The sequence below is a fragment of the Paenibacillus sp. MER 180 genome, assembly GCF_023713665.1.
Taxonomy (GTDB): domain Bacteria; phylum Bacillota; class Bacilli; order Paenibacillales; family Paenibacillaceae; genus Paenibacillus_B; species Paenibacillus_B suaedae.
Window position 1 is genome coordinate 115,344 of record NZ_JAMAVT010000013.1, and the last position, 57,671, is coordinate 173,014.

Annotated in this window: 55 protein-coding genes and 1 riboswitch (2 of these 56 cut by a window edge); of the genes, 9 read left to right on the forward strand and 46 right to left on the reverse strand. The window is 48.3% G+C overall.

The window, feature by feature from the left end:
• The 10 genes from M3661_RS20645 to M3661_RS20690 all read right to left on the reverse strand — a co-directional run.
• A protein-coding gene (locus M3661_RS20645) for an ATP-grasp domain-containing protein (protein WP_251488190.1) crosses the window boundary here: on the reverse strand, window positions 1-1,290 show its 5' portion. Its footprint begins 171 nt before the window's first position; the window shows 1,290 of its 1,461 coding nt (coding positions 1-1,290); it begins with the start codon at window positions 1,288-1,290; its stop codon lies beyond the left edge, outside the window.
• Entirely contained in the window at window positions 1,283-1,546 is a 264-nt protein-coding gene (locus M3661_RS20650; RefSeq protein ID WP_083189324.1) for an acyl carrier protein, read from the reverse strand. Before M3661_RS20650 ends, M3661_RS20645 begins: the two co-directional genes overlap by 8 nt.
• 220 nt (window positions 1,547-1,766) lie before the next feature.
• Window positions 1,767-2,639 (reverse strand): sugar phosphate isomerase/epimerase family protein, encoded by an 873-nt coding sequence (locus M3661_RS20655; RefSeq protein ID WP_065292384.1) that lies wholly within the window; start codon window positions 2,637-2,639, stop codon window positions 1,767-1,769.
• Between the two features lie 181 nt (window positions 2,640-2,820).
• Window positions 2,821-3,891: a Gfo/Idh/MocA family protein gene (locus M3661_RS20660; RefSeq protein ID WP_021257596.1), complete on the reverse strand. Its 1,071-nt coding sequence runs from the start codon at window positions 3,889-3,891 to the stop codon at window positions 2,821-2,823.
• Between the two features lie 55 nt (window positions 3,892-3,946).
• Window positions 3,947-4,810 (reverse strand): sugar phosphate isomerase/epimerase family protein, encoded by an 864-nt coding sequence (locus M3661_RS20665; RefSeq protein WP_065292395.1) that lies wholly within the window; start codon window positions 4,808-4,810, stop codon window positions 3,947-3,949.
• A 376-nt stretch (window positions 4,811-5,186) separates the two neighbouring features.
• The gene (locus M3661_RS20670; RefSeq protein ID WP_251488193.1) at window positions 5,187-7,298 is read right to left on the reverse strand and encodes an endonuclease MutS2; all 2,112 of its coding nucleotides are present in this window, start codon (window positions 7,296-7,298) and stop codon (window positions 5,187-5,189) included.
• 555 nt (window positions 7,299-7,853) lie between these two features.
• Window positions 7,854-8,810 (reverse strand): helix-turn-helix domain-containing protein, encoded by a 957-nt coding sequence (locus M3661_RS20675; RefSeq protein WP_083189323.1) that lies wholly within the window; start codon window positions 8,808-8,810, stop codon window positions 7,854-7,856.
• A gap of 234 nt (window positions 8,811-9,044) precedes the next feature.
• Window positions 9,045-10,511: an MDR family MFS transporter gene (locus M3661_RS20680; RefSeq protein ID WP_251488195.1), complete on the reverse strand. Its 1,467-nt coding sequence runs from the start codon at window positions 10,509-10,511 to the stop codon at window positions 9,045-9,047.
• 211 nt (window positions 10,512-10,722) lie between these two features.
• Window positions 10,723-11,589 (reverse strand): hypothetical protein, encoded by an 867-nt coding sequence (locus M3661_RS20685; RefSeq protein ID WP_065292382.1) that lies wholly within the window; start codon window positions 11,587-11,589, stop codon window positions 10,723-10,725.
• A 414-nt stretch (window positions 11,590-12,003) separates the two neighbouring features.
• Window positions 12,004-12,843, reverse strand: coding sequence for a helix-turn-helix transcriptional regulator (locus tag M3661_RS20690; RefSeq protein WP_251488198.1), 840 nt, complete (start codon window positions 12,841-12,843; stop codon window positions 12,004-12,006).
• Between the two features lie 192 nt (window positions 12,844-13,035).
• Between M3661_RS20690 and M3661_RS20695 the strand changes: the two genes are divergently transcribed.
• On the forward strand, window positions 13,036-13,767 hold the full coding sequence (locus tag M3661_RS20695) for an SDR family oxidoreductase (protein ID WP_065292380.1): 732 nt from the start codon (window positions 13,036-13,038) through the stop codon (window positions 13,765-13,767).
• Window positions 13,768-13,935: 168 nt separating this feature from the next.
• Here the strand turns inward: M3661_RS20695 and M3661_RS20700 are convergent, their stop codons facing one another.
• The 18 genes from M3661_RS20700 to cobD all read right to left on the reverse strand — a co-directional run bounded on the left by M3661_RS20700 (window position 13,936) and on the right by cobD (window position 33,415).
• Window positions 13,936-15,405 carry a hypothetical protein gene (locus M3661_RS20700; RefSeq protein WP_251488201.1) on the reverse strand — a complete coding sequence of 490 codons (1,470 nt, stop codon included), beginning with the start codon at window positions 15,403-15,405 and terminating at the stop codon, window positions 13,936-13,938.
• Between the two features lie 127 nt (window positions 15,406-15,532).
• Window positions 15,533-16,093, reverse strand: coding sequence for an RNA polymerase sigma factor (locus tag M3661_RS20705; RefSeq protein ID WP_065292378.1), 561 nt, complete (start codon window positions 16,091-16,093; stop codon window positions 15,533-15,535).
• 304 nt (window positions 16,094-16,397) lie between these two features.
• Window positions 16,398-17,093 carry an ABC transporter permease gene (locus M3661_RS20710; RefSeq protein WP_065292376.1) on the reverse strand — a complete coding sequence of 232 codons (696 nt, stop codon included), beginning with the start codon at window positions 17,091-17,093 and terminating at the stop codon, window positions 16,398-16,400.
• Window positions 17,094-17,106: 13 nt separating this feature from the next.
• Window positions 17,107-18,012, reverse strand: a complete 906-nt coding sequence (locus M3661_RS20715; RefSeq protein WP_065292375.1) for a glycine betaine ABC transporter substrate-binding protein — start codon at window positions 18,010-18,012, stop codon at window positions 17,107-17,109.
• A 212-nt stretch (window positions 18,013-18,224) separates the two neighbouring features.
• A complete protein-coding gene (locus tag M3661_RS20720) occupies window positions 18,225-18,884 on the reverse strand; it encodes an ABC transporter permease (protein WP_251488282.1) in 660 nt (219 codons plus the stop codon).
• Between the two features lie 6 nt (window positions 18,885-18,890).
• Window positions 18,891-20,054, reverse strand: a complete 1,164-nt coding sequence (locus tag M3661_RS20725; RefSeq protein ID WP_021256340.1) for an ABC transporter ATP-binding protein — start codon at window positions 20,052-20,054, stop codon at window positions 18,891-18,893.
• Window positions 20,055-20,379: 325 nt separating this feature from the next.
• Complete coding sequence (locus M3661_RS20730; protein ID WP_021256341.1) at window positions 20,380-20,895, reverse strand: DUF2179 domain-containing protein; 516 nt, start codon at window positions 20,893-20,895, stop codon at window positions 20,380-20,382.
• Between the two features lie 401 nt (window positions 20,896-21,296).
• A complete protein-coding gene (locus tag M3661_RS20735) occupies window positions 21,297-22,982 on the reverse strand; it encodes a cobyric acid synthase (RefSeq protein ID WP_083189321.1) in 1,686 nt (561 codons plus the stop codon).
• Between the two features lie 7 nt (window positions 22,983-22,989).
• Window positions 22,990-23,823: an adenosylcobinamide-GDP ribazoletransferase gene (gene cobS / locus M3661_RS20740; protein ID WP_065292374.1), complete on the reverse strand. Its 834-nt coding sequence runs from the start codon at window positions 23,821-23,823 to the stop codon at window positions 22,990-22,992.
• Window positions 23,820-24,389 (reverse strand): bifunctional adenosylcobinamide kinase/adenosylcobinamide-phosphate guanylyltransferase, encoded by a 570-nt coding sequence (cobU, locus tag M3661_RS20745; protein WP_065292373.1) that lies wholly within the window; start codon window positions 24,387-24,389, stop codon window positions 23,820-23,822. Before cobU ends, cobS begins: the two co-directional genes overlap by 4 nt.
• A 134-nt stretch (window positions 24,390-24,523) precedes the next feature.
• Window positions 24,524-25,579, reverse strand: a complete 1,056-nt coding sequence (cobT, locus tag M3661_RS20750) for a nicotinate-nucleotide--dimethylbenzimidazole phosphoribosyltransferase (RefSeq protein ID WP_065292391.1) — start codon at window positions 25,577-25,579, stop codon at window positions 24,524-24,526.
• Between the two features lie 290 nt (window positions 25,580-25,869).
• Complete coding sequence (locus M3661_RS20755) at window positions 25,870-26,739, reverse strand: ABC transporter ATP-binding protein (RefSeq protein ID WP_175400545.1); 870 nt, start codon at window positions 26,737-26,739, stop codon at window positions 25,870-25,872.
• Window positions 26,736-27,779, reverse strand: coding sequence for a FecCD family ABC transporter permease (locus M3661_RS20760; protein WP_028531710.1), 1,044 nt, complete (start codon window positions 27,777-27,779; stop codon window positions 26,736-26,738). Before M3661_RS20760 ends, M3661_RS20755 begins: the two co-directional genes overlap by 4 nt.
• 17 nt (window positions 27,780-27,796) lie before the next feature.
• Window positions 27,797-28,798 (reverse strand): ABC transporter substrate-binding protein, encoded by a 1,002-nt coding sequence (locus M3661_RS20765; protein WP_251488203.1) that lies wholly within the window; start codon window positions 28,796-28,798, stop codon window positions 27,797-27,799.
• 449 nt (window positions 28,799-29,247) lie between these two features.
• A riboswitch (cobalamin riboswitch) is annotated at window positions 29,248-29,459 on the reverse strand.
• Between the two features lie 196 nt (window positions 29,460-29,655).
• Entirely contained in the window at window positions 29,656-30,537 is an 882-nt protein-coding gene (locus M3661_RS20770) for a histidine phosphatase family protein (protein ID WP_251488206.1), read from the reverse strand.
• 30 nt (window positions 30,538-30,567) lie between these two features.
• A complete protein-coding gene (gene cbiB, locus M3661_RS20775; RefSeq protein WP_138187652.1) occupies window positions 30,568-31,533 on the reverse strand; it encodes an adenosylcobinamide-phosphate synthase CbiB in 966 nt (321 codons plus the stop codon).
• 40 nt (window positions 31,534-31,573) lie between these two features.
• Window positions 31,574-32,293 (reverse strand): adenosylcobinamide amidohydrolase, encoded by a 720-nt coding sequence (locus M3661_RS20780; RefSeq protein ID WP_065292369.1) that lies wholly within the window; start codon window positions 32,291-32,293, stop codon window positions 31,574-31,576.
• Between the two features lie 27 nt (window positions 32,294-32,320).
• Window positions 32,321-33,415, reverse strand: coding sequence for a threonine-phosphate decarboxylase CobD (cobD, locus tag M3661_RS20785; protein ID WP_251488209.1), 1,095 nt, complete (start codon window positions 33,413-33,415; stop codon window positions 32,321-32,323).
• A 358-nt stretch (window positions 33,416-33,773) separates the two neighbouring features.
• Here cobD and M3661_RS20790 point away from each other — a divergent pair, with 358 nt between their 5' ends.
• Complete coding sequence (locus M3661_RS20790; RefSeq protein ID WP_065292367.1) at window positions 33,774-34,232, forward strand: phosphatase; 459 nt, start codon at window positions 33,774-33,776, stop codon at window positions 34,230-34,232.
• A gap of 126 nt (window positions 34,233-34,358) precedes the next feature.
• Here the strand turns inward: M3661_RS20790 and M3661_RS20795 are convergent, their stop codons facing one another.
• A complete protein-coding gene (locus M3661_RS20795; RefSeq protein WP_065292366.1) occupies window positions 34,359-34,919 on the reverse strand; it encodes a nitroreductase family protein in 561 nt (186 codons plus the stop codon).
• A gap of 167 nt (window positions 34,920-35,086) precedes the next feature.
• Between M3661_RS20795 and lplA the strand changes: the two genes are divergently transcribed.
• The gene (lplA, locus tag M3661_RS20800; RefSeq protein WP_065292365.1) at window positions 35,087-36,091 is read left to right on the forward strand and encodes a lipoate--protein ligase; all 1,005 of its coding nucleotides are present in this window, start codon (window positions 35,087-35,089) and stop codon (window positions 36,089-36,091) included.
• Window positions 36,092-36,231: 140 nt separating this feature from the next.
• Here the strand turns inward: lplA and M3661_RS20805 are convergent, their stop codons facing one another.
• The 3 genes from M3661_RS20805 to M3661_RS20815 form a co-directional block, all read right to left on the reverse strand.
• Window positions 36,232-37,089, reverse strand: coding sequence for a MurR/RpiR family transcriptional regulator (locus M3661_RS20805; RefSeq protein ID WP_065292364.1), 858 nt, complete (start codon window positions 37,087-37,089; stop codon window positions 36,232-36,234).
• Between the two features lie 518 nt (window positions 37,090-37,607).
• Window positions 37,608-38,627 carry an ROK family protein gene (locus tag M3661_RS20810; RefSeq protein ID WP_251488213.1) on the reverse strand — a complete coding sequence of 340 codons (1,020 nt, stop codon included), beginning with the start codon at window positions 38,625-38,627 and terminating at the stop codon, window positions 37,608-37,610.
• A complete protein-coding gene (locus M3661_RS20815; protein WP_065292362.1) occupies window positions 38,624-39,433 on the reverse strand; it encodes an N-acetylmannosamine-6-phosphate 2-epimerase in 810 nt (269 codons plus the stop codon). The genes M3661_RS20810 and M3661_RS20815 overlap by 4 nt, the downstream gene beginning before the upstream one ends.
• Window positions 39,434-39,627: 194 nt before the next feature.
• Between M3661_RS20815 and M3661_RS20820 the strand changes: the two genes are divergently transcribed.
• Both M3661_RS20820 and M3661_RS20825 read left to right on the forward strand, forming a co-directional pair.
• The gene (locus M3661_RS20820) at window positions 39,628-40,530 is read left to right on the forward strand and encodes a DMT family transporter (protein WP_251488216.1); all 903 of its coding nucleotides are present in this window, start codon (window positions 39,628-39,630) and stop codon (window positions 40,528-40,530) included.
• A 101-nt stretch (window positions 40,531-40,631) separates the two neighbouring features.
• The gene (locus tag M3661_RS20825; RefSeq protein WP_028531705.1) at window positions 40,632-41,441 is read left to right on the forward strand and encodes a Cof-type HAD-IIB family hydrolase; all 810 of its coding nucleotides are present in this window, start codon (window positions 40,632-40,634) and stop codon (window positions 41,439-41,441) included.
• A gap of 126 nt (window positions 41,442-41,567) precedes the next feature.
• On the opposite strand, the gene M3661_RS20830 is transcribed toward M3661_RS20825, so the two are convergent.
• Window positions 41,568-41,945, reverse strand: coding sequence for a MerR family transcriptional regulator (locus M3661_RS20830; protein WP_251488219.1), 378 nt, complete (start codon window positions 41,943-41,945; stop codon window positions 41,568-41,570).
• A 133-nt stretch (window positions 41,946-42,078) separates the two neighbouring features.
• Between M3661_RS20830 and M3661_RS20835 the strand changes: the two genes are divergently transcribed.
• Window positions 42,079-42,498, forward strand: a complete 420-nt coding sequence (locus M3661_RS20835) for a carboxymuconolactone decarboxylase family protein (protein WP_251488222.1) — start codon at window positions 42,079-42,081, stop codon at window positions 42,496-42,498.
• A 19-nt stretch (window positions 42,499-42,517) separates the two neighbouring features.
• Here the strand turns inward: M3661_RS20835 and M3661_RS20840 are convergent, their stop codons facing one another.
• Window positions 42,518-43,396, reverse strand: coding sequence for an MBL fold metallo-hydrolase (locus M3661_RS20840; protein ID WP_251488225.1), 879 nt, complete (start codon window positions 43,394-43,396; stop codon window positions 42,518-42,520).
• A 204-nt stretch (window positions 43,397-43,600) separates the two neighbouring features.
• Between M3661_RS20840 and M3661_RS20845 the strand changes: the two genes are divergently transcribed.
• Both M3661_RS20845 and M3661_RS20850 read left to right on the forward strand, forming a co-directional pair.
• Window positions 43,601-44,326, forward strand: a complete 726-nt coding sequence (locus M3661_RS20845; protein WP_251488228.1) for a glycerophosphodiester phosphodiesterase — start codon at window positions 43,601-43,603, stop codon at window positions 44,324-44,326.
• A gap of 373 nt (window positions 44,327-44,699) precedes the next feature.
• The gene (locus M3661_RS20850; protein WP_251488230.1) at window positions 44,700-45,650 is read left to right on the forward strand and encodes an alpha-helical endospore appendage domain-containing protein; all 951 of its coding nucleotides are present in this window, start codon (window positions 44,700-44,702) and stop codon (window positions 45,648-45,650) included.
• Here the strand turns inward: M3661_RS20850 and M3661_RS20855 are convergent.
• From M3661_RS20855 to M3661_RS20900, 10 genes are all read right to left on the reverse strand, one after another.
• Window positions 45,647-46,324 (reverse strand): hypothetical protein, encoded by a 678-nt coding sequence (locus M3661_RS20855; RefSeq protein ID WP_065292421.1) that lies wholly within the window; start codon window positions 46,322-46,324, stop codon window positions 45,647-45,649. The two genes, M3661_RS20850 and M3661_RS20855, sit on opposite strands and share 4 nt — an antisense overlap.
• Window positions 46,325-46,526: 202 nt before the next feature.
• On the reverse strand, window positions 46,527-47,594 hold the full coding sequence (locus M3661_RS20860; protein WP_251488284.1) for a sulfate ABC transporter substrate-binding protein: 1,068 nt from the start codon (window positions 47,592-47,594) through the stop codon (window positions 46,527-46,529).
• A gap of 68 nt (window positions 47,595-47,662) precedes the next feature.
• Window positions 47,663-48,814, reverse strand: coding sequence for a sulfate/molybdate ABC transporter ATP-binding protein (locus M3661_RS20865; RefSeq protein ID WP_251488232.1), 1,152 nt, complete (start codon window positions 48,812-48,814; stop codon window positions 47,663-47,665).
• Window positions 48,815-48,816: 2 nt separating this feature from the next.
• Window positions 48,817-49,623, reverse strand: coding sequence for a sulfate ABC transporter permease subunit (locus tag M3661_RS20870; RefSeq protein ID WP_142544286.1), 807 nt, complete (start codon window positions 49,621-49,623; stop codon window positions 48,817-48,819).
• Window positions 49,624-49,733: 110 nt separating this feature from the next.
• Window positions 49,734-50,549, reverse strand: coding sequence for a sulfate ABC transporter permease subunit CysT (gene cysT, locus M3661_RS20875; protein WP_251488235.1), 816 nt, complete (start codon window positions 50,547-50,549; stop codon window positions 49,734-49,736).
• A gap of 288 nt (window positions 50,550-50,837) precedes the next feature.
• Window positions 50,838-51,464, reverse strand: coding sequence for a hypothetical protein (locus M3661_RS20880; RefSeq protein ID WP_251488238.1), 627 nt, complete (start codon window positions 51,462-51,464; stop codon window positions 50,838-50,840).
• Between the two features lie 200 nt (window positions 51,465-51,664).
• Entirely contained in the window at window positions 51,665-51,985 is a 321-nt protein-coding gene (locus M3661_RS20885; RefSeq protein ID WP_094183171.1) for a LysM peptidoglycan-binding domain-containing protein, read from the reverse strand.
• A 253-nt stretch (window positions 51,986-52,238) separates the two neighbouring features.
• On the reverse strand, window positions 52,239-52,841 hold the full coding sequence (locus M3661_RS20890) for a TetR/AcrR family transcriptional regulator (protein WP_021256370.1): 603 nt from the start codon (window positions 52,839-52,841) through the stop codon (window positions 52,239-52,241).
• Window positions 52,842-52,855: 14 nt separating this feature from the next.
• The gene (locus M3661_RS20895) at window positions 52,856-53,488 is read right to left on the reverse strand and encodes a YigZ family protein (RefSeq protein ID WP_251488239.1); all 633 of its coding nucleotides are present in this window, start codon (window positions 53,486-53,488) and stop codon (window positions 52,856-52,858) included.
• A 101-nt stretch (window positions 53,489-53,589) separates the two neighbouring features.
• Window positions 53,590-54,945, reverse strand: coding sequence for a glucose-6-phosphate isomerase (locus M3661_RS20900; protein ID WP_021256372.1), 1,356 nt, complete (start codon window positions 54,943-54,945; stop codon window positions 53,590-53,592).
• Window positions 54,946-55,235: 290 nt separating this feature from the next.
• Here M3661_RS20900 and M3661_RS20905 point away from each other — a divergent pair, with 290 nt between their 5' ends.
• Window positions 55,236-56,135 carry an NAD(P)-dependent oxidoreductase gene (locus M3661_RS20905; protein WP_251488241.1) on the forward strand — a complete coding sequence of 300 codons (900 nt, stop codon included), beginning with the start codon at window positions 55,236-55,238 and terminating at the stop codon, window positions 56,133-56,135.
• Window positions 56,136-56,384: 249 nt separating this feature from the next.
• On the opposite strand, the gene rarD is transcribed toward M3661_RS20905, so the two are convergent.
• The gene (gene rarD / locus M3661_RS20910) at window positions 56,385-57,338 is read right to left on the reverse strand and encodes an EamA family transporter RarD (protein ID WP_251488243.1); all 954 of its coding nucleotides are present in this window, start codon (window positions 57,336-57,338) and stop codon (window positions 56,385-56,387) included.
• 280 nt (window positions 57,339-57,618) lie between these two features.
• Window positions 57,619-57,671 carry the end of a transketolase gene (gene tkt / locus M3661_RS20915; protein ID WP_251488245.1) on the reverse strand. The gene runs 1,966 nt beyond the window's last position, so only the last 53 of its 2,019 coding nucleotides appear in the window; the start codon falls outside the window, past its right edge — the gene reads right to left on this strand; its stop codon occupies window positions 57,619-57,621.

The following is a 57,671-nucleotide window of genomic DNA, read 5'->3' on the forward strand; positions in this document are numbered from 1 at the left end:
ACGTTCCGGTGTGCATAACAGTTCTATTTCATCCAATTGCATCAACAACTGCTCGAATTGAGTGCTGGAGCTAGACAAATCTTGATCGGCGGTTCCTGCGGTTCTTGCGTCTTCTTCTACCATGCTTGCAGGCCGCATTGTCGATTGCTGCTCCCGTTCAGGGAGCCCAAGCTGGAGACATGTCAAGAAGCTGCGCTTCCCCCAGCGTTCCAAGTGGGCGTCTAAGCAATGGTTCAGCATTCCCATGGAATGTCGAGCGTTAATCTCCACTACTGGAAACACTTCACCGTTTTCCAGCAGCATAGAGTCAATGCATACGGGCCCGAAATAGCCGTCAATATACATCTGAGCGGCCAAACGTTCCATATGTTCGAAGTAACCCGCTTCTGCCAATCGGTTCACTAGATGTGCATCCGCTGCATATGAACCGCCATAATTCAACTGTCTATTCACCATTCGCTGTACGCCGAGCAGTTCCGTCCATCCGTTCGATGCGATATACAATTGGCAGGAGAAGTCCGCCTGCTTATTCAGCCAAGGTTCAACGATCAACTGTACCTGCTTGCCTGCCCTCTCCTGAGCACGTAGATAATCAGTTAGGCGAGTAAGAAGTGCCGAAACTTCGACGACTAGATTTCCGCTGCCTGATACTCCGTAGGGATCCTTCAAGATGAGCTTGCCGTGACGGTTAAGCAATTCAGCGCCAATTTGCTGCACGGCATCCACTCCCTCTGCAAGTCTGCCTGGAGGGTTCAAATCTAACTGCTGTGCAAGACGAAGCGAATACGCCTTCGAATTCACCTGTTTAACGACTTCCGCATCAGGAATTGCGCCGTCCAGGCCATACTTTTGAACAAACGCCTCCGCAGAGGGAATAACCGCGTAAGCAGCAAGCGGGAGTTCCCGCATCAATCTCTTCCATTTCGGCTCTGTGCATTGCTCCGATACGAGTTGGAATACATCCTTATTCCTCTGCTCGTTCCCGTTAGTCTGAGCGTTGTTGCATGCCAACGAGCGGAAGTAAAATCCTGCATCATGCAAATAGGCAGCTTGCGCCGCATTCCGTGGATGACGGGTCACGGCGAGGCCATCTTCTCCGCACAATGGGAACAGCAGCTCGTCCATATAATCGGCAGCAGCGTGCTCTTGCACTGGCCGAAGCGATGGCAGCTTCGCCAGCTCGGAAGGACGCCAATAGGCTTCCGCATCGAACATGCCCATGACAAGGCGCGGCCCATCATAGAGCGGCATAGATCTTAGCAGCAGTTCCTCCGGCAGAGGACTACGCATGCAGCTGCACCTCAGCACCAAGTGATTCCAGAAATCCTATGAAGGCCCGAGCCGTCTGCAAATGCTCGTAATCGAACCGCTCAAAATCCATTTGCACGTTGAACTGCTCCTCCACCTTCAACATAAGCTGAATCAGTTGCAGTGAATCGAGGCCAACCTCATCGACCAGGTTCGTCTCAGGAGTAAGCTTTATCTCCCAAGCAGCATCTTCCTTCACTTCGCCTACCATGCGTGCCAACTTGTCGATCGCGTGCACATTACCACTCCTATTCTCTGTACAAAATATCGAACTACCCTTCTTACCTTATGTAAAAGCACACAAGAAATATGTCAGTCTATTTTTATGACATCGCTTTCATCTCATATTTTTACAGACTACCTTCCCTATAAACGAAAGATCGACCCATGATAGACAAAAGAAAAAGAGACAGAAGCCGCATAACTTGCGACATCTGTCCCTTCTGAAACTCGAACTATTATCTATAACGCTTAATGAATTCCACAGCCTTGCGGATGTCTACTTCAGGTGTTTCGCCTGCTTCACGCTCAATCGTCAAATAGCCTTTGTAGCCGATATCAACAAGAGCTTGGAAGTAAGCATCGAAGTCAACTTTGCCTTCGCCAAGCGGCAGCTCTTCAAATGGACCGCTCGTTGCCATTTCCGCAATCTTCTCATGCGACATTGGCTCGAAGCCCAGCATGCCGTATACGGTACGCGGGTCAACCTCACGCAATCTCACGCCATCCTTCACATGTGTGTGGACGATGTAATCCTTCAGCGTATGTACGCCTTGAACCGGATCATCCCCTGTAACCATGACCATATTCGCAGGGTCGAAGTTGACAGCTACTCCTATGCCGGACAACGTATCGAGGAAAGACTTCAAATGTGCCGCAGGCTCTGGCCCCGTCTCAATAGCGAAGTGCGCGCCAAGGCTGTTCGCGTATTGGCTCAACTCCTCGCAAGACTGCTGCATCGCTTCGAAAATATAATTCTGCTCATGCGGCACGATACCGATATGCGTCGTTACCACATTCGTCCCCAGATCAAGTGCCAAGTCCAAAATGCGCTTGGACTTCTCCACCTTAGCCGGATTCGCCTCTTTATCTTGGAAGCCGTGTCCGCCCAAGTCACCGCACAGTGCAGATACGTGCAGACCGAGTGATTCGATATAACTGCGCATTTCTTTGCGCGCTTGAGGCGATAGGTTTGCCGGATCCATTTCTCCGCTAACCGCATAGATTTGGACACCGTCTGCGCCCACTTCCTTAGCTTTCACCAACGCTTCCCGCACAGGAATGCGGAAGCTGTCTGTAATGACTCCGATAGGGTTCGTAATTATCGTCATGAAATTTCACTCCTTCAATTATAGTGGTAGTGATATTGTCTTTCCGTGACATCTATGATTCAGGTTCATACTTGAACTTGGTTCAGACATAAATCATGCATTGCCTAACACGGATAGCCTCAACTGAGAACTAACGCAACACCAAGCTCTGGATCCATTCATGCATCGATAGAAGCTTCAATTAGGAATAAACAACTTCTGTCCCTTTTGTGCTAGACTCGTAAATGCCGCACAAAATCTTCATCATTTCTACGCCATCTTCTGCAGGGCAGATCGTCTCTGTGCGACCTTGCACGCAATCGATGAAATGATCGACTTCGCCTTGGAAGCCATTGTTGAAATCAAATGTCAGATGATCAATTTGCGGCGTCATGTTCAAGATCGTGTTATGCTTCTCGCCAATGATCTTCAATTCAGGCTCTACTTCAGCGCCACCCTTGTCGCCGAACAATTTCACATACATATCATCCTTCTGCACATGAAGCGAGAAGCTGCAGTCCACCGCAAGGGATGCACCATTTTCAAAGCGGATAAGCGCATTTGCCATATCCTCAACCGTGTTCACCTTACCACCGTCATAATCCGCTGCCTTATAGAAGTCCAAGTGCTCGATATGGTTGCGATTTCCAAGCTTATAATACGCATTGCCGCTTACCGATTTCACCTTCGGCTTGCCCATCAAGTACCAGCACAGGTCGATTACGTGAACGCCGATATCGATCAATGGGCCGCCGCCGGAACGTTCCTTATCGCTGAACCAGCCGCCTGGGTTGCCAAGACGGCGAATGCAGGATGCCTTCGCATAATAAATCTCGCCAAGCTCGCCTTCGTCAATGAATTTTTTCAATACACGTGTATTCGTGCCATAACGGCGCACATAACCGATTTGCAGCGTCTTGCCGCTCTTCTTCTGTGCTTCTTGTACCGCAAGCGCTTCCTCAACTGTCATGCAAAGCGGCTTCTCTACAAGTACATGCTTGCCTGCTTCGAGCGCTGCAATCGCAATTGGTGCGTGGGAATTATTCCATGTACAGATGCTTACTGCATCAATATCTGGATTTTGAAGCAATTCATGATAATCCGTATATACGATCGCATCTGGAGCTTCGTACTTGACTGCCTTCTCCTTCGCACGTTCCGCATTCAAATCGCACACAGCAATAATTTCTGCTTCGCTATTGTTCTTATAGCCATTAAAGTGCATTTCCGAGATCGAACCTGTACCAATAACTGCAACTTTTACTTTGCTCATATGTTAGTCCTCCTAATTTTGATCTGTGTGTTTCATCCAGAATGATCTGTCGAATTTATACTTCTTCCCAAATGCGGCGGGCATTGTCCATCGCAATTTTCGTGCCTTTGAGGCAGTCTTCCATCCCTTCGAATTCAATGCTGACATAGCCGTCAAATCCAGATGCCTTCACCGCGCGAACGATATCGTAGATTGGCAAGTCTCCTTGACCCACGATTGCACCGCGCAAATAATTGCCATGCAGAGAGCGGAACCAGCCTTGACCAGGATTGCGATCCGCTGGACGTATATAGAAGTCCTTGAAGTGCACCATCGACGCCAATTCAAGGTTGTTCTTCACGGCAATGAGTGGATTCTCGTCTACACATACGAAGTTGCCTACATCAATGGTCGTTCTGTAGTTGTCGCGATCTACGGCAAGCACGAGACGCTTCACACGCTCGCTAGCTTGCGTATAGAATCCGTGATTCTCCACGCTTGTGACAATGTCATACTGGGCAGCATAATCTGCAATTTCCCGGCATGCTTCGACAAGCTGAGGGAAATCCTGCTCGAAATAAGCAGCACCTGTCTGTTCAAGCGGACGCGATGCCACATCATGACGCATGAACTTCACACCAAGGCGATTTGCCACATCAACATGCGACTTCACACGCTCGATTTCACGCTTCAATCCCTCTTCGTCATGACCTGCAAAGTTCGCGCCAATGCAATAATTGGACAATTCAAGCCCAATCCGTTCTGCTGTTGTACGAATCTCTTCTACACGCTCTGGATGGTTGAGCAGATCCAAATCCAAGTCCACGATTTCTGCGTGATCTGCGCCATTCTCCTTCATCCATTCCAATGCTCCGGATATACTTAGACGTTTGTCCTGCAATGCAGCATACAAACTATAAATGCTAACTCCTAATTTCACAGCAGCCCACTCCATTTCATCGTTGTCTTCAGATAAGTTTTCAATTCTCTGCTTATTTGCAAGCGGTTCCAACGAATACTAACTGTCTCCACTACATTATAAAAAAGTTTGTACGCCGCACATTGCACTATAGTCCACAAATATTGGACTTTCTTTCACAGATGCAGTTGAGGATGTGAGATACTCCCATTTGTTTCTCTAATACAGGAATATACAGGGAGAAGGAGACAAAGATGCGGTATCCGCTTTGGCTAGCAAATTGCTTCTGCCCAGGACGTTTGTCTCATTTTTACAGAATATTTTTGTTTATGTCGGATCCACCACGAACAGAGACCCTCTAATAAAATAGAAGGCCTCTTCACATGGCGTTATCTCATTATTCAGATGGATACTCAATCGTGATGCCCTCGACATGCTTGCGGGACATGATCTTCTTTTTCTTGCGATTCTCCTTCGACTCGAACACAATGTCCATGTCATAGTCCTCCGGGTACAAATCCTGCTTCTCAATGTACAGCGTGAGGCGTTTCTTGTTAATTTTCACCTTCTGGTGCTGAATGAGTACCCCTACATTGCCGCGTAAGTCCTCTTCCTCATACACGATGCCCGTACGCTTCAAATAAGCAATATAGACGCAGTCCCCTTTTTGCAGCTTAGCAGGAGGGTTCTTGCTGTTATCGGAATCCTTAGAAATCTTAGTCTCCCTAGAAATCTTAGACTCCTTAGTACCCTCTGTAGGTGTTGCATGTCTTTCCTTTTCTCTGCTCACAGGAAGATTTGCGCTGCCATCACTTTCGACGAGGGTTACTGTCTCAACAGCCGTTGCTTTATCCTCTGCCTCATCTCGGTCTGAACCCTGTTCTCCTCTGGAAATGGAGATCTCTCCGTTGGGTGCATCAGCCTCAGAAATTGCAGACTTCCCATCTGATGCAGCAGCATTCTCAGCTCGGAAAGTACCTGCACTAAGCGATTGTGTAACATGCTGTGAGCGGCTAATGATATCGGCTGACAGACCCAGCTTCGCAGCAATGAGGAAGGCATAGCTGCTCCCAGCTTCCCCAATGCGCAGCTGATATCGCGGCTGCAGAGTGTCTGCATCGAATTCCATCCTTGCATTTTCAAAGCCCGCCGTAGCAGTTGCGAAATGCTTGATTTCATTGAAGTGCGTTGTGGCAAGTACAATTGATCCCCTTCTCCGCAGCTCCTCCAATATGGCGATCGACAGACCAACCCCTTCACCAGGATCGGTACCGGACGCCATTTCGTCAAATAATACAAGCGTGGACGCATCGGCTTCCTCAAGAATATGAATCACATTCGTAACATGGGCCGAAAATGTACTTAGCGACTGTTCCATGCTCTGGCCATCTCCGATATCCACACATACGTTGCGAAATACGGAGAACAGACTGTTCTCTTGGGCCGGCACCAGCAACCCAGATTGCGCCATAAGCGTAAGCAGTCCCACTGTTTTCAAGGCAACCGTCTTGCCGCCCGTATTCGGACCCGTAATAATCAGGCAGGAGTAGCCACGCCCGATTCGAAATGTAAGAGGCACCGTATGCGCGCCTAGCAGTGGATGCTTCGCATTACGAATGTCAATGATGCCGCAATCATTCAACTGTACCGGTCGACCCTCTATCGCAAGGCTGTATTTCGCTCGCGCGAATAGGTAGTCATATACCCCGACGGTATCCACGTTTATCTTAATCTCAGGTGTCGATCTTTCCAGCAATTCGGTTAAATGGCTCAACACCTTCATTTCCTCTTGCGACTCTGCAATCCGCCACTGGGCGAGATCATGCTGAAGATGGGCAATTTCTGTCGGCTCCATATACACGGTTTGACCACTTGCTGATTCATCCAACACGGTGCCATGGAACTGCTTGCGCAGCTCCTTCTTAATGGGCAGCACATATCTGCCCCCGCGCATCCCTACCAGATGCTCCTGCATTAGTGTTCTATGCTTATTCATCAGACCGTCAAGTCTTTGCTTGATGCGACTCTCCACCTGCATAACCTTCCGCCGGACTCTGCTTAGCTCCCTGCTCGCATCATCTGTAATTCGACCATGTCGAATGCAGCGCTCAATCTCATCCCTTATGCTCTCCAGTTCATACATCGACGCAGCATATTGACTTACTGTAGGCGCAATCGAATACTTCGCGCGCATATACTTCTTCAATTGGGCGCAGCTGCGCAGAAAGACAGCCACATTCGTGAAATCATCTTCCGAGAATACGTAACCTGTATTCACGAGCGAGATAATATGCTCAATCCCTTGTAAGGTCGGCAGCGGTACACTCGCCCCCTGCTTCAGCATATCACTTGCCTCCGTCACTTCTGCCAACGCTCTTCGTACCTCATCGATATTCGTGAGCGGACACATCTTCTCGACGTGGTTTTTTCCCGCATAAGAAACCGCATATTCCGATACTTTTTCTTTAACCTTATGATAATCCAGTCTTTGCAGCATTGTTTCGTTCATGCCTCTTGATTCTCCTTTGATTGTTGTAGGAGAGCAGCCGCATATTATGACCTCACGGAAAGAAGGATTCTGTTCACGGAAAACAGCAGCATGTATCGTTCATGCCGGGTATCGTCTGTATAACGCAAAAAAGGCAGAGCATGCGTAAGTGCATACTCTGCCTATATATTCCTTGTTCTCATCAGTAACTGTCCCAGGCCATGTTTGAGTGCCCCTATGGTGAGTGCACACAATTCACGATAATTACAAAAAAAACGTGCTGCATACAGCACGGATCCGGGCACCAAGAGAATGGAATGCTGGCGTAGATTTGCTTATCCGCTGTTCTTAACTCGTTTCCGGAGGACTAATAACAGCATGCTCAAATAAACGTCACGCTGGACGTTTGTTCTCAGGGATGTTCCTATGACAAAATTCGAACATACACCTGCAGCAAAACCGTTGCCTCACTATGGAATTGACTAGTTAAGAACGCTCACCAACATCAAAATCTCCCCTTGCTTCGTAATATCTCTTAGTATACAAAATCTTCAAATGCATCGTCAAGCAGCAGGCTTATGACAATGGACTCGCAAGCGCCTGCTTCTTATATTTCGAGGGCGACATGCCTGTATGGCGCTTGAACATGCGTGAGAAATAGGCCAAATCATTAAATCCAGTGCCGAAGCAGATTTCAGTGACAGACTTATCCGTCGCGATGAGCCAGTGCGCTGCCTTGCTCACACGCAAGTCGATCAGATAGTCGTTGAATGTTTTGCCTGTAAATCGTTTGAACAAGTAACAGAAATATGTTTTGGAAATGTTGAATTGCCTGCACAGACGCTCAAGCCTAAGCTCCTCGGCAAAATGCTCATGAATATAGTCCATTACAGCCTTCATCATCTCTCGGTACTTCTCAACACGCTCGTCCTCTTCACTCGGCTTATCTGCCAGCTTGGAATATTCACGAATGATGACAGAGAGAAGCTTCAATAAATTTGCTTTGAGCACCAACTCGTAAAATCGCTTTGCCCCCCGGTACTCTTCCAACATTTCCGTAAGCAATCGACCGACTTCCATATCGGTCTCTCCGGTCAAGGCTACCTTTGGCGTCACGTGCTTCTCATCGATCAGAAACTGCTCCAAATAGGAAAAATCGAAGCACTCTCCGCTCCATTCCAACTGCTCAAATCGTTCGTTGATAAAATGAGGCAGGAACTCACATCCGATCACTTCCATTCCTTGATCAGGAATCATATCGACCCGATGTACGGCATAGGGCGGAATGACGAATATATTCCCCTTCACCATGTTATAAGTCCGATGATTAATGGAATGCTTGAACTCCCCTCGAACAACATACCAAATCTGTATATAGTCATGGGTATGGTCCCAGATACTCCCTGACGTATGATCCAGCTTATACATTTTGCAAGGCAAATGAGCTTTCATCTGCTGTTCGGAATGAAAGACAATGACATCACTTGGCAAGTCAGCGCCGACACCCACCAGCTTCTTGTTCTTATCCACCATGTGCATCACCTATCACATCATAAAATGTACTGACATGCACCAATACAGCATACAACACTTTGCGACTTCTATTTTGATTTCAACAAGTTGATATCAAAATAAGAAAATGCAACGTTTCTTTTTCCATTGTACACTGAACTTGTAAATTTGCCCATAAAAACAACCCGCTCCATGTATGACTACATAGAACGGGTCGATGTTACACAGCCCTACTATTGGGCATGATATTCTTTGTTAATCGGCTGCTGTTTTCGCCGTTGCTGCATGACTCGGCGTCTTCCCAAGCCAATAGACGAATGGCAAGCCGATTAAGGTCATGACCATGCTGATCATGTTCACCTCATTGATACTCATCGTGAATGCAGTATTTTTCAGCAATGCCGCGTCGGCAATCACGCCATGCAGATCCCCTGCATGATGAAGCGCGCGTACAGCCAGCAAGGACGTAAACAGGCCGATAGACAAACTTGCCATCCCTTGACGCAGCCAGCTGTTGATCGAAGATCCGTACCCAGACAGCTCCCGCGGAATTGCCGACATGCCTGCATTCAAAATCGGCGTATTAGCAAGAGCAATCCCTACGTTGCGAACTGCCATCCACAGCGTAATGTAGCTGTGAGGCGTATCTACCTGCAATCGTCCCAGCTCGTACGTACCAATCACCATCAGCAGCAGACCGGTAGTGATCAGTTTCACTGGGCCGAACCGTTCATACCAGCGTCCTGTGAACGGCATCACGAAAGCCATTAGCGCTGATGCAGGAAGGAGGACTAAACCTGATACAAGCGTCGAGGAGCCCTGTACCCGCTGCAGAAATAACGGCGTTAATAACGCGCCCGCATACAAGCTAATGGTAATGATCGTAACGAGGATCATGCTGAAGGCAAATCGTTTATACCGGAACACTCGGAAATTCAGCAACGGATGCTCAATGCGGAGTGAGCGTCGAACGAATGCAATTAAGATAATTGTGCCGACAATGATGCAGCCAATTGTCTTCCAGGAGCCCCATCCCCAATTGGACAAATTGCCAAAGGCAAGCAGCAGTAACAGACTGCCCATCGCGACGGAGAAGAAACCAAGCTTATCAAACGTTTCTCCACTCGAAATACGATACATCGGAATGTAGCGCAGCACCGACACAATCGCAATCAATCCAATCGGCACATTCATCCAGAACAGCCAATGCCAATCCCCAACATGGACAATCAATCCGGCGAGTGTCGGCCCCACTGCGGGTGCGAGCATAGCAGACAAGCCCCACAGGCTTATCGCCATCGCTTGCCGTTCACGGGGAATCACTTGATAGACGACCGACATCGTCGTTGGCATAATAATGCCGCTGAACATCCCTTGCAGGACTCGGAAGACGATTAAGCTCCACTCGCTCCACGAAATTGCACACAATATCGAGCAAATCACAAACCCACTAAGGGCAAATACATACAACCGCTTCGTACTGAATCGGTTGCCCAAATATCCAACAGCAGGAGCAATAATCCCTGTTGCCAGCATAAATCCCGTCAATACCCATTGGATAGTTGTCAGATCGGTATTGAAATGATTCATCATGACAGGCAGCGCAATATTGACTGTATTCGTACTTAATACGGCCAAGAAGTTGCCGAAAAATATAGCGAAAATAATACTCCAGAACATACGGTTGGTCATCATAGGTTGACCTTGTTCTTCCATAGACATACATCACAGCTTTCTATAATCGATTTCTAATGCGCCCGTACATCCATGTCACAGCTTTTAGACGACATGGCTCTCTTTCTAGTGTAATCCTTCACCCTCTATTGTGTCAATATTGACATATGGAATTGAAAAAAATGTGTATTTTTTCGGCGTATATAAAAAAAGAGCCGCAGCTTATATTCCCCTAAAAGCGCGACTCTGTATCAACAATTCAATTTTTTGATGCCACCGTGTGTCCAATTACATGTGCAAAATAGGCGTTGTTCCGATCCATTGTTTCACGATCGATTCTCGGCAATTGCTGAAGCATCTGTTGAACATCCTTGCTAAATGTTTGCATATCCATCAGGTTCGCTTTATCAAAACGGCTATCTAGTTTCACAGGTAAGGCCTCTTTCTTAGCAGCATCCATTTCCTCTCGATACTTCTTCATCCAGTCCTTATTTTGCGGGATTTGCTGTGCAAACTTCATCAGAACACCAAACCAGTCACCACCATTGATGATAGCTTCCTCCATCTGTTGGTGGCTGTCAGGCGCAAACCGTCTCATTAAATCTGTAATATTGACATAGTCGTCAGGGGCTCCGACCGGTTTTGGCGTGGGTTCCCTGTATGGATTTGCCCCAGTTGCCGCTCCACCTGCCGGATTTCGGGATAACACAGCTATGTTATTGAGCGTGCTTAGCAATTCGGAACCCTCTTCTTTGTCAAAATAATGCCGTGCAACATACTTGGCTTGGGTTAGCCCAAGTTCCTGCAAGGCGTAACGATCGACTTCATCAGGAACAGATCCGCCAGGAGCAAGATTGGATTCTATAATCGTATAGACAGCTTTCCTAATTTCAGGGGATTTCCCTTCCAATATGCGCTGCAAGGATTCATGGATATTCGCATTGCCATAGTAAGAACCAACGTGATGTTCAATAGCTCCGACAGATAGCTGCCGTCCGGTCGGGCTGATTTCAACGGAGTCGTGCTGGACGTCATTCATTATTCCGGTTACTGTTCTCATCTGCTTGCTCATTTGTCCGTTGCTGTCATACAGCTTCGGCGAAATTAGTACACTGTTTATTTTCATAACTGCCTCCTGCACACTGACATACTTGCTTTGGCCAACCGCAAAATAAATATGGATAATTTCGGAATATACCTAGTTATTATATCGTCCAATAATATACAATGATGTACACTTAGCACTCAAGTCAGTAAGAAACTATAAGTCATTCCTATCGATGGATTTACGAATACTCCCTAAGATCTTATGAGACTCGGTCAATTCTTTTCTTCCCATAAGATACGCAAAAGACGCCACCGAAACCACATAGTTGTGGGGATGGAAGCGTCTCTGTCGTCATTTATTCATACATTTTCATATTCGATCTGGACATCCCAATGCTTCAACCAAACTCCTGAAATCTCCCCCTCCACTGCGCTGAATCTACGTTAGTGATCCAAACATGTTATCAGTAAGAAACTGGATATCAAAATTACCTCATTGCGAATTCCGCAATAAACATGCCAACTTCGGCTCTGAACCTAAAGGATCAAGCGGTGTATAGATGCGCATCAACAAATCTTCATTATCCGAAATGGGAAATGAACTGTAGCGAAACGGCAAAACACCTGCCGTCGGATGCTGCACCACCTGTTCTCCTTCTAGATGACCAGCAACCTCATGCTCCTCCCACCACAAACGGAATTTATTGTTTCTTTCCTTCAATTGCAGAACTAATTCCTCATACCATGAATCGTTTAGGCGAACAGCATACTGTCCTCTGAAATAGGCCAATAAATTTCTGGCGACCTGCTCCCAATTCACGATGCGGGATTTGCACCCCTCCACTATAAAAACGCGCCATAGTACATTTCTCTCGATTCCTCTCATCTGATTAAAATCTCCGCATAATGAAGCCGTCATGTCGTTCCAAGCTCGAACATTCCAATGACCATCGATGATATAAGCGGGATACGTCCCTAGTCTGTCAAGAATGAGATGATGTGCAGGGGAAATGGGATCTGTCGAGACGTGAGCTTGAGGGAGTTGAGTATTGTTAGCCAATATAAAGAGATGATCGTGTTCTGCCTTGGTCAGCTGCAAGGTGCGTGCCAAGCTTTCGAGCACTTGCTCCGATACGCGAATATCACGTGCTTGTTCCAATGCCATGTACCACGGCAATGAAATCCCTGATAAACTCGCTACTTCCTCTCTTCGAAGTCCGGTAATGCGACGACGCGAATTACTTGCCGGCAGACCGGCCTGAAGCGGAGATAAGCGAGCTCGTCGGGTTCGCAGAAAATTAGCTAGTTCTTTTCGCCTTCTGATGTGATCCATGACATACAACTCCATATCAGGATGAAATGCATCTCTACTTTTACATAAGTAGTATTTGCAATACTACCATAAATGCTGTTCTATTTGGATTCGGTTAGACTCATTATAATCTCCTTGAGTCCGTTCGTGAAGGGACGCAGAAACCTGTAGATGATAATAAACTGAGGAAACAGAAAGGTGGCACTGAGGAATATGGAAATGAACCGAAGTCTGTCGGATAAGAAAGTCCTCCTTCTGGGAGGAACTTCTGGAATCGGCTTCGCTACGGCCAGAGCCGCAGCATTGGAAGGGGCGACCGTAGTTGTCGTATCTAGTCAGCCCGATAAGGTTGAGCATGCCTTGTCGCGACTGCCTGACAACTCGGAAGGGCATGTCGTGGATGTAACGAATGAAACAGAACAGCAAGATTTCTTCAATCGGGTCGGGAAATTTGATCACTTGATCTTTACGGCGGGTGAGGCTTTACTTATTGATTCGATTCATGCGATGGATTCAGAATCGGCACGTCGTTTTTTTAACCTGCGTTACTGGGGAGCATTCACGGCCGCTAAGTATGGAAGTCCAAACATACGGCCAGGAGGCTCCATCTCCTTCACTTCCGGTGTAGCGGCGGCAAGACCAAATCCTGGGTTATCGGTTGCAGCCAGTGTATGCGGGGCAATTGAAGCAATGACACGAGCACTAGCTGTCGAACTGCGCCCGCTTCGGGTTAACGCCATTGCCTTCGGAATGATTCGCACAGAGCTATGGAACCACCTCACGAACGAACAGCTAGCCGCCATGGATGACTCGGCCGCCAAGACACTTCTAGTCGGCAAGCTTGGCGAGCCGGAAGACGCAGCTGAAGCATTTATATACCTCATGAAAGAGCAATACACAACAGGACAAATCCTTGTCGTGGACGGAGGAGCTTCATTGGTTTGATTTGTTGAGATTCACGCTGCTGCATAAGAGCAATTGACACCTGCATGCATACAATAAAGCCTCCAACCCGCGAGTAAGGCGGTATTGGAGGCTTTGTGCAGCTTACTTATGAATTTGAAGAGCAAGAATCATTCATCACGAGCACACTCGCCGTAAATCGTCGCGAAACTAACTTCTTCCTCCGTATAGGCTGTATGCGAAGTGATAAATGATGTCTGTTGCATATACGTTCGGACGTTCGGAGACTTGGACGTTCACACCACTTAAATCATAGTAATGCGTAAAATTAATCGGCCCTGATAAGAATTCAGCAATACTTCCTGTTGAAGCCGGTAGTCCGAATGTAGCCGTAAAGTTCCCATTCACATCTGTATAGACGGAAGCAGTACGAGTACGATTGCCGCTTCCCTCTGTCCAATTCTCATTCAACCACAGAACATCCACCTTCGCATTAGCTACTGCATAATTATCTGAGGTGCTCACCCTGCCGTATACCGTGAGCGAATCCTTAGCTCGGAAATGCCTGCCGTAGCGGTAAGTAGGATAATCGTTCGGGCCTTCCTTCGAATTAAAGCCGGTAATGACAATTTTATCTGCGCGCAGCACCGGTCTCACCGTCAACATATAATTGCTATTGTCATATTGGCCTGTCGTGTAGACGCGAACATAGAACGATCCGGTTCCGATTCGTACATTTTGATCTGTCGGAGACGACAATAGCTTCATCTGATTGCCTTCATAAGCACCGTACACCTCAACCTTATATCCTTTGCTTGTTGAGGCGGCATCCAGCGTGAGATTCAAAGCGTCATAATTGCGATTTTCTGGTACAGTGATAGTGAACCAATCATTATCAATGGGGGAGCTGATAGAGCGTGTGTTCAATGATGACCCAGATGTGTTTACCGTAAATCCGTAAGCGTGAAATGCATTTTCATCCGTCTCATAGGCGTCGTATTCTGAGCTGATGGCAAGTGTGACGTTAAACGGATCATTAATGCTTCCGCCCTGCTTGGCATGAACCTCGACGAGATATGCTTTATCTCCAGACGTCGTGTTTTTGGTGCCGACGTTTTCTGATAACGTGCGCGTTCCGTTGGCGTAATTATTCATATATGTTCCGTAAATCGAGTAATCGATTGGTGTCGTATTGAGATTGCCTGTCGCCATATCGAATTCGTACAAATACAAATCGTAGTTCAACTGAGGAGACAATGGTGGATCCAACTGTACCTGAAGTACGTCGCCAGGCTTCACGTATATCGGATATAAATGAACCGCCTCTCCTTCCTTCGGGATAACCCCGCTATATGTGGCGGTCGTTACCGTGTTGGATGGCTCTGCCAATGTGCGCAGGGCGCTTGATTGAGGCAATATTGCCTCGGCATCATTCAAATTTATGGGAGCTGTGATCGTATGCTCCAAAGTGCCGTCCAAGCCTTCGGCAGGCGCGGCTTTCACCAGTTGTGTAACAGGCTCCGCATGATCCATTGTGGCTTGAAGTGATAATTCATTCTCTTGCATGGTTGCCGGCAGTGTTTCTGAGAATTTGCCTTCGGCTGCAGACACCACGCTCATTTGAAAGACAAGCAGCAGGACGAGGCTTAGCACCGTTACGATTGAAAACTTTTTCTTCATCGTGGACTTACCCCTTTCTCGTCATTGTATGAGACCTTGTAATTGGGAGGAACGGAAGGTCTTATTACTAAAGACGCATCCACGATGACTTTTCTAACGAAAACAATATAAAATCTGATATTCAGCCTTACGACCATTTCTTTAAAAATTGATGTCGCAGCTTATTCCGCGCTCTGGCCAGACGTTGGCTGATCACTTGCTCGGATAAGTGCAACTCCTTGGACATCTCCTTATACGATTTATTCTCAAAATAATGCATTTGAAGCAGTCCCCGATAGTGGGACTTCAATTCCCATATTGCTTGATGCAGCAAGGAATCTCTCATTTTATTCTCTACTTTAATCGATATATCAGGTTCTGTAGAAAGCGAGGTTGGGTTCGCCATGTGCATCATGAACCCAGTTGGTTGGACATAGTGGCTTTTGTTTTTGCGAAGAACATCTAACGCAGCATGGCGCGCGACCTTTTTGACCCATGATCGTATAGCGGCAGGATGCTGCACACGATGGACATTAGCCAGCACCTTCATCGAGGCTTCTTGAATGACATCCTCCGTTAAAGAGCGATCTTGAACGATGGCATAAATGTCCGCATATACAAGCTTGCGAAATTGATAATAAACGTCTTCCTGCATCTCTAAATTCGCATTCTGTACATTAGAGTACAATTGAAGCAATGCTTGTCCCATTTTTGCTGTCCCCCGATCAAGTCATTGATATGGGGCGTTCTTGCTTCCGGTTGATCTGACTCGCTGCTTACAAGCTCGCCCGTAAAAGCAACCCAGTTCGTTTTGAGTATAACGCAATTATTCCAAAATGTAACAATAATATAAAGATATTCATGTTTTGTTCACATCCTAACTCTTCGTACCACATTCGTCCTGTCAGTTGGATCAGTCCATAAAAAGAAGCACCGATTCCCGGTGCTTCCTTCTCGATCATGCCTCGCAGCATGTATCGTTCAAATTTACTTTCATTCATCATGCGCTTGCCTTACTTCGAAGACGCGGCACCTTGCTTGGATCCTGAATTAGAAGTACGATGAGCGAAATTAAGCTTGCGCTGCAGCACACCGAATATGATATCAGCAACAATAGCGAGCAACGCCGCCGGGATCGCTCCTGCGTACAGTCGGAGCGGGTTCTGCCCGTTCAAGCCGGAATAAATCTCTCTTCCTAGTCCGTCGCCACCAACGAGTGGAGCAATGGTTGCAACCCCGATTGCAATGACAGCCGCGATGCGAAGTCCAGAAATAACATAGGGCAGTGCAAGTGGAAATCGCACCTGAAACAGCAGCTGCAAGGAGCTCATCCCAAGCCCTCGTCCCGCTTCCACGTAACTGCCGTTCACCTGCTTCAAGCCAACATACGTATTGCGTACAATCGGGTTCAAGGAATACAATAACAAGCCAACGACCACGGTCGTCGTTCCAAGTCCGAATACGAGCATTAACAGCACAAGCAGCGCCAGACTCGGCACGACCTGCAGCATGCTTGTCACGGCCAGAATGAACTTGGCCAGCTTCTCATTCTTGGAGCAGAGCACACCGAGAGGGATACCAATTGCGAGCGCCAGAACAATGCCGCCTAATACCATCATCACGTGCGTCACAAAATACTCCCACAGCATGCCGCTGTTCCTTCCCATGTAAGCCAGTAAATCTGCAATTGACCATTCGTAGTTACTCATCCATATCCTCCTCTCATTCGCCCTGCAATAGGCCGACTTGTTTCAAATAAGCTACCGCTACTTCCCGTTCACTCTTCTTCTCAATATCCACCTGATAATTGAGATCAATCATCGTCTTCTCATCGAGCGTTCCCAGAAGCAGTCCGATCACGTCATTCAGCTCCGGATGCTTCTCCAGCACATCCTTGCGAATCACTGGCGATGCATCATAAGGCGGGAAGAACTGTTTGTCATCCTGAATCGTGGTTAGATTGTATGCTTTCAACCGCGAATCTGTCGAATACGCAAGCACGATATCCACCTGATTGTTCGCCACCGCCTCATAGACAAGGCTCATCTCCATCGGGAACTCTTTTCCGAAGGCGAAGCCGTAGGTTCGTTGAAATCCTTTGTATCCATCCGCATCGCGCTCCAGCCATGTCGTATCGACACCAAGCCGCAGCTTGTCAGCATCCTTCGCTACATCCGAAATCGCCTTATACCCCTTCTCATCCGCCAGCTTCTTCTGGATCGTGAAGGCATACGTATTTTCGAAACCAAGCGGTTCATACCACTTAAAATCAAAATATTTATCGAAGCCCTCTTGAGCCTGCTTCAACACTTCCCCGCGATCTTTCGTTTCCTTGACAGGGAAGTGGTTGTTGAAAATCTCACCCGAATACAAGGTCGCCATCTGCACCTCGTTCTTCTTCATCGCATTGATAACAACGGGACTCGCCGCCAGATCCGGCAGCACTTTAACTTTGATATTTGTACGATCCTCAATAAGCGCCTTATACATCTCTGCAATAATCTTTGTTTCTGAAAATGTCTGGGTGCCGATGACTATCCGATTATCGGTTCCGCACGCGGACAACAATAATGTCATCACCAGCATAAGTGCAGTACCGCCAGCAGCCCATTTGTGTCGCATCTTCATCTGCGTGTCCTCCTTCATTCAGACGTTTAGCACAGCTATCCATGACAACTGACAATCATCTCCTGGAAGGTGTCAGTCTACCATTTACAGCTAACTCCGAACTCTCGGCAATTCTCACCTGTCTGACCGCAAAATTAGCAACAGACAAACAAATAAACCAATTGCCCTAGTACATTTCTCCGAACTGTCCACCCCGTTCACGTACGGCAAATTTATGCGGCCATGCTGCTCGTCCGTCCGAAACGGCGTGTCAGTGCTCGTTCAAGCCAGCCCAGCAATGCGTCAATGACGAATGCAAGTACGATGGCCCCAACAGCTCCCGCAACGATCAATTCCGGCTTATTTACGCCAAGACCGGATACGATAAGCTGTCCAAGACCACCTGCACCGATCAGTGCTGCAAGCGTGGCCCAACTGATAATATATACCGTCGTAATTCGTATCCCCGACATGATATAAGGAAGTGCCAGAGGGAGCTGTATGCGAAGAATGCGCTGCATCGTGTCGTACCCCATACCTCGAGCAGATTCCAGCACACCGCGGTCGACCGACTCGAAGCCATCGTACGTATTGCGCAGAATCGGCATAATGGAGTACAAGAACAAAGCAATAATCGCAGGCTTCATCCCAATCCCCATCAGAGGGATCAGAATAGCAAGCAATGCCAAGCTCGGAATCGTCTGCAACAAGTTCGCGCCGAAGAACACGATGCTGTTCACCCACTTCACGCGATTGTAGACGAGCAGCATTCCTAATGGAATTGCAACCAAGCAGCCAAGCAGCACGGAAGCTGCTGTAATCGTCAAATGTTCACGGAGTGCCGTAACGATGTCGGCACCGCGCTCCTGAAAGAATGCCCACCATTCATTCATCATCCGTTACGCCTCCTCCGCATATGCTTTGGCCAGCTTATCGACGACAGCTGGATATACCTCGGACAAGTGCTTGACGACGCTCCCCCGCGTAATGAGTCCTACAAGGGTTCCCGCATTGTCGATCACCGCTAAATTCGTCAAGCGATGATCATTCATGATGTTCAAGGCATCTGGCAGCGGCGTTCCCGCTGGTACCGAATAGCCAATTGGTTTCATGACATCCTTGACCGTCTTGCCTTCCTCGCCGTATTGATCGAGTACGTTGTAGATCGACACGATGCCTTGAAGCTTTTTGGCACGATCTACGATGAACAAGGAGTCTACCTTGCGATGCTCCATCATTTTAATCGCTTCAGCAAGACCGCGGTTCGGGAATGCCGTCGCTGGTGTTGTCACCATTACCTCATCTACAGTAGGAATCTCTATTGGGGACTCGCTCTCGAGACGCTTCTGTCCAATAAAGGTACGAACGAAATCATTCGCCGGATGCCGGAGAATCGCTTCCGGTGAGCCTGTTTGCACGACCACTCCATCTTTCATGAGTACGATGGTATCCGCGATTTTGATCGCTTCATCCATATCATGTGTAACGAAAATAATGGTCTTGTTGAAATCCTGCTGCAACCGAATCAATTCATCCTGCAATTGCTCACGACTGATCGGGTCAAGCGCACTGAATGGTTCATCCATCAGGATAACATCCGGATCTGCTGCAAAAGCGCGCGCCACACCTATACGCTGCTGCTGGCCGCCGCTCAACTCAGAAGGATACCGGTTGCGGTAAATTTCCGGATCTAGATTAACAAGACGCATCAGTTCGTCGACTCTAGGGTCGATCTTCTCTTTCTCCCACTTATTCAACCGTGGGACGACTGCAATGTTATTCCCAATCGTCATATGGGGGAATAAACCTATATTTTGAATGACATAACCAATGTTGCGGCGGAGTTCTACGGGGTTCTGCGACGACACGTCTTTGCCGTCAATGAGAATGGTGCCGCTGGAAGGAGTCATGAGACGATTAATCATCTTCATTGTGGTCGACTTTCCGCAGCCACTCGGTCCAATAAGAACGGTTAGCTCTCCCTTCTTGAACTCAAGATTGATGTCTTTCAACGCCTGAAAGCCATCCTCATACACCTTATTCACATGCTGGAATTGAATCATGCATCGCTCACCTCTTTTATAAGATTAGATAATATATTTCATAGCTATGAAAACGATGAAAACAATTATGTTTATTATTACATATATATTTTTTCATGTAAACTTTCATGCATTTTCCTGTTATCTAGACCTATGAAAAATCTATATATAAGTTAGACTTATAAATATATATTAACCACTGCCACATAAGTAAAAACAACAAAAAACCGCCCTTACAAAAAGGACGGTTTTATTATTTTCATTTGTGTTAAGCGATATACCCAATATAGCCAATAAACAGCACTGTTAATACGTACCCAAAAAAAAGACAAAGGCTCACTGCGACTTAACGCCGTGTCACCTTTGTCCAGAAGCCGCCATGCAGCTGTGATGGTTCAGATGTAATAATAAAAGCCTTTGGCTCCATATCGAGGATTGAAGCCTGGAGCTTATTCCGATTTTTGCGCCGTGACAGCACTTCGAGCATTAAGCGTTCGCCGTCTCGGCCGCTGCCGATCCATGTCGTTACTCCATAGCCGTGATCGCGCAAATGATTCGGAAGCTCACTGTGCGGGTTGTTGACAATTACTTTCAGCACGACATATCCAAGTGCAATTTTATCCTCGATCCATGACCCGACGAGGACACCAATACCGTAACCAGCCGCATACACAATCAAACTAATTGGCTCGTTCAAGTACTTCAGCACCATATTTAAGCCGAGCACGTAAATAATAATTTCTACCGTACTGATCGTTGCAGCCAAGTAGCGCTGCCCCTTCAACGTCAGAATCATCCGCAGCGTAAAAAAGGAGACATATACGATTTGGATCGTGAAAATGGCAATCAGTATCGTAAGCATACACGCAAATCCTCTCTCGCCTGCTAAGCAGTTGTACAGCAGCAATGGACCATGCTTCCGATGTCCATCAGCAGTGCATCAAGCAATGCAGCACCTGTACAGTACTTATAAAGCGCATCGTAATAAATTCAGTACCCTATCAAGGAAGCTTCGAAACGCCCTTCCCATGAATTGCTCAGTACAATGTCTAGAATCATTGCATGAACAAATCAACAGCCATCGTAGCCTTATGCAAAAAAAGAAGGACCTCGGCAACCATGTCCCGAACTCCCTTGATTGTAATGTCTTTAGTACGTCGAGGCAAGAGCAGAAGGCGATAGGGAAATCATTTCAAATTCGTGCATTCCCATCCTTCTCCTGCTGCTGTGTCCGATTGCTCCTTCGAATCCCCTCAGCTATACTCAATCCTCTGGATTATCTACTTGAAGAATGCGATACAGCACATCCATCTGCAAGTTGCTCCGCACCAAGTCAGCCAGCCGATCAAATGCATCCTCACGCTTCGCATTATAATTCAGTATCGTCGGGAGAGGGGTGAGCCCTTGCTTGAGACGCAGCCCGTTCAACCAGCCCCTGCGAAAGGCATCATTATGAAAAACACCGTGCATATACGTTCCAAATAGACGTCCTGATTCCGTTACACAGCCATCTGCTCCCCCATCGCCATCAAGCCTGAATAGGGGCTCAGCTTCAATGCCGGTGCCGGTATGTGTCGTGATCGTAGAACGCCCCATATGAATCTCATACCCTTCAACGGGAACTTGGTGCGTGGGTGTTCCAACGAGCTGCGATGCGCTCACGACACCCGATACCCGCTCAGTTCGCTTCTCGGCGGCAAATTCCGTAGCCAGTGGGAGTAAGCCTAATCCCTCCATGGTCGCTCCTGCCTCTGCCTCAGCTCCTGCTGGATCAGATAAATGCTGGCCAAGCATCTGATAACCGCCGCAGATACCTGCAACTGACCCTAGATGTTGTGCTGCGTAGTGCTGAACAGCTTCCGCCAATCCCGTGCTGCGCAGCCACTCAAGATCAGCCATTGTACTTTTGGTTCCCGGAATGACGATTGCATCGGGATTGCCCAGCTCCTCCGGCTTTCTCACATATCGAACGCGAACATCAGGCTCAGCTATTAATGGATCAATATCGGTAAAGTTTGAGATATGAGGCAAAGCCATTATGGCAATATCCAGATCATTTTCCGGTTCTGCCTTGCCTTTCCACTGTTCGAGAGCAACAGAGTCCTCTGCCTCAATATCGAGATCATTGGCGTAAGGAAGCACACCAAGTACCGGGATGCCTGTCCGTTCCTCCAGCCATTCGATTCCCGGCTGCAACAGCGACACATCGCCGCGGAATTTGTTAATGATGATGCCGCGAACTCGTTGTCGCTCATGCGGCTCCAGCAGCTCCAATGTCCCGACGATGAACGCGAATACGCCGCCGCGGTCAATATCCGCGACGAGGATAACTGGAGCATCTGCCCAGGCAGCCATGTTCATGTTCACAATATCATTATGCTTGAGATTAATTTCCGCTGGGCTTCCTGCCCCCTCCATGACGACAATATCATACTCATCGCGGAGCCTATTGACCGCGTCAACGACGATGCGCTTCGCCTCAGGCAGGAAGCTGGAGCGATAATCGCGAGCGCTCAAATTTTGATAGGGCTTGCCGTGTACGACGACTTGGGAGCTCATTTCCTGCATGGGCTTCAGCAGCACTGGATTCATATCCGTCGTCGCCATAACCCCGCATGCTTCGGCTTGCACGCCTTGTGCACGCCCTATCTCCTTGCCGTCAGGCGTTACGTAAGAGTTCAACGCCATATTTTGCGACTTGAACGGCGCCACCTTATATCCATCCTGCTTCAAAATGCGGCACAGCGCCGTGGTCACAACACTTTTGCCCACATCAGAAGCCGTGCCCTGCAGCATGATCGTCCGTCCGCGTCCGGGCTTACTTCGTTCGTTCTCTGCCTTAAAGATTCTCTTCTGACCAGCTTCTTCTTGATCCGAAACAGAGGCCAGCGCTGTCAAGGGCACCTTATCTCCTTGAGCAGGAACGTTGTTCTTCAACTGTTCATCCATCTCACGTTCACCCTTTCATTCCACACAAGAGCACCAGCAGCAGCATGAACACCATTTCTGTACATTCATTCAACGCGCCGTAAGTATCACCTGTCAGGCCACCGAGCTTCTTAGACAAGTATCGAGATACCGCCCATGCCGCTGCAACTCCTAACAGCAGCGAAGCAATGAGCAGCCACCAAGGCCAACCCGAGATAATCCCCGCTGGCATCGTCATCAGATAACTGATTCGAATCGGAAGCATCATAGCTCCAACAGCCACTGCAGTCAGCAGCCAAGCACAGCCATATGCTGCAGCCACATGATTCCGGTTGAGCCCTTGAAAATAACTGCCCAGCCCAGACTCAGCCCGTGCATACGGTTCATTGGTCATCGCCCATACCATAGCGGCACGCGACCAGATGAACGGAATGACGATCCAGACATTCCAGGCATTCTCGTCAAATAAGGCGGTAAGCAACGACCACTTCAGCAGCAGCATCAAGACGCATGCAATAACCCCCATCGCCCCAACGCGGCTGTCCTTCATAATCTCCAGCATACGCTCACGGGATCGGCTGCTGAATATGCCGTCCGCTGTATCCATCAGTCCGTCCATGTGCAGTCCGCCTGTAAGCAGAAGCATAAGCGCCAGCGTTACTGCCGCTGCTGGCCCTGTCGGAAGCAGCAATGCCAACCCAGCTCCTGCTCCCCACACAATCAATCCAATTACCCCGCCCGCGACGGGAAAGAACAAGGTGCTGCGCTTCAGCACCTCATTCGTGAATGGTACTTCCTTCGGGATTGGAATGCGGGTCAGGAACTGCATGGCAGCAATACACGCATGTACATATTGCTTCATAGCACAACCATCCTGCTCTTGAGCTCTATCGGAATCCCAGCCGTAACCAAATACACTTCGTCTGCAAGTGCTGCTATTCGCTGATTTAGCCGGCCCGCTGCATCGCGGAACACTCGTCCAAGCTTGTAGGCAGGCACAACGCCGCTGCCAACCTCGTTCGTTACCATGACGATGACACCATCACGCTGCTGAATACCTTGAAGCGCATGCAGAATGTCGCGAATACGGCACTCCAACTGTGCCTCCATCCGTTCCTCATCCTCCTGCTCTGCACGCAGAAGCTCATTGGACAGCCAGATCGTTAAGCAATCAACGAGCACTGTCGGCTGTCCTTCTTCACTCAACCAATCCGGGAGATCTAACGACTGGTTCACTGTGCTCCACGCGTATCCAGATGCCTCACGACTCGCCTGATGCAGCCTGATGCGCTCCTTCATTTCCTCGTCATGAGCTTCAGCGGTCGCAACATAGGTACCGCCCTGCGGGGACAACTTCATAAATAATCGCTCAGCGAACGTACTCTTCCCGCTGCGTGCTCCGCCTGTTACGAGTACAATTTTCCCCATGCTCACTCATCCTTGCTTCAAAATACTAGATTGAATATCCTAGTTTGACATCATACATGCATTCATCATGCTTGTTTGACTACGATAGTATTCTTGTTCACTTGGAGCCATAATCCCGGCATGCCAGCCCGCGATTACTCCTTATTGGTTACACCCGCCTCTGCGAATGTTGCCATCTCCCGCATAATCCGCACTGCAGCATCAATTAGCTGGAACATCAGCACACCGCCAGTCCCTTCGCCAAGACGCATCTGCACATGCAAGCAAGGATTCAGCTTCAGCTCAGACAGCAGCGCTGTATGCCCCCGCTCCTCTGACAAGTGCGAGCCAATAAGATAAGGCTGTACCGCCGGAGCTAATCGTACAGCAGCCAGAGCAGCCGCACTGGAGATAAACCCGTCTATCACAACCGGAACCTGATTCGCCGCCGCAGCTAGAATAACACCCGTAAGACCGGCAATTTCCAGCCCGCCTACCTTCGCCAATACATCCAATGCATCCTCATGATTCGGTGCATTGATTTCAAGCGCTTGCCGTACCACATTGCATTTATGCTTCCACTGCGCGTCGCCGATGCCTGTCCCATGGCCTACTGCCTCTTCAGGCTCCATTCCAGTAAATGCACACAGCATCGCCGCGCTCGCCGTTGTATTTCCAATGCCCATCTCCCCTGTCGAGAACAGGCGGTATCCTTCGCGAACGTACTGCTCCACAATATCAACGCCTACTAGAATCGCAGAGATTGCTTCCTCTCGCGACATAGCAGGCCCCTTCGCCATATTCGCCGTTCCTTTACGCACCTTGCGCGATACAAGCTTCGGATCGTCCAAGTCCGCATTGACACCGATGTCGACACATACCACGTCTGCACCAGCTTCGCGCGACAGAACATTGACCGCAGCTCCGCCACGGAGGAAATTATACACCATCTGCGGTGTCACTTCGGATGGGAATGCGCTAACGCCTTCCTCACATACTCCATGATCGCCAGCCATGACAATAACGGCCTTCTTCTCGAATTGTGGTTTAACCTCTCCTGTAATACCTGCAACTTGAATCGCAACCTGCTCGAGTACTCCCAAGCTTCCCGGCGGCTTCGTCAATTGATTTTGATGTTCAATGGCAGATTGGATTGCCTGCTCATCCAAGGGCTTAATTTGTGCGATCAGTTGATTCAATCGTTCATTCATGCTGCTCATCTCCGTTGTCAAATTGATTTTCATGTGTTCAAGCTTGTGTTCATAGATGTGCATATAGTTGTATTCATTTCTTAGTTCTGTTCTTAAATGTGCAAATGATTGTTTTCAGTTCTTAGTTGTGATCTTAGATCCGTGCACAGATTGTGGTTCTTTCTGACTATGACTCCTATCCACTCTTGTTCCATGCAACATCCACTATATTCATCGTTATCGATTTTCAAGCGGAATGCTATAAATTTCGTTATTGCAAAACTACAGCAACTTATGCTTTCCAGGGCCGTCTATAACCCTAGCTTCGGTCGAATAAGAATCTGAGGGCGGCCCGTATCGGGATGCGGCACAACCGTCGTCTCTGTGGCAAAAATACGTGACAGCAGCTCCGTAGTCATGATCTGCTCAGGTGTGCCTTCAGCAGCAATGCCGCCTCCATGAATGACAACAAGCCTATCGCAATATAAAGAAGCCAAATTCAAATCATGGAGCACGGATACGACCGTCAACCCGCAATCCTGCTGCCACTCCCGAACAATATCCATAAATTGCACCTGATAATGAATGTCCAAATACGTCGTCGGCTCATCCAGCAGGACTACAGAAGGGGATTGCACCATTAATTTGGCCAATGCCGTTCGTTGGCGCTGCCCGCCGCTAATCCGATCAAGCGGATAGTCAGCCAGCTCCGTCAGTTGCAGCTTCTCCATAATCCGGTCTACAATCTCTCCACTATCCTCGGATTCTGATCCAAGCCATGATTGAAATGGGAAACGTCCCATCTCAACCACTTCGCGCACCGTAAATCCAAGTGGCGGAAGCGCTTCCTGCTGCAGCACTGCCATCATCTGAGATAGTGCTCTACGCTTATAGGTACCCAGCATTTGACCAGCAAGCTGTATAGAGCCAGAAGTAGGTCGATCCACTCCTGACAACAAAGACAGAAGCGTGGACTTGCCACTACCGTTCGGACCAATGATGCCAACCCACTCCCCAGACTCCACAGCGAAATCCACATCTTGCAGCACATGCTTCTCACCGTAATGCTTGCTCAGTCCTTGAACCTCAATGATGTTGCCCTTCTCCATTTGAATAGCATGATTGCTGCTCTCTGCATGATCTAGATTTGCTTTCGGAAGATGTTCTATTCGCTGTGTCATGACCATTTCCCCCGTTTCGCTCGCTTATTGCGCATAAGCAAGTAGGCGAAGAATGGCGCACCTAGAAACGCGGTTACAACCCCAAGTGGGATTTCTGTCGGTGCGAATGCCGTACGGGCAATCGTATCTGCCCACATCACATATATCGCTCCCCCAATTGCTGAGAGCGGTATCAAATATCGATAATCAGGGCCTACAATTAAGCGCAGCAGATGCGGAACGACTAATCCGACAAAGCCGATGACGCCGGAGACAGATACGGCAGCTGCCGTAATCATCGTTGCCGTCAGCAGCACTACCCATTTCGTCCGCTCTACATGAAGTCCGAGATGCGAGGCCTGCCGCTCACCTAATGCAAGCAAATTAAGCGGTCTTGCATATGCAATAAGAATAACAATGCCAATTGCCAAATAAGGAGCGAGCACCACTGTATAAGACCAGCCTCGCATCGCCAAACTGCCCATCACCCAAAACAAAATCTCATTGATCGTCTGATTTGTCATGGCTACAAGAAAGGAGACGATGGAGCCGAGAAAGGCTTGCATCACGACTCCAGATAAGATCAGTGTCTCGATTGGAATCTTCCCCTGCTCACTGGCCAGCTTAATGACGAACATTAGGGTCGCTACCCCTGTAGCGAATGCAACGACAGGAATCGTCCATTCGCCGAACAGCGAATACTGCAAACCGAAGTAAATAAGGAATGCGGCTCCAACAGAAGCCCCTGAAGATACCCCTAATGTATACGGATCTGCCAACGGGTTGCGCAGCACTCCTTGAAATGCAGTACCTGCGACCCCAAGCGCCGCCCCTACGAGCATTGCCAATAGAACTCGTGGGAAGCGTACCTTCATCATAATTTGCGCGGAAGCGTCATCCCATGTGACCGGTATGAACTGATCCAGCCCTGGAATATGATGAAGAAGAATTTGAGCAATTTCCCCCATTGGCATTTGTACAGAGCCTACAGCAAGACATCCTACAACGGACAAAAGGAGAAGCGCAATACCCGCTCCTCCATACCAACCCATTTTATTCATCGATTTCTCCACGATGATTATTTCACCAAGTCCGGATGAACCGCCTTCGCAACTGCCTTCAATCCGTCAGCTACACGAGGTCCCGGACGGCTGATCAGGTTCTGATCCACACCGATTACTTGATTGTTCTTAATTGCATTGATGTTATTCCAACCGCTGCGTCCACGAATAATTTCTTCCAAGGATTTGTTCGTCTCGGAGTCCACTACACCTTGCGTGAACATGATTACATCCGGATTGGATTTAATAATGTTCTCTTCGTTAATTTGAATCCAGCCGGCTGAATCAGCCGCAACGTTCGTGCCGCCTGCCATTTCAATCAGCTCGTTCATGAACTCGCCGCTGCCTACTGTCCAGCCTGGGGAGAATTCAATATACACCTTTTCCTTCTCCGCACTTTGAACGGCCGACTTCACATCTTCACGCACTTGCTTCATGTTGTCAACAATCGTCTTCGCTTTAGCTTGCTGATCCGTAATTTGACCATACAATTCGATGTTCTTAATCACATCGTCGTACGTTTTTGGTTCTACCTTGAATATTTTAATGCCCAGCTCACGGAACTTCTTCACAACTGGCTCCTTCATCGAGATGCCTGTGAACACGATGTCCGGCTTAGCTTTAATAATTGCCTCTTCATTCGGCTTCGTAATGCCGCCCATTTTCTCTTTGGACTTCGCTGCTTCCGGATAATCATCAAAATCAGACACCCCAACGATTTGTGCATCCAATCCAAGTGCGAACAAGGACTCTGTCTCAGCTGGAGACACGGACACAATACGTTCTGGCGCTTTGTCGAATGTGAATTCTTCACCCGTTGCATCCTTAACAGTCAGCGGATACGTCGTTTTTAGATCATCCTGCTTCGGTTGTTCTGTAGCCCCATTGCCATTGGACTCTTGCTGTGCAGTATTATTCTCAGCAGGCTTAGCCGCATCTTGATTGCCGCAAGCCGCCAGTCCTACTGTAAGCATAAGCGCCAATAGCGCCGCTACCGATTTGTTCAGCCATTTGTTCATGTCAGAATCTCTCCCTCGCGTCATTCTTCCTAGTCTCTAACCATGTACTACCCGTGCAGGTGTAAAGCGGTTCCATCCTTCGCCATGCGAACGATAATGCACTGCAAGCTGCACTTGCCGTAAGAATGTATGTACATCCCCATTCGGTATCAGTTGTCAATGAGCACTTGCATATACCTGAGCTGTAAATCCTACTGTGACTGAATTTGTGATATACATTCGTGCTGTGCAATTGCATTGAACTGCAGTTTACCTTGTACAAACGAAGTGCTTGATGGGATGTGAAATCATTTCCAAATACAGCAAAAACCCCCGATCCTTCGATCCGGGGGAACACAAAGTCATCTATCGCAATATTCAACAGACACCTAGAAGCAGGAAGCAAGCAGCTGCGCTGCCATGTTGCCTGATGCATTACGCCAATGACGTGATCCTCTCCGCGAAGGATACAGCTCGTCCATCTTCAGGCAGGTTTCCTGACTTAGGAGAATACGTTGCAGCTCGCCTTCCCATCCATAGCGGTTCATACAGCACACACTAACGAATTCGACAGTGGCATCATGAGCGCAACACTCCATTCACAGTGGCGGGACCGCGCCGGGTTCACACCGGCTTCCCTATTAACCTCGAATATGCATCGACCATACAATACATCGGTATCTCTTACCGAGCAACGCGTATGGATCCGTACCGCATACATACCCAAGGACCTGAAGTATCACGATTATTCAATATGGAATACATTTCGTCATCCAAGTGCTAAACTCGATAATTGATTATAGGGGAAAAGCCTCTGCGTTGCAATAGATTACATCATTGCGTGCATCTAATGAACCTGCTTTGACACACAAACGTCATCATCTGCTTGGAAGCCGTTCTGCTCGCAAGAACTTCCATTTGCGGGCACATCGCTTCGCCGTAATCATAACACCGCCACCGATTGGCGCAGCGGCTTCCCAGAATGACTTCCGCGGGAAAGCCAGCGTATATAAGCGACGAACGACGCCCCCGTGTGTGACGATGACAACATCCGGCCGCGGACTAGGCCCGCTTCCATATGACTGTCTCTGCATCCGGCTTGTCTTGCTGCGCAGCACACGTCCACGTGGCAGCGGCGAAGAATGGTACGGCCGACGACGGATAGCGCCCTCTTGCCGTTCCATATGATTTCCGCTGCTGATGAAGGAATCACGCGCATTGCGCAGCACTTCCCACCATACATGCGCCGTTCGCGTACAGAAGGACTGCCACGGTTCCCCGCGCGGCGGCTGGATGGCTGATGAATCGTCAAGCCATCTTCGATACTGTGGATCTTCCTTCAAGTCATTGTAGGTTAACCCTTCCCACATACCGAAGTCATATTCTCGCAGCCTTGTGTCCTCCACAGCTTGGATGCTGTCACGCGGACGCAAATAGGCGAGCGTGTCGCGACAGCGGCGCATATCGCTCGTGTATAGCAGCGGTGATGGATGCGCCAATGTTCGGCGAAGAGCTCGGAGCTCTTCTGTTGAATCCGGCAATAGCGGTACATCCGAATAGCTAATATATCGCCGCTCCGTATTCTCTTGCGTCAAGCCATGACGAACAAGTGCGAAGCGCACAATTTTGCCGCTTGCTTGACTCTTTTTTCGTAACATATGTCTTGTCATTAATAATCGTTTCCTGTTGTTTTTCGATGCTCCTGAACGACGCCGGTTCCGATGAATAGCGGGAGCATTCCATTTAGTTGTCCGTGTCATCCCATTTGTACTCCTTCATCCGCCATTCATCTACAGAAGCCATCCTCCGCGCACATATAGGAGCAGGCCTGCCAGAATAACAAAGACTGTCGAGCTGCTTACGAGCAGCCTGCATACCGCAGGCACATGCTCTGCTTGCAGAGGCTGCTTCATATCCCCCATATAAGCGCGGAACGAACGTATTCCTTTATACACATTATAACCGCCAAGCCTGATGCCAAGCGCACCTGCTGCTGCTGCCTCTGCCCACCCGCTATTCGGGCTTGGATGCTTGCTTGCATCTCGAAGCGCCATTGACCAAGCCCTGCGTGCATCATACCGATGAATCCAAGCGCTCAGCGTGATGAGCACAGCAGTGATCCGTGCTGGTATCCAGTTGGCGATATCATCGAGGCGGGCAGATGCCCAGCCCAAATTCTGATATTTCTCATTTTTATAGCCGACCATAGAATCGAGCGTATTCACCGCACGATATGCCATAGCCAGCGGAGCGCCTCCGATAAGTGCGAAGAATAGCGGCGAAATGACCGCATCAACTATGTTCTCCGCTACCGTCTCGACGGTAGCGCGCACGACTTCCGGTTCATCCAATTGCTCTGTATCGCGGCCGACAATCATGCCGACTTCTCGCCGTGCACCCTCTAAGTCCTGGTCCTTCAGCCTCCGATACACAGCCATCCCTGCATCCTTCAGTCCCTTTACCGCAATTGTCGTTCCAATGAGCAATGCCTCGGCAACCCATCCTACATATTCATGAACATGATATAGTCCTGTTAGTATAAGCCAAGTCGACGCATACGCCCCTCCTACCACGATAATCGGCAGCAGGATGCCTAGCGGCTTGAGTGCCTGCTCGGAAGGACTTATCCTGCGTATAACACGTTCTACTCTGCTTATTCCTTTGCCTATCCCAACGACTGGATGCGGGATAGCCCGAGGATCGCCTACAATCCGATCCCATATGTATGCTGCTATTATGATGAACGCTGCTGTCATATGTCTCCCACCCTAGTAGGTTGTTCCAATCTTTTAGCGGTCACGCTTCATGCTGGGTCTTGACAGACTCATATACGGTAGTATAAACGAGTTGTCCGACCGCATGACCCAATGTGGTCGCTGTACCTGCATAGCAATGCACAGGTTCATATCGTCCACTGTCTATCACGGCAAATACAATTGCATCTGTCGTCGTCCCCGTGGCAATGCGCCCCGTCTCTGAATCTAAGATGCCCAGATCAGACAGAGCCGCACATTTGGCCTCCGTTGCCGTCATGAACACATTCCATACCGCGGCATCAGACAATTTGCCATCCATAATAAGAATGGAATTAATCGTCCCTGGCTTCAATGGTTCATAAGATGAGAATACTCGCCGCGGCATCCCAGCACGAGCCGCATTAGACGTTCCGGCAGTCGTTACGCACAGAAGCGAACATTCATCCGCATCCTGCTCAGCAACAGATGCATGGCTCACCTTAGCAGCGGTCATAAGCCCAACGGTCTGCTCCGGAGCGTACCCCTTCTCTACACACGTCAGACGAAGATACTCTATCGGATCTGCACAATTGAACTGATAATGAACCATCTGATTCAAGATGCGATTGCCCGCCCATTGCCCTCCATGAAATACAGCACTGCTCCATATCGGCGCTATCTGTGGAAGTTCAACAGCGATGAGAGCATCCTCCCAGCGAATATGTACTCCTGCAATATGTCTAGATGTATAGGTACAGTTGCTCTCTCGATATGGCTGCATCCCACTTCTCCTTCATTCTGTGTTTGTCTACTGTAACACAGCTGCAAGGGCTGATGCCACAATTGCATTCGCAGCGCGATCCTTGACTGCCAATCGGAAGTCTCTCTCCGTCAGTCCAACATACATGTCGCAATTGCGAATGAGAATGCCAGAGCGGCATAATTCGGCCTGAAGCGACTTCGCCGTCCACCCTTCTGGAGATCTGCATAATAGGAAATTCGCTACGCTTGGCCATGTTCGAATGCCTAACATGTGCAGCTGCTGACGCAGAACAGCCCGTTCTTCATCGATGAGAGCTCGTGTTGAAGCCGCGTATTGATCCGCTTGCTCGTCCGTCAGTAGGGCCTCCCCTGCCGCTAGTGCCAAGCCATTGACACTCCATGCCACCTGCATAGCCGACATCGCCGCAATATGCTGCGGCTGGGCGATTGCGTACCCGAGACGTAATCCAGGAATCGCATAGAACTTCGTAAGTGAACGAAGTACAATAAGATTCGAGCATCGATGAACGAATGGAATCAAGGAATGCTCCTCTTCATTCGCAAAGTCAATAAAAGCTTCATCGATTACGAGAATCGTAGAAGCAACTTCTGCTAAGGCTGCAAGTCTTCCCAGCAGCATGCGATCATATAATGCACCATTCGGGTTGTTCGGGTGGCCGATAAATACGACATCCGCCTGCTCGATAAGCTCTGTCAGTTGAGACTCGGTAGCACGGAAGTCGTTATCCTCACTGCCAACCCTATGCATCACTTCTGCTCCGAACTTGCGCGACAGTGTCTCATATTCAGAGAAACAAGGGGCAATTACGCCAACCCGTTTAGGCCGAATCGCCAGCAACAGCAGCGCCATGCACTCTGCAGCCCCGTTGCCGATGCTAATCAGTGCCTCGTCGACCCCTAACCTCGCAGCTAAGAGCTTCTTCATCTGTCGATGTCCAGGATCCGGATAATGAACGATTGACGGCATCATTTCGCGCCCCAGACGATCTATAACAGCCGAAGGCGGTCCAAGCGGATTAATATTCGCACTGAAGTCCAGCAGTGCCTTACGATCGACGCCGAACGCGTCCGCAGCCGTCCACACATCCCCACCATGCCCGAATCGTTCAATTGTGCCCATTGCTGTCTGCCTCCCAATGATGTCAATTGGATTTGTCCAAAGGTTGAAAATATCTATGTACTGCTAGCTCCACGAACCGGAGCTTTCCAATATGGAATCGTTTCTACTCGTCCATTATGCGTAACAGAGCAATGTTCGTCAAACGAATTTTCCAGTAAATATGTGCAGTTCTTCCGTTCACTACGGGCGTTGCGGTGCGATTCGCAAGCAATTATAGTGGAATTGCAAAGGTTTTATTACGAAATGCCAAAAAACATTGGTCAATCGCACACTGTAACACTTCTGTTAATTGCTGTATAATCTTGTTGCACCACACATCTTAACAGGTGTGATATGTCATGGATGAGGAGGGATGATTATGTCGGTGCATCACAAGACATCATGGGCTACTCTCGGCGCCGCCATCATTGTCACCATCTATTACGCTGCAATTCTATTTCGACTCAAGGGAGACATTGGATTATACAGCACGGAAATGATGGCCCTTGCCCGGAACGTGTTCGGAATTGCCGTCGTCGTTCAAGTCGTTATGCACTTTATCAATTTTATGTCCAAGGATGAGGCCGAGGACAAGGAGCTTGCTCGTTCTGTATCCATGCAGGCCAATCAGTTCAGCCTACTCTTTCTCGTCCTTGCTGTAGCTTGCTGTGCGGCCTATTTAATATATGTATCGGATACACGCACCCTATTGCTGTCTCCGCTCGTATGCGCTCATTTGCTTGTCTGTGTGCTGCTGGCTGCGTGGGTGATCAAGCACTCCTTGGAATTAATGCTGTACCATCGTTTTATCAAGGCGGATCCATTAGATCATCCTTGATCATGTAACCGTTTACTTCGTGAATATTACTATCCGTGATACAAAAGATAAGGAGTGCCCGATCAGCATACGCTGCGAGGCACTCCTTATTGTTAGGACAGAGCCAGTTGCACTGGCCATCCTCCTTTATTGATCGATTACAGTGAAGAGTTGCTCCGCACTCGTACGCGGGCGAGCCTTCGGCGCATCGTCAAAGTAGCCGATGCGGATTACCCCGACAAGCTTCTCGCCTGGTTGTACGCCAACCATCTCACGATATTGCTTGTTGTAGATATAGTCGCCTGTATGCCACAGCATGCCAAGACCATGTTCCCATCCAAGCAGCTGGAAGTTCTGAATCAGAGCGCTCACCGCTTCCAAATCCTCTTGCCAAATATTCGGACGAGGGTCTTCAGGCATAACCACATGCAAATAAGCAGGGACATGCATCAAATGCTCCTCGAACTTCTGGCGTTGCTCTGGCGTTGCATCTCTTAGCTTAGTCTTATCTAGAATGGTAAGAAGTCCGTTCATAATACGCGCCTTTCCTTCTCCTTCCGCATATATGAAGCGCCAAGGCTCACGCAGTCCGTGGTTCGGTGCCCATACTGCGTCATTCAACAGCTGCAGCACCAGGCTGCGATCAACAGGCTTGTCGTTGAATTCATGTATACTTCTACGTTCTCGAATAATTGAAGCAATTGACATTCTGAAGTCCCCCTCAATAGGTTGCATTGTAACCGTCTTTGTTACTTCACATCATATCATCTATGATAACGATTATCAATATCAAATCTATTTTGTATTCTCTTGCAAATCGTATACAATAGAACTATATGCACCAACAGCTTCTACATGAAGGAGACGGACAAGCTATGAAGTTTATTGATAATCAAGGCATAACAGACCCGCGGATCAATCTTGCAATCGAGGAATTCGTATTGAAGCATTTGCCGCTTGAGGAAGACAGCTATCTTCTATTCTATATCAATGAGCCATCGATCATTATAGGTAGAAACCAAAATACAATCGAAGAAATCAATGCCGAGTACGTGAAAGATAACAACATTCATGTTGTGCGTCGCCTTTCTGGCGGTGGAGCTGTATATCATGATACAGGCAACTTGAACTTCAGCTTCATTACTAAGGATGACGGTGAGTCCTTCCATAACTTCCGCAAATTCACCCAGCCTGTTATCGACACCTTGCACGCTCTCGGCGTGAATGCCGATCTGACTGGACGCAATGATATCCAAGTTGGGGAGCGCAAAATTTCAGGAAACGCCCAGTTCGCTACCCGTGGCCGCATGTTTAGCCATGGAACGCTGCTGTTCAATTCGGAAATGGAACATGTCGCATCTGCACTGAAGGTGCGCCAAATCAAAATCGAATCCAAGGGCACGAAGTCTGTGCGCTCCCGTGTTGCCAATATAGCGGAGTACTTGAAGGAGCCAATGACCATTGAAGAATTCAAGGCTTCGATTCTGCACCACATCTTCGGTATCGAAGCGGATCAAGTTCCGCAGTATGTGTTGACTGAGCAGGATTGGGAGATTATTCATCGAATCTCCGAGGAACGCTACCAGAACTGGGATTGGAACTATGGCCACTCTCCGAAGTTCAATGTGGAGCATACGAAGAAATTCCCTGCCGGAATCGTCGATGTACGATTGGATGTAGCGGATGGTGTGATTCAATCAATGAAGATATACGGGGACTTCTTCGGAATCGGCGAGGTAAGTGATATTGAGGAACGGCTCCAAGGAGTTCGCTATGAGGAACAAGCCGTCTCCGAGGCAATTGGAGATATGGACATTAATCATTACCTCGGCAACATTAGCAAAGATGACTTTGTCGGGCTGCTTATGCTGCAGGAATAGTCCGTGAAGCAGATAGAGGCGTCCTCTCTTGATGAGAACGCCTCTTCGTTATGTAACGCGAAATATACCGGGCGTCGCCCGATCCCATTCAGACTACTGGTATGTCTTATCAAAGTCATAAAGCACTGAAGCTCATAAGCTTAGTATAGCTTGTCCAATACGGACTTGGCCGTTTGTTGAATTGCCTTGTATGCCTTCTCCTTATCTTGTAAGGCAACAGCCGTCGACAGAATATCGAGGACATGGATTTGTGCAATTTTCGATGAAAAGGCCCCACCCTCAAGAGGTGTCTCCTTGGATTTGATCAGCAGAATGGAGTCTGCATATTTCGTAATAGGGGACTTCGCATGGCTCGTCAAGCAAATGAAAAATACGCCATTCTCCTTCGCCAATCGAATCGTGTCCACCAAATCCTTCGTACTGCCTGATGTTGATATGCCGAATACGACATCTTCTTCGGTCATAAGTACCGCATTCATCGCCATCACGTGCGGATCTGTTATCGCTTCCCCAGTGTAGCCAAGCCGCATAAAGCGATACTGTGCATCCATCGCTGTCATAGCGGACGAGCCTACCCCCATGAAGAACAGGCGCTTCGCCTTCACGATGGCATCGACCGCCTTATTCAGTTCCTCCATATTCAGCAAGGATAGCGTATGTTCAAGCGAGGCAACATTCTCCAGTGTCATTTTCTTCGCTACAACAGCCAAGTCATCACTCTCAACAATCTCACTATCTTCATGTTTCAGTGGCGATACCAGATCTTTAGCCAAGGATAGCTTGAAATCTTGGTAGCTCTTAAAACCCAGATTACGACAAAAACGCAGAACAGAAGTCTCGCCCGCACTTGCTCGCTCCGCTAAATCCGTAACTGTCGCATATAGCACCGATTCGGCATTTTTCAATACATAGTCTGCTATTTTCTTCTCCGTCTTCGTCAGTGACGGATAGAGACTTCTAATCAGCAGCAGTGTATTGGTATGTTCACCTGCGACCATCTCATGATTCCCCCTAACTTCTTTATGTATTTCAATCCGTATGATGCGGCACTCTATAGCGTATCTTGTGCCGGATTTGTTTATTTCCATGCCAGCTCACAACTACTGACACAATCCTATTGTTCGGACTTCCCTCACTCATAGTTCATCGGTTCAATCGATGTATTGATCGTACTAGGCAAGATTCCACATGCCTCATTCACCATCCGATTAACAGCCATCCACGACGTCAGTGGTCGGTGCTTACACCAAAGTCATCATGCACAACCCATTCACAGGGAAATTCGAACTAGCCTTATCATCTAATGGAACGATTAAAAAATCAACATGTTGATAACAAAATAATGAAAGCGCTCTTACTTAGTGATAGCTCAAACAGGGTCACTATACCATACAGTCCCCGACGTGAACTGCTTCGATTCATTGGTAAGAACACGATAAAATAGCGGCAAACAGACAGTTCACGTCCTGCTATTGCCGCTTATTACGATCGATTTATTATGCAAGTTAGAAGTAGACTAGATTACAGAAAAATGGTCGGAAGGTTGGGTCGAATGAAGCTCCGTCCAAATACAGTTGGCAGCTCCGACTACCCCAGCATGCTCACCCATTTCAGCAGCATGGAGTTCCACACCATCTCCCCAATATGCAGGCATGCACATCTTGCGCATCTCTTCCTTAATTGCTTCAAGCAGCCATGCCCCTTGTCCGATAACAGCTCCACCTAATACAAATCGACGACTATTGAGCACATGCTGCAGCGTCACAAGCCCAACTGCGATGTTTCGAATATATTGGGTAATGACCTCATTTGCTGCCAGATTGCCACTACGTGCCGCTGCGAACCAAGCCTCTGGCTTCTCCTCACATTGAGGCAATATTGATGCCGCAGAAGAACTGCCTTCAAGAGAAGTAATCTTCTCTCTAATCATCCGCTTCAAGGCATTTACAGAAGCATACTGCTCCCAACAACCGATCAATCCACAAGTACAAGGCTCGCCATCCATCTGCACGATGAAGTGCCCGAATCCACCCGCATGGCCATCAGCCCCGCCATAGAGTGCACCCTCTTCAATAATCGCACCTCCAATTCCTGTACCGAGCGCGACGCAGACGAATTGATCCATGCCTCTGCCTGCGCCCTTCCAGCTCTCCCCGAGGGCGATTGCATGCACATCGTTAATGACGCGAACCGGCACACCCGTCGCTTCATGAAGCAATTCTTGAACAGGAGTCCCGCTCCAACCCGGCAAATTATCCGTCGCATAAGCCACATGCCCATCGCGGTGAATATAGCCTGCGGAACCTATACCAATGCCTTCTACTGCCCACTGATTCTGTGCCGCCTCACTCCGATAATAATGAATAAGCTGCTTCAGCTTGTTCAGCAGTTCGTCTCGTCCAAGCATAGCCTCTGTAGGAATGGTACGGGAATGAAGTACATTTCCCTGTTTATCTACAATGCCGCTCTTTATATTCGTTCCACCAATATCAATAGCGATGACGACAGATTCATGACTGTTCACTGCGTCTGTCATGATAACGCCTCTCCCTTGCTGGCAGGTTCATTCCCATCCTGATTCTGAGCAATCACAGGGATGACCGAGCCCGACATCGCTGCTTGGACGGGGACTTGCCCCCCTTTTATCTTGGAAACAAATGAACTGGTAAGCGTATGCGGACGTGTAATGGCCGTGCCCACTACAACGGAGAATGCGCCATTTCTCAAGGCTTCCTCCGCCTGCTCTGGTGTATGGATGCGTCCTTCCGCGATGATCGGCGTTGACACTGCTGCGGCCAGCCGCTTGATCAGCTCCATATCCGGCTCCTTCTGCTGCACGCTATAGGGCGTATAACCTGATAATGTCGTAGAAATAAAATCAAAACCCAACTCCGCCGCGCGAATCCCTTCCTCATAAGTTGAAATATCCGCCATCAAGGGGATGTCATATTTTGTTTTGATAACGTTTACAATGTATTCAAGCGTTTCACCCGATGGACGCGGCTGCATCGTGGCATCAAGCGCGACCATGTCAGCGCCGGCAGCAATCATCACTTCAACATCCGCAAGAGTCGGAGTTATATATACGTTAGAACCCGGATATTCCTTCTTCCATATTCCGATAACCGGAATGCGAATCGCTTCCTTAATCGCTGCAACATCTTGCGGCGAATTGCTGCGAATTCCGGCAGCACCGCCATTCACGGCTGCTAAGGCCATGCGCACCATCATATCGCTTCCATACAACGCTTCCCCTGGATACGCCTGACACGATACAATCAAATTTCCTTGCAGTTGTTCAGCAAGCTTCTCTACTCTTTTGTTCGTTTCCTCTACCTTCATCGTTTCCAACTCCCATAGGTTAGAAATAATCATCCAATATTTCTACCGCATTTCGGATTCTTACTCCAATTTAGCATGGAAAATGAAGGATGTAAAGGATAGATCATTGAAAACTGTGCTTTACAGCATGCGCTCTTTCTTACATGATAAGAGTAAAATATTTGAAAGTGGGAAGGGAGTCTATTTTACTCATCATGAAACGCACATGGTTGGCCGATGTATGTCTCTTGCTTGTTGCATTGATTTGGGGCAGTACGTTTCTTGTTGTTCAGCATGCTGTCCATACGTTGCCCCCTCTTGCCTTTAATGCAATTCGCTTTGCATGCGCTGGACTGCTGTTTGCAGTCGTTCTGCTTTTTACAAGACGCACCTTGACTATCTTCCTGAACAAGCGACTGCTTCTTCACGGCGGGATACTTGGCTTATGGTTATTTTCCGCATATGCGTTTCAGACCATTGGACTGTTATACACAACGACAACCAACACCGGATTTCTAACGGGTCTATCGGTTGTGCTGGTTCCTTTCATTACCTTATGGCTGTCGAAGCAGCGGCTGACGCTCCCAACTTGGATCTCCGCACTGCTTGCTCTTTGCGGGCTGTATTTGCTCGCCTTCAACGGTGGAACGGCTGAGTGGAATAAGGGAGACGGACTCGTGCTGCTCTGCGCTGTCGGCTTCGCCATGCATATCGCCCTGACAGGCCGTTTCGCATCGCAGCATGATACACTGCCGCTTGTTACGGTACAGCTTATGACTGTCGGCATTCTATCTGGTATTAGTTCGGCCATCTTCGAACCGCAGCTAACAATGAGATTGCTCGGGCAAGCCTTATCGGAACCGAAGGTGCTGTTCGCACTTGCTATATCCATTGGGCTCTCGACCGCGTTTGCCTTCTGGGCGCAGACTTGGTGTCAGAAATATACCTCCGCGACACGCGTTGCGATTTTATTTGCGATGGAACCGGTATTTGCCGCCATTACGGGCGTAACCTTTGCCGGAGAAGCGCTGGGAGGATGGGCGCTTGCGGGATGTGGGCTTATTTTTATTGGAATGATCGTTGCCGAATTGAAATGGAGCGGACATGCTGTACAATAGAAGTAGAGAGAAATACGGGTGTTCGTGGATAAAAATGTGACGAGCCCCTATTACCAGTACATGAATATGTGCTGCATAGATAGGAGAGAAACTCATAACCCATGTATAAACTTATCGCAATTGATGTAGACGACACGTTGATTAATGATGACAAGCAGGTAACTCCCGGCACGAAGCGTGCATTGGAGCTCGCCGTTCAACAAGGCGTTACCGTTACACTTGCAACAGGACGCATGTATGCTTCTGCTCATAACATTGCCCTGCAGACAGGTCTAAATGTGCCTCTCATTACGTATCAAGGCTCTCTGGTGAAGAACGTAATGGACGGTGAAGTACTCTACGAGCGTGCAGTGCCGCGCGATGCTGCGCTTAAGCTGCTTCGCTACTGTGACGAGCACAATATCCATCTGCAGTTGTACATTGATGACAAGCTGTACGCTCGCGAAGAAAATCAAAAGCTGATTGACTACGCGAACTTGAGCCGCATTCCTTATTTCATAGAACCTGACTTTGATCGTCTGCTCGCTTCCCCTTCCACGAAGATGCTCATGATCGACGAACCGGATCGACTGGATCGTGTCGCAGAAGAACTGAAGGAATTGCTGGGATCAGAGGTTCATATTACAAAGTCGAAGCCTCATTTCTTAGAGGTTACCCATTATGAGGGCACGAAGGGAAGCGCATTGCGCCATTTGGCGGAACACTTCGGCTGCAGCTTGGAAGAGACGATCGGTATCGGAGATTCATGGAATGACCATGATCTGATCGAGACGGCTGGACTCGGTGTTGCGATGGGGAATGCCGTTGATTCACTTAAGACGATTGCCGATTATGTAACAGAGAGCAACAATGATGAAGGAGTACGTCATGTCATAGAGAAGTTCATCCTGAATCGTGACAGCGCGAACTAATCGTACCTAATGAAGCGCCGCTTCCGTACAGACAAGCTTGTCTGCAGGAAGCGGCGCTTTTTTATCCCCTTTTCCATACCAATGCGTATAAAGATACAAATCAAAATGCGTTCAATCGTGCAACGATTACTCCGTTTGGATCCCCTCTAGTTGCTTATAATACTCAATTTTGGATTCAATCTTTTGTAGATGCTCCTGCAACTCCTTAACTTGTGCCATAACCTGCTCTTGATGTTCCTCCAATAACGCACGTCGTGCACGTATCGTGGAATCCCCTCTGCTTCGCAAATGAGAAAACTGCTGCATCTCCCTGATTGGCATGCCTGTCGCACGCAATCGGAGCAGGAAATGAATCCACGCTATGTCCGATTCCGTATACTGCCGGTAGCCATTTGCATCGCGCTGCACTTCTGTCAGCAACTCAATCTTTTCGTAGTAGCGCAACGTATGTACGGACAGTCCTGTCTTATCCGCAATTTGTTGGATCGTAAAATAGGTTTTCATAATGGAACATTATATCACGCCACCCAACACCGAAAAAAAGGCTTGCTATAGAGCGCACTCTAATGTGTAGCATGTCATTCATGCAGTGCATTCCAATACGATTGGATTATCTATCTTAAAGGAGGACTTCCCAATGATGAATGTGGATAATGAAGAAAAAGTGGCAACTGAGCGTTATCAACGAGGCTGGGACAGGTTGAAGGAAGTAGATGGCGAGGCAGGCGAGCATGTGATTGAATCCTTGAGCGGGATTGCCCCTGAGCTTGGTCAATATATTATTGAATTTGCATTTGGAGACATTTATTCTCGTGAGGGGCTAGATTTGAAGCAGCGTCAGCTCATCACACTTGCATCCCTTACTACTCAAGGCGGATGCGAGCCGCAGTTACATGTCCATATTCGAGCAGCACTTCATGTCGGTCTAACCCCTAACGAAATCATTGAAGCGATGATTCATTGTGTTCCATATACCGGATTCCCCCGCGTCCTCAATGCCATATTTACAGCCAAGCGGATATTTGAAGATCAGCAGATGAGCGTCGTACCTCTCTAGCAAAAAAGGGTAACCTCGGTTACCCTTCCACTCGCATTCCTGTCCGAGCCAACGCCACATTCGCAGGCAGCTCATAGCTTGTACGGAAATCAATGTCGTGGGACATATGCGTAAATATGGCCAGCTTCGGACAAATATCTTGCAGCAGCTCCATCGCTTCGACCATGTCGTATACAGAACGGGTCTCATAGGCTGCCTGTTCGTGATAAAAATTCGTTCCCAATATAAGAAGATCGAGATCGCGGAAAAATTGACGTTCCTGAGCGCCTAGCCCAATTGCATCCGAAGCATATAACCAACTATTCAACGCAGCTGATTCCGCATTCGCGGAGTCTTCATTCCCTTCTAATTCCTGCCTCTCCGCTGCCGAATACGGTTCCTCCATTTTCGAGACGGCTTGAAGCCGATCAAAGCGATAGGCGTAGGAATAGCCATTCTTGCCATGATTGACCCGGATCGGTTGAATGAACCAGTCCCGCCACTGCCATGTCTGCTCGATATCTTCGAATTGGATGAACCGCTCAAGCCATGGATACATCGTTCGAATCAATTGATTCACCTCTGCGGGAGCAATGACATGCCCTTGTCGATCCAGCCAGCGGCATGCATCCGCATATGCGGGGAGCCCTGCGATATGATCCTGATGCGCATGGGTGATGAGGATATCATCTATCCAGAACAAGCCTGCACGTTCCATCTGGCCTGTCCAATCCGGCCCGCAGTCGATGAGAAGCCGTTCGTCAGCTCGTTCAATCACAACAGAGGAACGATAACGGCGGTTCTGTCCTTCCTCACGCGCCTCTCTGCACACCTCACAGTCGCAATATACTCGTGGAACCCCCATGGAGTCTCCTGTCCCCCAAAAAGAAATTGACCAACTCTTTTCCTCATAATTCATGTCCATTTTTCTCCTTCAGCTGCGTATATATTTACAAGAACAACACGTAACCGTTATAAAATCTCCATTGTTCTTCCATCATGTATCAAGTATAATCGGAGTCAATTCCGCATGCACACATACTTACATACGGATCCTATGATACATGATAACGCAGTTATCATCACATTCGCTATCATGTTCGCTATAATGAGGAGGATTATCATGAGTTCCAACGCACTGTTCAATGATGTTGAAATTGTCGCTCACCGTGGCTATGCAGCGGTGCATCCCGAGAATACGATGGCGGCATTCCGCCGTTCCATTCAAATGGGCGCCGATACGTTAGAAATCGACGTACATCATTCGAAAGACGGCATTCCCGTCGTCATCCACGACGATACACTCGATCGAACAACAACGGGCACAGGACGCATCCGGGAGAAGACGGTAGCTGAGCTTCAGCAGGTGGATGCAGGCAAGAAGTTCAACCCAGAGTTCGCTGGATGCGGTGTTCCACTGCTGGAAGAAGTGCTTGAATTATGCGGGGGAAAAGTTGGCCTTCAGCTGGAATTGAAAGAACATAATACAGAAGAGGAACTTCGCGCCATCCTTCATCTATTGAATCAATATGATATGACAGAACGCACGATGTTTATTTCTTTCTACCCAGACAATTTACGTATATTACGCAGCCTAAACAGCGACATTGAGCTTGCGCTCTTGTCAAGCGAGCTTGTTGATCTGAAGGCAGTAGCTGAGCTGGGAAATGCTACACTTCTGATCCAGTTGTCAACAGTCTTGGAGCATCCGCAGCTCGTCGCCGAGACGCAAGCAGCCGGTGTAGGCCTTGGTGTCTGGACCGTTCGCAGACTGGAAGATGCTTATAAGCTCGTCGAAATTGGTGTTCGCAGACTGACCACGGACATTCCATTGTATCGCGAAGCCTAACCCATGAATCATCTAAATATTGAAGCCTATTGAAGTAGGTATTCCGCAATCGAATCTCTATCAGCACACATGCGCAGACCGCTCTGAATACAGAGTAGTCTGCGCTTTTATATTTATGTTGGCTGGTGGATCGGGAATCATTGCTGCCTTCAAGAAACGTATGCTTCGCGGCGATGATACGATCGCTAGTAATAGATTTTTAGAGGAAAGCGAGAACAGATCATAGATCGAGCGACGTCTAGCATACTTGCAGAGCTTCAGCTTTGTCGTAGAAGATCTTGAGTTACCCTACTAGGTTCAAGCTGTTGCAATTACCGACATACTCCATATACATATAGTGGTATCACAAAATTACAAATAAAGGAGGAACATCATGTCACAATCCAACATTCCTAATATTACACCGCTTATATCCGTAACAAGAGATGACGCTCTAAACTTGCTTCTATCCTCAATCGCATTGGAGGAATTAGGCTTAAGCCATATTATTAATGCGGAAGGGGAAAAAATCCAATTTGCTCTCGGCACATTACCGGGCGTAACCTCACCACCAGCTAGTATAAGTGACCTGCTTCTTATCAACGAGAGCGTCCGAGGGACAATCAATGATTTAACGAAAAAAGAATTTTTGCTGCAATCCAAATTAGAAAGTGTATTGGCAGCTCCGTCTTTATTAGGCCCCACCGGGCCTACAGGGCCTACAGGAGGTGCCGCTGGCGCTACTGGCGCTACGGGGGCTACGGGGGCTACGGGGGCCACAGGCGCTGCTGGTGTTACGGGGGCTACTGGGGCAACGGGCGCTGCTGGTGTTACGGGGGCTACTGGGGCAACGGGCGCTGCTGGTGTTACGGGGGCTACTGGGGCAACGGGCGCTGCTGGTGTTACGGGGGCCACAGGACCTCTGATCACTTCCAATTTTGCCGTAATTGATGGTGGTTTTCTTCCGTCGCCGGTCCCATCGGGAGGAACCGTTCCATTTAATATGGCTCCAGTTATTAGTGGGACATTGATCTCTCAGACGCCTCCTTCGCCAGACATCTTGCTTGCAGGCGGACACAGCTATCTGGTCAATTGGGAAGCATCGGAAATAACAATCACATTACCGCAATCTTCATCCATACAATTCATATTGACATTGAACGGCACCGAAATCCAATTCAGCTTTGTTTCAGCCCCTCCGAATTCGCCAGTTGGCATCCATACGTCAGGGACGATGATTGTTACCACTCCACCGGGACCAGATAGCGTGCTGAATCTTGTTAATACTTCTTTGTTTCCAATCAACAACGTAGGAGTAACGTTCACAATCGTAGCGATCACTTAACCTGGATTTTCATCTGTATTTGATATAGATATTTCACTCTTAATAGAAAGAACCGACATGGGGAGCACTAGAAGCTTAGCTAGTGGCTCTCCTCTTTGGATCCGACATTCCTTCAAGGGTTCGAACGCCAGTGGCAAGCCTATTCTCTCCTGAACTCTTGCCAATGTCGGGCCATGAAGCATTCCAGGATAGATGGCGAATCTCCCGTCTTGCGTTTCGAGTGGTTGTATAAGGATGAAATGTTGTTTTGGGATCTCTACACTCCAACCTTGCCTCCATTCAAATGTACCTTCTCCATTCGGAAGCAGCATCGGATAATAAAGTCCGTTGTACTTGTATTCGTGGATTTTATACCAACCTGCGGGCGAAATGCCGATGACGACATCATTTTTATGTGCCCAATCCTCCATGGGAACCATATGCTTAAGACGGGCAAAATCTGTGGGATCCTGAATGGAAGTTTGGATTTCCTTTACGGGCTGAATATCAATGTCGACCGGACAGTAAATGGTCCAGCCCAATTCTTTTGCCATCCGGTACGGCCAACATAGGCCTTTGACGCGCTTCGTTTTAATCCATCTCGAGCTGTCATCAGGCCACCTTTTATCCACTATCTTTTCCTGAGCGGGCAGTATTGCGAAGTCCAACAACTGATTGAACTTTACGCTGGTCATAGACTACTTCCTTTCTTAGAAAAGTCATTCGTGACGAATCTATGCACTCAGTCAAGGATTTATGATAAGCCCCTTTTGTTTTCCGTTCTCCATCACCTATTCCGAAAATAAAAAAGAGAGGGCATTGTACCTATCCCCCTCATTTCCGTCTAACCATACCCCATAATTAACTCGTTTTTAGCCTTGTGCAAAGGAATATTGATCATTCTATTCCCGCTAACACCTGATACCAAACTCCCCGATTGCTGTACAATTTCTCCCTAACCTCATCCCATCCGCCCATATCATCGATATGGAACAAGCCATCTGGGATGGGATAGGCCTTGATGGTCTCTTTAGCAACCTGCTCATTCACAGGACGGAAGCCTGCTTCCGCGAACATTCGCTGCGCCTTCGGCTCACGCAAATAAGCGACGAGCGCTTCCGCAGCTTCCTCAACTTGGTGCTTCCTCGCATATTTTCTCACAACAACAACTGGATTCTCGATTAGAATCGTATGCTTAGGAAGAACCATTTCATAAGGTACGCCTTCACGTTTGCGGGACAGGATCTCATTTTCGTAGGTCACGATTGCATCCCCAACACCATACTCAAATGCCGCCATCGACGCTCTGCCGCTCTTATCCATGGACAGTACATTATGATGGACGCGCATCAGCAGCTGCTTGGCAAAAGGTGGCCCATCCTTCCCTTGCTCAGCTGCCATCTTCAACCCTGCTCCGTATATGGCATTAATATCCCACTGTGCTCCACCTGATGTCTTCGGGTTCGGATATAAGACATTTACCCCTTCACGGGTCAAATCCGTCCAATCCCGAATGCCGAGAGGATTGCCTTTCCGTGCACCTATGACAGCAACAGAACGAGTAACCATTCCCTGATAAGCATCCTGTTGCTTCCAATCTGAGTTAATCAGCTTCGCACGTTCGAGCTTATCTACATCCCCTTCCATGGCGAGAAGGGCTACATCCGCTTCCATCCCGCCGGCTATCGCTCTGGCCTGAGTACCGGAGGCTTCATAAGACTCCTGGAAGACAACCTTCTTGCCCGTCTTCGCCTCCCAATCGGCAGCGAATTGTGGGAGTATGCGCCCTAGCGCGTCCTTCACAACTGAGTAGGCACCGATTACGATGGTCACGGTATCCTTGTCAGAAGCAGAGATCTGCTTTATGGCTATGGCTCTCTCTGTCCCATTTCCGTCTTGATCGGCTGACTTACTGCTACAGCCCGGTAGTACCACAAGGAGTGAGAGTATGATCACCGCCATCATTGCTGTAAGCCTATCTCTGGTCTTAATTCGGCTCAAGGGCGTCCTCCCCCCTCGACCACGATCCGTGTTCAAATATGAACCGGCATCGGGTCTTCTTTTAACGCATTTTCCACTACCCAACTCCGACCCCCCTCGAACACATAGATGCGATGGACAAGCACCTGCACCCAATCCCCCGCCTGCAGCATTGGCTTCTCCAATGAACGATATGTTTTCAATATCATGTCGCCAACTTCAATAGCCACCATCCATTCACTCCCACGAAATTGGAGCGACCTCACGGTGCCGTGTATGCAGGCAGATGCCATTTTCAATTCACCAGGCAAGCCCACCTCAATATATTCAGGGCGAATCAAGGCCTTGAATGCATCTCCGAGTTCTTGAATCGTCTCCCGAACAGCCTGCGGCTCTAGTACAGCTTCTACAGGATCAACTGAATAAGGAATAGCCGTCTGAAGTGACGACGAGAGAGTCTCGAATCCCCGCAGGGAGTCCAGATCCGAAATAATCGTCGATTCTCCAATAAATTCAGCCACGAATGGAGTGTTCGGTGATTGATAAATATCCCACGGTGTCCCTTTTTGCTCCACACTTCCCTGATTAATAATCATGATCTCATCAGCAACTTCAATCGCTTCATCCTGATCATGGGTAACAAAGATGGAGGTAATGCCAACCCGTTCAATCAGTTCCCTCAGCCAGCTTCGCAGCTCCTTGCGAATCTTGGCATCAATTGCAGCGAATGGCTCATCCAACAGCAGCAGCTGTGGCTCAGGGGCCAATGCACGCGCGAAAGCTACACGCTGGCGCTGGCCTCCGGACAGCTGGTGCGGATATCTTCGCTCAATCCCAGACAACCCGGTTAGCTCGAGCAGCTCTGTAACTCGCTCACGGATGCGATCCTTGGGCCATTTCTGAATCGTCAGCCCAAAGGCAATGTTGTCATAGACGGTCATATGCTTGAACAACGCATATTGCTGGAATACGAAGCCGATGCCGCGCTGCTGGGGCGGGATTTCATTGACCCGATTCCCTTGGAATCGAATTTCACCGCTGTCTGGCTGCTCTAGGCCAGCTAGCATGCGCAGTACAGAAGTCTTCCCGCCACCGCTCGGTCCGAGCAAGCCGATAAGCTGACCTGCTTCAATGGAGAAGCTGACGTCGCGCACTGCATGATAGGAACCGAACCATTTGTTGAGCTGATTTACCTCAATATGCATCGTCAATGCACTCCTTTGCGTCCTGCGTGACGCTTCGCCCATTCCATGACGAGCAGCAGGATGATCGAACTGAATACAAGTACTAGGGCCAAGCTGCTGGCCGCCGTAATGTTGAAGTTCTCCACGTCTTGGTATACAAGTGTCGTTGCGGTCTGCGTCTTGTTCATAATATTGCCGGATACGACAAGAATGGCGCCAAATTCACCAAGGGAACGAGCTATGGTTAGAACGACTCCATAGAGCACTCCCCATCGTATAGATGGCCATGTTACCTTCCAGAAGGTAGTCCAATCATAAGCGCCAAGCATCGACGCAGCTTCTTCCTGCTGTGTCCCAATTTCCTGCAGGACGGGCACGACTTCTCGGATAAGCAGCGGGAATGTCACAAATAAGGTGGCAAGCACCATACCCGGGAACGCATATACGATTTGGACGCCCATGTTCGCAAATAACGTCCCCATAATCGTCTGCGGCCCTAACAAGAGTACAATCATAAATCCGCCTATAATCGGGGATACCGCAAAAGGGAGATCGATAATCGCATTGAGTAATCGTCGAACAAAACCATTTAACCAGCCCCCTCTTACAAGGACGATCGATAACCATACACCAAACACAACATTAAGCAGCGTCACAACGCCTACAACAGCTGCTGTAACTCCAAGTGCATGAAGCGACTCAGGCCGAAGCAGGGAGGCGAGGGCTGAACCCCAACCACCTTGGAAAGCTCCCAACAGCATTTGCAATAATGGAGCAATAAGTAATGTAATAAATACAGCGTAAGTCAGAATGATAAGCAGCAACTGCAGCTTAGAGCGTGAGTGTGGGTATGGATCATGTACAGCTGCTGAGGATTGCGAGGCAGTTAGCACTTGATGCGGTTCTTCTGAAGAATTGGGCTGATGATAAGGTGTATGCTTCATGACGATTTCCTCCGGTTCTGTATCCAATGAATCGCCCATAAGACTATGAATGATAAGGTCAACAATAAGACAGAAACGACTGCTGCCGATTGAGGGTGGTCACTTTCAATTTCACCGAAAATGTATACAGATGCAACGAGCGTCTTCCCCGGTATGTTCCCAGCGACGAGCACTACTGCTCCGAATTCAGCCATTGCCCGGGAGAAGGCAAGCATTGCACCACTCACAATGCCTGGCCTCATACGCGGCAGCGTAACACGAGTGAACGTGTACATACGGGACGCGCCAAGCGTATAAGAGGCTTCTTCTTCAGACAAGTCGGCCTCTTCCAGGAGCGGCTGAATTGCCCGAATGACGAAGGGAAAAGTGACGAAGACCATAGCAGCTACAATAGCGGGCTCTGCGAAAACAATTCTCCACCCCATAGATTCTGCCAATCTCCCAACGAAGCTTCCTGGCCCGAGCAGCAGCAGGATCATCAACCCGCCTACCGCGGTGGGCAAAGCAAATGGCAAGTCTACCAAGCTATTCAGCCAAGTTCGCCCGACGAAACGATAGCGGTGGAGCACCCAAGCCGACAATGTTCCGATGACAACGTTGATCGCCGTTGCAATGATCGCCAGACGGAACGTCAGCGCCACTGATTGCCATGCAAGAGGTTCCATGAGACTATCTACAAATGTGCTCCAACCGCCATAGAACGATTGAGCATATATGCCGCCAAGTGGTACCACAACCAGCAAAAATACGTATAGAAGCAGCGTGGTTCGAAACCCCCACAACGCTCCACGATAGCGCAGTACTGCGTTCACCTTCGTCCCTCCATCTACGTAAACTCAACTCTTTATGTCCATTATTCCAACTTCTTTACTTGGTAATGGTTTTCACCACTTTACCAAAAAATAGATGACACCGTCAATACAAAGATTGATTTATAACGCCCAATCTGTAAGTGAACCTTATGCAACTTATTCGAAACCCTTATGATAGGTGATAACCCAATTTCATGTGATATGGACGATGAAGCCGCCGTTTCGATTCGCCAGATGGAAGCACAAAAAAATCCGCCGATTGCATTTCCTGCATCAGACGGACTTTGATTACATGTATTTCCATTTTTTGAATAAGGTGACTTTCTGTTGTTCGACATGCATCTGAATCCAATACCGCATCCCGCTATCTGAATCTTGAAATAGAAAGACTCCACGATCCTGGCCCTTCTCCGAAAGGATTCGAAGTGTTCGTTCATTCGCTTGCAATCGGTCTACAATAAAAGCTCGCGCCTTCATCTGAAGCTCTCCTGCATCGTCACCCTGTACATTCCCCTCTGCAGACTGCCTCAGAATGCCGAGCTTGTATAGCTCTCCCGTCTTCAGATTCACTTCCCCATAGAAACCGCTTATGCCACCCCGCCGCTGCTCCATTCCATTGATCATACCAATAAAGGCAACATGTCCTTCATCCGACTTGGTATCCTCTTGGTTCGGAAAATATTTTGAAAACCCACATATCAGGTTCCATTCCTGATCATTGATCTGAACATCATACAGCTTGTACAGTTCTTCTTTCACAATAAGAAGGACCTTCTCTTTATTAATCGATTTCTCTTTGCCATAATCGGTTACGACTTGATTCACCTTGTCGTATGTATGCTGAACGGCTTGTCCGCATCCTGCCAACAGCCAGCTGATCGCCACGACCGCCAGCAGCAGTGCTGCCTTCTTCATCCTTCATCTACCCCGCTTCATCCCATCGGTATGGTTGGATTCTACCTCTCTATTCCCCATACCTACTACTTTACATGAAGTTTGTAGAATGAGCATCTGAATCTGGTCACAATTCAGCTTACAATATTGTCATCTTCACCGTCTATTGGCAAGAGGAAGGGCGCCCAACACATTGGACACCCTGTCATCGAGCAGGCCATTCAACTGCTCGTCACTTCTCTGCCTTGCAATTGCGCGACTTCCCGCTGAAGGCGGCGAACTTGTTGTTCAAGAATCGTAACACGCTGTTCCAAATTGATCCCTCCTGGAAAAGGAGGAAATGGTTGCGTTGGCGGGAGAGGCGGTGGCGGCGGAAATGGAAATGTCCCCCCTCCACCCACAGGGAATCGAAGCACTTGCCCCACATATACAACATCCGTATTCGTTAATTGATTCGCTTGAATGAGGGAAGACACCGGAACCCCATACCGATTTGAAATCGTGAACAAGGAATCTCCAGGCTGTACTATATACTCAATCATGAAGACACACTCCTATCGAAGTATTGGCATGAGTGTACACCATAAGATGGAGATGTTTTATCCTGATGACCTGTGCATGTAAGTACAAGTCACTGTATTGCTTTAACATAAAAAAGCCCCCTTACGTCTAATTGCCTTTCACACACATGCCGATAACCCGAAGCTGGGCTATCGTCACTATATGTGCAGGAGAACAGAAACGTGAGAAGAGCTTTTTTATATCGATTTATCATTGAAATAAGAATGCAAGTGACTATGCCGTCTGTGCTGACTCCAGCGTTCTGCGGCATAAGAAGCGAACGTGAGCTAGCGCCGCCGGCTTCACCTCATCAAAGGTGACTTGATCTTGAATGTAAAAGGAGATGAATCCATGCATGGCAAGAAAAATGCTTCGTGGGATATTATGTCGTTCCTGCTCGGTATGAATGCTGCTCACGAGCGTCTGTCTCACAATCGTCGAGAACAATTCCAAGCAACGACCTTGTTCTGAGCGGGCATACGCGAGCAATTCTTCATCCCGCGTCATAAACATAATTTCATAGTGGTGCGGCTGCTCGAGACCGAAGCGGATGAATTCTAGCATCACCTGCTCCATCTTGGACAACCCATCGGAAGGAGCCTGAACCATAACACGTTCGAACAGCCGTCCCAAACGCTTGAAATCTTCCTGTACGAGCGCGTAGAACAGTTCCGCTTTGTCTTTGAAATGATAATAAAGCGATCCGTGGCTATACCCTAATTGTTGGCCGATACTTCGCATGGAGATAGCGCGGTATCCTTTCGTGACAAACAAGTGGCGCGCCACTTCCAAGATTCGCTCTCGCGATAGCTCTTGATCCACTGCTTTTCTTGGCATAGAGGTTGTTCTCCTTATTCCCCTTCGATATAGTAAATAGAATCTCCCTTCCGAATAACGGCTTGACCTTGCGTCAAATCCGTAATCCACGCCATAAACCGCTCTGTTTCCGACACAACGGGCAAACACGTCAATGTCACTTTGTCGGTAAATTGCGTTTCTCCCATCCTCGTCTCTCTATTTCGCAATTCATTCTCAAGCTTGCCAAGCCAAGTATAATCGATTTCTACAAAAACCTCTTGATGCAGCACCTTCACAATCGCATCTGCCGCTTCAATCGCTGCAACAGCTCCATCTGTATAGGCCCGAATCAAGCCGCCTGCCCCAAGCAGAATACCCCCGAAATAGCGTGTAACGACAATGGCGGTATTTTTCAGACCTTGATTCTTCATCACTTCCAGAATGGGTTTGCCTGCCGTGCCGCTTGGCTCTCCGTCGTCGGATGCCTTCTGAATCTCATCCCGCTCGCCAATGACGTAGGCGGAACAATTGTGTGTGGCGTTCCAGTGCTGTTTCTTGATTACTTCTATAAAAGCAATCGCTTCTTCCTCGTTGGCAACTGGCTTGCCATAACCGATAAAGCGCGACTTCTTGATGACGATCTCCTTGCTGCCAAATTGGCGCAACGTCTTATATTGTTCTAGCATGAAGATTCACCTTCCGAGATTGCCAAGAAAGCAGCCCCCCATGTTGGAGAACTGCTTTCACGGCTTGTTGCCTATCTAAGCTGTTAACTCTTGCCGCCCGCTTATTCGGACAATCTTGCTTCCAATTCCGCTTTTTGGACTTCGAATCCTGGTTTGCCGAGCAAGGCGAACATATTTTTCTTGTATGCTTCCACACCAGGCTGATCGAACGGATTCACTCCGAGCAGATAGCCACTGATGCCGCATGCTTTTTCAAAGAAGTATACCAAATATCCGAACGAATATGGCGTCATGTCTGGAATCGTCACGACCAAGTTCGGTACATTACCGTCTGTATGTGCCAGCAAAGTGCCTTGGAATGCCTTCTTATTCACGAAGTCGACTGTCTTGCCTGCGAGGAAATTCAAGCCGTCCAAATCATCAGCATCTTCTTCAATCGTGATGTGATGCTTCACTTCTTCTACTTGAATAACCGTCTCGAACAGGTTGCGAGTTCCTTCTTGAATGAACTGCCCCATCGAGTGAAGGTCAGTCGAGAAGTCAACGGAGGATGGATAGATCCCTTTGTTGTCTTTCCCTTCGCTCTCGCCGAACAACTGCTTCCACCATTCCGACACATAGTGAAGGGATGGCTCGTAGTTCACGAGAATTTCTGTTGTCTTGCCCTTACGATACAGCGCATTGCGTGCTGCTGCGTATTGATAGCTGAGGTTCTCTTCGACGTTCGGATTGCTGAACTCTTCCGAAGCATCACGAGCACCTTGCATCATCTCGTCAATATCAATGCCAGCGACTGCGATTGGCAATAGACCAACCGGCGTCAATACGGAGTAGCGGCCGCCTACATCATCTGGAATGATGAATGTCTCGTAGCCTTCTGCCGTTGCCAACGTCTTCAGTGCGCCCTTCTCACGATCCGTAGTAGCAAAGATACGATTCTTCGCTTCTTCCTTGCCATATTTCTTCTCTAGCAAGTCTTTGAAAATACGGAATGCAATTGCTGGCTCCGTTGTTGTACCCGACTTGGAGATAACATTGATTGAGAAGTCCTTGCCTTCAATTAATTGCATCAGATGCGTCATATAAGTCGAGCTGATGTTGTTGCCTGCGAAGTAAATTTCAGGTGTGTTGCGCTTGTCCTTCGGAAGCATGTTGTAGAAGGAATGGCTCAACATTTCAATCGCTGCACGAGCGCCCAAATAGGAGCCGCCAATCCCGATAACAATAAGCACTTCAGAATTCGATTGAATGCGCTTAGCTGCTGCTTGAATGCGCGCAAATTCTTCTTTATCGTAAGCGGAAGGTAGATCAATCCAGCCTAGGTAATCGGAACCTGCTCCTGACTTATTATGTAATTGCTCATGCGCTAAGCGAATGGGCTCTTTAAAATAATCAATTTCATGCTGACTTACGAACGTCAACGCCTTGCTGTAATCAAAGTGCACTTTTTTTGCCATCGTACACCCTCCTCGAGTATTGGTTGACTTTGCCACTTTAACCCACGAAAATCAATATAGTCATAGGATACTGGATTTTGCTCGGAAACACAAGGGAACGCGTTTCATTGAACGAGAATCCACGATAAAATAAATTTATAACATTGCATAAATTTGCATATGAATACGTTCTCACCATCTTTCTCTGCTGATTTGTTTGCTTGATTCCTTGTCTCCGCCACTGACAATTATGGTACACTAACATCATCGAAATCATGCGAATCATTCATAGTGCGAGAGGATGAGAGACAATGAAGGCAGCAGTACTTGGATTAGGCACGATGGGTGCGCCAATGGCAGCCAATCTGCTTAGCAAAGGATTCGAAGTAGCCGTATACAATCGTTCCACAGATAAGACCGTTCCATTAGTTGAGCAAGGTGCGACTGCCGTACATCTACCGCGTGAGGCCGCAGCACAATCCGATGTCGTAATTACCATGGTTAGCGATGATTCCTCCATAGAAGCGATCTATTACGGAGAAGACGGGGTACTCGCAGGTGTTCGCTCCGGTCATATCGTAATAGACTGCAGCACCATATCTCCTTCTCTGGTTCAACAGCTCGCAGCAGTCTGCGCCGAGCGGGGAGCCCAGTTCCTTGATGCTCCTGTAACAGGCAGCAAGCCTGCAGCCGTCGATGGAACACTTGTCTTTATGGTCGGCGGTGAAGAGACAGCCCTGCAACAAGCTATGCCCGTGTTGGAAGCAATGGGACGAATGATCGTTCATATGGGCCCTAATGGCAGCGGCTCCATCACGAAACTGGCCCACAATACAATTGTCGGCATTAACAATGCCGCTCTGGCGGAAGGGTTTGCAATGGTATCCAAGGCAGGCGTGAATCCCGAGGCATTCCTTCAGGTTGTGCGCAACGGCAGTGCAGGCAGTAAGGCTGCTGAACTGAAAGGTGAGAAGATTATTGCAGGCAACTTCGACAATCAATTCTCCCTGCAGTTAATGTTGAAGGACTTGAAGCTCGCTTCCGTGCTTACTGATACGATGCAGTCTCCGACACCTATGCTGGAGGTTGCCAAGAGTTTGTTCCAAATGGGCCAAACCTCAGGCTTTGGGGAAGAGGATTTATGTTCACTTGTGAAAATCTACGAGCAATGGATTGGTCACCCGATCGGACATAGCAAGAACAACGAGTAGGATAAGCCTAATTCTAGATGTTTTATACACCAAGGGAGTGCACGGAATACACCGACACTCCCTTTCATTATTCGTTTCAATTTCGATACTCACGATAAAGCCCAATAAAATTATTCACTAATAAGCTTTTCATCTTCACTACTGCATTTTCTGCATTGTCAGACGGTCTCTTTCTACGAAACCTGCGGACCTTGTATGATAAGCTTTTTTTGTGAAAACAGAGCGTTCACTTGCATAATGAGCTTTTCTCTATGAAGCTGTATATGAGCTATCCGAAGAATTCTGAGCTTGGGAAGCTTGCTTGGATGCTTTGGTATTCCTTACGATTCGAGAGAGCGAAAATACAGCTAATGCAATCCATATCAAGGCGAATGCAAGAAACTGTGGAGTCGTAAATTCTTCCCCGAACACAAACAAGCCAAGCAGCAACATGATCGTAGGTGCAATATATTGCAGGAAGCCTACAAGGGTAAATGATATTCGCTTCGCACCTGTAGCGAATAATAGCAGCGGAATTGCCGTTACAATTCCCGCTCCCATTAGCAGCATGATTATAGACGCTTCTTTATCCCACAGCGGGACCCCATTAGGATTGAAGAAGAAAAGAAATACAAGCGCAAACGGCGTCATGATCAAAGTTTCCACCGTTAACCCTGTCCATGGGCCTACAGATACCTTCTTCTTAATGAGTCCATAACAACTGAATGTTGTCGCGAGCGTCAACGCTGCCCAAGGAAAGCTGCCGTAATATACGGTCAGGCATATAACCCCTGCTGCTGCGATGCCAACTGCTGACCACTCCGTCTTCGTCAACCGCTCCTTCAGGAAAAATGTCGCGAGAAAGACATTAAGCAAAGGGTTGATATAATATCCAAGGCTTGCTTCCACTACATGCGCACTTTCCACAGCAAAAATATAAACGAGCCAGTTGATGCTAATTACAACGGAAGCCACAATGATACTTATAGCTTGTTTCTTATGGGTGAGCAGCTGCTTGATTTCTGCCATAGTGGACTTCCACTTCCCCAGCAATGCCAACAGGACAATCATGAATACTAATGACCAAATAATCCGATGAGCCAATACCTCTGCTGCTGGCACAGAGCCGAGCAGCTTCCAATAGATCGGAAGGAAGCCCCAAATAATATAGGACAGCCCGGCGGCTGCGATACCGGTCGCATAATGATTTTGCTTCTGTTTCACTCGTTTACTCCTCGCCCTATCCTTAATGATTTAATATATAAATTTTATTATATCAGTTCAGACACAATATTAGGATGATATTTACAGATAAAATAGATCACAACACGAACAAGGCCGCTACAACAGGGGACTTCCATCTCTGGTACCCGTTAAGCGGCCTTGTTCATTGCCGAGCCCCCTCGCCTAAATCGGCTAGAGAACGCACTTATTCTTATTTGCACCTAAATAGGAGTGAATCGAATCTTCCCTATCCAGTGATTTGCTTCATTCGTTTCGTGTATTACAGCAATGCCTTTACACGACTCACTACGTTTTCAACGGTGAAGCCGTACT

Excerpts from the sequence above, each read along its gene's own strand:
- M3661_RS20690 (WP_251488198.1), bottom strand. The coding sequence starts at position 12,843 with ATGGATCACATCAGAAGGCGAAAAGAACTAGCTAATTTTCTGCGAACC.
- M3661_RS20760 (WP_028531710.1), bottom strand. The coding sequence starts at position 27,779 with ATGAATAAAATGGGTTGGTATGGAGGAGCGGGTATTGCGCTTCTCCTT.
- M3661_RS20770 (WP_251488206.1), bottom strand. The coding sequence starts at position 30,537 with ATGACACGGACAACTAAATGGAATGCTCCCGCTATTCATCGGAACCGG.
- M3661_RS20715 (WP_065292375.1), bottom strand. The coding sequence starts at position 18,012 with ATGAAGATGCGACACAAATGGGCTGCTGGCGGTACTGCACTTATGCTG.
- M3661_RS20860 (WP_251488284.1), bottom strand. The coding sequence starts at position 47,594 with ATGATGGCGGTGATCATACTCTCACTCCTTGTGGTACTACCGGGCTGT.
- cbiB (WP_138187652.1), bottom strand. The coding sequence starts at position 31,533 with ATGACAGCAGCGTTCATCATAATAGCAGCATACATATGGGATCGGATT.
- M3661_RS20705 (WP_065292378.1), bottom strand. The coding sequence starts at position 16,093 with ATGGGACAAGCATTGCTTCAATTGTACTCTAATGTACAGAATGCGAAT.
- M3661_RS20720 (WP_251488282.1), bottom strand. The coding sequence starts at position 18,884 with ATGAATGAATGGTGGGCATTCTTTCAGGAGCGCGGTGCCGACATCGTT.
- M3661_RS20890 (WP_021256370.1), bottom strand. The coding sequence starts at position 52,841 with ATGCCAAGAAAAGCAGTGGATCAAGAGCTATCGCGAGAGCGAATCTTG.
- M3661_RS20725 (WP_021256340.1), bottom strand. The coding sequence starts at position 20,054 with ATGATTCAATTCCAGCATGTGAATAAGGTGTATGAGGATGGCTTTCAG.
- M3661_RS20670 (WP_251488193.1), bottom strand. The coding sequence starts at position 7,298 with ATGAACGAAACAATGCTGCAAAGACTGGATTATCATAAGGTTAAAGAA.
- M3661_RS20880 (WP_251488238.1), bottom strand. The coding sequence starts at position 51,464 with ATGAAGAAGGCAGCACTGCTGCTGGCGGTCGTGGCGATCAGCTGGCTG.
- M3661_RS20685 (WP_065292382.1), bottom strand. The coding sequence starts at position 11,589 with ATGAAAATAAACAGTGTACTAATTTCGCCGAAGCTGTATGACAGCAAC.
- M3661_RS20805 (WP_065292364.1), bottom strand. The coding sequence starts at position 37,089 with ATGGTCGCAGGTGAACATACCAATACACTGCTGCTGATTAGAAGTCTC.
- M3661_RS20840 (WP_251488225.1), bottom strand. The coding sequence starts at position 43,396 with ATGAATTATGAGGAAAAGAGTTGGTCAATTTCTTTTTGGGGGACAGGA.
- M3661_RS20755 (WP_175400545.1), bottom strand. The coding sequence starts at position 26,739 with ATGACACAGCGAATAGAACATCTTCCGAAAGCAAATCTAGATCATGCA.
- M3661_RS20680 (WP_251488195.1), bottom strand. The coding sequence starts at position 10,511 with ATGTCTATGGAAGAACAAGGTCAACCTATGATGACCAACCGTATGTTC.
- cobU (WP_065292373.1), bottom strand. The coding sequence starts at position 24,389 with ATGGGGAAAATTGTACTCGTAACAGGCGGAGCACGCAGCGGGAAGAGT.
- cobS (WP_065292374.1), bottom strand. The coding sequence starts at position 23,823 with ATGAAGCAATATGTACATGCGTGTATTGCTGCCATGCAGTTCCTGACC.
- M3661_RS20830 (WP_251488219.1), bottom strand. The coding sequence starts at position 41,945 with ATGAAAACCTATTTTACGATCCAACAAATTGCGGATAAGACAGGACTG.
- cobD (WP_251488209.1), bottom strand. The coding sequence starts at position 33,415 with ATGGGCACAATTGAACGATTCGGGCATGGTGGGGATGTGTGGACGGCT.
- M3661_RS20815 (WP_065292362.1), bottom strand. The coding sequence starts at position 39,433 with ATGAAGGTAGAGGAAACGAACAAAAGAGTAGAGAAGCTTGCTGAACAA.
- M3661_RS20905 (WP_251488241.1), top strand. The coding sequence starts at position 55,236 with ATGAAGGCAGCAGTACTTGGATTAGGCACGATGGGTGCGCCAATGGCA.
- M3661_RS20780 (WP_065292369.1), bottom strand. The coding sequence starts at position 32,293 with ATGCAGCCATATCGAGAGAGCAACTGTACCTATACATCTAGACATATT.
- M3661_RS20885 (WP_094183171.1), bottom strand. The coding sequence starts at position 51,985 with ATGATTGAGTATATAGTACAGCCTGGAGATTCCTTGTTCACGATTTCA.
- M3661_RS20660 (WP_021257596.1), bottom strand. The coding sequence starts at position 3,891 with ATGAGCAAAGTAAAAGTTGCAGTTATTGGTACAGGTTCGATCTCGGAA.
- M3661_RS20695 (WP_065292380.1), top strand. The coding sequence starts at position 13,036 with ATGGAAATGAACCGAAGTCTGTCGGATAAGAAAGTCCTCCTTCTGGGA.
- M3661_RS20700 (WP_251488201.1), bottom strand. The coding sequence starts at position 15,405 with ATGAAGAAAAAGTTTTCAATCGTAACGGTGCTAAGCCTCGTCCTGCTG.
- cobT (WP_065292391.1), bottom strand. The coding sequence starts at position 25,579 with ATGAATGAACGATTGAATCAACTGATCGCACAAATTAAGCCCTTGGAT.
- M3661_RS20900 (WP_021256372.1), bottom strand. The coding sequence starts at position 54,945 with ATGGCAAAAAAAGTGCACTTTGATTACAGCAAGGCGTTGACGTTCGTA.
- M3661_RS20790 (WP_065292367.1), top strand. The coding sequence starts at position 33,774 with ATGTCGGTGCATCACAAGACATCATGGGCTACTCTCGGCGCCGCCATC.
- M3661_RS20730 (WP_021256341.1), bottom strand. The coding sequence starts at position 20,895 with ATGCTTACGATACTGATTGCCATTTTCACGATCCAAATCGTATATGTC.
- M3661_RS20845 (WP_251488228.1), top strand. The coding sequence starts at position 43,601 with ATGAGTTCCAACGCACTGTTCAATGATGTTGAAATTGTCGCTCACCGT.
- M3661_RS20855 (WP_065292421.1), bottom strand. The coding sequence starts at position 46,324 with ATGACCAGCGTAAAGTTCAATCAGTTGTTGGACTTCGCAATACTGCCC.
- M3661_RS20865 (WP_251488232.1), bottom strand. The coding sequence starts at position 48,814 with ATGCATATTGAGGTAAATCAGCTCAACAAATGGTTCGGTTCCTATCAT.
- M3661_RS20655 (WP_065292384.1), bottom strand. The coding sequence starts at position 2,639 with ATGACGATAATTACGAACCCTATCGGAGTCATTACAGACAGCTTCCGC.
- M3661_RS20820 (WP_251488216.1), top strand. The coding sequence starts at position 39,628 with ATGAAACGCACATGGTTGGCCGATGTATGTCTCTTGCTTGTTGCATTG.
- M3661_RS20735 (WP_083189321.1), bottom strand. The coding sequence starts at position 22,982 with ATGGATGAACAGTTGAAGAACAACGTTCCTGCTCAAGGAGATAAGGTG.
- lplA (WP_065292365.1), top strand. The coding sequence starts at position 35,087 with ATGAAGTTTATTGATAATCAAGGCATAACAGACCCGCGGATCAATCTT.
- M3661_RS20810 (WP_251488213.1), bottom strand. The coding sequence starts at position 38,627 with ATGACAGACGCAGTGAACAGTCATGAATCTGTCGTCATCGCTATTGAT.
- M3661_RS20710 (WP_065292376.1), bottom strand. The coding sequence starts at position 17,093 with ATGAGTAACTACGAATGGTCAATTGCAGATTTACTGGCTTACATGGGA.
- M3661_RS20825 (WP_028531705.1), top strand. The coding sequence starts at position 40,632 with ATGTATAAACTTATCGCAATTGATGTAGACGACACGTTGATTAATGAT.
- M3661_RS20850 (WP_251488230.1), top strand. The coding sequence starts at position 44,700 with ATGTCACAATCCAACATTCCTAATATTACACCGCTTATATCCGTAACA.
- M3661_RS20895 (WP_251488239.1), bottom strand. The coding sequence starts at position 53,488 with ATGCTAGAACAATATAAGACGTTGCGCCAATTTGGCAGCAAGGAGATC.
- M3661_RS20675 (WP_083189323.1), bottom strand. The coding sequence starts at position 8,810 with ATGGTGGATAAGAACAAGAAGCTGGTGGGTGTCGGCGCTGACTTGCCA.
- M3661_RS20765 (WP_251488203.1), bottom strand. The coding sequence starts at position 28,798 with ATGAACAAATGGCTGAACAAATCGGTAGCGGCGCTATTGGCGCTTATG.
- M3661_RS20835 (WP_251488222.1), top strand. The coding sequence starts at position 42,079 with ATGATGAATGTGGATAATGAAGAAAAAGTGGCAACTGAGCGTTATCAA.
- M3661_RS20795 (WP_065292366.1), bottom strand. The coding sequence starts at position 34,919 with ATGTCAATTGCTTCAATTATTCGAGAACGTAGAAGTATACATGAATTC.